49 protein-coding genes and 2 pseudogenes (2 of these 51 cut by a window edge) are annotated in these 57,360 nt (G+C 69.9%); 30 read left to right on the top strand and 21 right to left on the bottom strand.

Annotated elements, in window-relative coordinates:
- Positions 1-197, top strand: partial view of a hypothetical protein gene (locus ACFYO2_RS13365; RefSeq protein WP_388347980.1) — the final stretch only. 1,192 nt of this gene lie to the left of the window's left edge; only the last 197 of its 1,389 coding nucleotides appear in the window; the start codon falls outside the window, past its left edge; its stop codon occupies positions 195-197.
- A 113-nt stretch (positions 198-310) separates the two neighbouring features.
- Here ACFYO2_RS13365 and ACFYO2_RS13360 read toward each other — a convergent pair whose 3' ends face one another.
- The 3 genes from ACFYO2_RS13360 to ACFYO2_RS13350 all read right to left on the bottom strand — a co-directional run bounded on the left by ACFYO2_RS13360 (position 311) and on the right by ACFYO2_RS13350 (position 5,111).
- Positions 311-2,245: a PE-PGRS family protein gene (locus ACFYO2_RS13360; RefSeq protein ID WP_388347978.1), complete on the bottom strand. Its 1,935-nt coding sequence runs from the start codon at positions 2,243-2,245 to the stop codon at positions 311-313.
- Positions 2,242-3,954: a DUF2264 domain-containing protein gene (locus ACFYO2_RS13355; protein WP_388347976.1), complete on the bottom strand. Its 1,713-nt coding sequence runs from the start codon at positions 3,952-3,954 to the stop codon at positions 2,242-2,244. The genes ACFYO2_RS13360 and ACFYO2_RS13355 overlap by 4 nt, the downstream gene beginning before the upstream one ends.
- Positions 3,955-4,043: 89 nt before the next feature.
- Positions 4,044-5,111 (bottom strand): rhamnogalacturonan acetylesterase, encoded by a 1,068-nt coding sequence (locus ACFYO2_RS13350; protein WP_388347974.1) that lies wholly within the window; start codon positions 5,109-5,111, stop codon positions 4,044-4,046.
- 227 nt (positions 5,112-5,338) lie between these two features.
- Here ACFYO2_RS13350 and ACFYO2_RS13345 point away from each other — a divergent pair, with 227 nt between their 5' ends.
- Positions 5,339-7,021 carry a rhamnogalacturonan lyase B N-terminal domain-containing protein gene (locus ACFYO2_RS13345; protein ID WP_388347972.1) on the top strand — a complete coding sequence of 561 codons (1,683 nt, stop codon included), beginning with the start codon at positions 5,339-5,341 and terminating at the stop codon, positions 7,019-7,021.
- A gap of 12 nt (positions 7,022-7,033) precedes the next feature.
- On the opposite strand, the gene ACFYO2_RS13340 is transcribed toward ACFYO2_RS13345, so the two are convergent.
- Both ACFYO2_RS13340 and ACFYO2_RS13335 read right to left on the bottom strand, forming a co-directional pair.
- Positions 7,034-8,446 (bottom strand): RICIN domain-containing protein, encoded by a 1,413-nt coding sequence (locus tag ACFYO2_RS13340; RefSeq protein ID WP_388347970.1) that lies wholly within the window; start codon positions 8,444-8,446, stop codon positions 7,034-7,036.
- Position 8,447: 1 nt separating this feature from the next.
- Complete coding sequence (locus ACFYO2_RS13335) at positions 8,448-9,572, bottom strand: family 43 glycosylhydrolase (RefSeq protein WP_388347968.1); 1,125 nt, start codon at positions 9,570-9,572, stop codon at positions 8,448-8,450.
- Positions 9,573-9,763: 191 nt separating this feature from the next.
- Here ACFYO2_RS13335 and ACFYO2_RS13330 point away from each other — a divergent pair, with 191 nt between their 5' ends.
- Complete coding sequence (locus ACFYO2_RS13330) at positions 9,764-11,869, top strand: autotransporter (RefSeq protein ID WP_388347966.1); 2,106 nt, start codon at positions 9,764-9,766, stop codon at positions 11,867-11,869.
- 153 nt (positions 11,870-12,022) lie between these two features.
- Here the strand turns inward: ACFYO2_RS13330 and ACFYO2_RS13325 are convergent, their stop codons facing one another.
- Complete coding sequence (locus ACFYO2_RS13325) at positions 12,023-13,417, bottom strand: amino acid permease (RefSeq protein ID WP_388347964.1); 1,395 nt, start codon at positions 13,415-13,417, stop codon at positions 12,023-12,025.
- A 130-nt stretch (positions 13,418-13,547) separates the two neighbouring features.
- Between ACFYO2_RS13325 and mmuM the strand changes: the two genes are divergently transcribed.
- Together mmuM and ACFYO2_RS13315 are read left to right on the top strand one after the other, a co-directional pair.
- Positions 13,548-14,474 carry a homocysteine S-methyltransferase gene (mmuM, locus tag ACFYO2_RS13320; RefSeq protein WP_388347962.1) on the top strand — a complete coding sequence of 309 codons (927 nt, stop codon included), beginning with the start codon at positions 13,548-13,550 and terminating at the stop codon, positions 14,472-14,474.
- Between the two features lie 114 nt (positions 14,475-14,588).
- Positions 14,589-15,644 carry a LacI family DNA-binding transcriptional regulator gene (locus tag ACFYO2_RS13315; RefSeq protein ID WP_388347960.1) on the top strand — a complete coding sequence of 352 codons (1,056 nt, stop codon included), beginning with the start codon at positions 14,589-14,591 and terminating at the stop codon, positions 15,642-15,644.
- An 85-nt stretch (positions 15,645-15,729) separates the two neighbouring features.
- Here ACFYO2_RS13315 and ACFYO2_RS13310 read toward each other — a convergent pair whose 3' ends face one another.
- The 7 genes from ACFYO2_RS13310 to ACFYO2_RS13280 all read right to left on the bottom strand — a co-directional run bounded on the left by ACFYO2_RS13310 (position 15,730) and on the right by ACFYO2_RS13280 (position 27,175).
- Positions 15,730-17,373, bottom strand: a complete 1,644-nt coding sequence (locus tag ACFYO2_RS13310; protein WP_388347958.1) for a carboxylesterase/lipase family protein — start codon at positions 17,371-17,373, stop codon at positions 15,730-15,732.
- Between the two features lie 108 nt (positions 17,374-17,481).
- Positions 17,482-18,735 (bottom strand): alginate lyase family protein, encoded by a 1,254-nt coding sequence (locus ACFYO2_RS13305; RefSeq protein WP_388347956.1) that lies wholly within the window; start codon positions 18,733-18,735, stop codon positions 17,482-17,484.
- Positions 18,736-18,770: 35 nt separating this feature from the next.
- Entirely contained in the window at positions 18,771-22,100 is a 3,330-nt protein-coding gene (locus ACFYO2_RS13300) for an alginate lyase family protein (RefSeq protein ID WP_388347954.1), read from the bottom strand.
- 29 nt (positions 22,101-22,129) lie between these two features.
- Positions 22,130-23,914, bottom strand: a complete 1,785-nt coding sequence (locus tag ACFYO2_RS13295) for a glycosyl hydrolase family 28 protein (RefSeq protein ID WP_388347953.1) — start codon at positions 23,912-23,914, stop codon at positions 22,130-22,132.
- Between the two features lie 44 nt (positions 23,915-23,958).
- Entirely contained in the window at positions 23,959-24,831 is an 873-nt protein-coding gene (locus ACFYO2_RS13290; protein ID WP_388347951.1) for a carbohydrate ABC transporter permease, read from the bottom strand.
- Positions 24,828-25,829: a carbohydrate ABC transporter permease gene (locus tag ACFYO2_RS13285; protein ID WP_388347949.1), complete on the bottom strand. Its 1,002-nt coding sequence runs from the start codon at positions 25,827-25,829 to the stop codon at positions 24,828-24,830. The genes ACFYO2_RS13290 and ACFYO2_RS13285 overlap by 4 nt, the downstream gene beginning before the upstream one ends.
- Positions 25,826-27,175 (bottom strand): extracellular solute-binding protein, encoded by a 1,350-nt coding sequence (locus ACFYO2_RS13280; protein ID WP_388347947.1) that lies wholly within the window; start codon positions 27,173-27,175, stop codon positions 25,826-25,828. The genes ACFYO2_RS13285 and ACFYO2_RS13280 overlap by 4 nt, the downstream gene beginning before the upstream one ends.
- Between ACFYO2_RS13280 and ACFYO2_RS13275 the strand changes: the two genes are divergently transcribed.
- From ACFYO2_RS13275 to ACFYO2_RS13235, 9 genes are all read left to right on the top strand, one after another.
- The gene (locus ACFYO2_RS13275; protein ID WP_388347945.1) at positions 27,174-27,413 is read left to right on the top strand and encodes a hypothetical protein; all 240 of its coding nucleotides are present in this window, start codon (positions 27,174-27,176) and stop codon (positions 27,411-27,413) included. The genes ACFYO2_RS13280 and ACFYO2_RS13275 overlap by 2 nt on opposite strands.
- A gap of 489 nt (positions 27,414-27,902) precedes the next feature.
- Positions 27,903-28,916: a hydroxyacid dehydrogenase gene (locus ACFYO2_RS13270; RefSeq protein WP_388347943.1), complete on the top strand. Its 1,014-nt coding sequence runs from the start codon at positions 27,903-27,905 to the stop codon at positions 28,914-28,916.
- Between the two features lie 181 nt (positions 28,917-29,097).
- Positions 29,098-30,186, top strand: a complete 1,089-nt coding sequence (locus ACFYO2_RS13265; protein WP_388347941.1) for a LacI family DNA-binding transcriptional regulator — start codon at positions 29,098-29,100, stop codon at positions 30,184-30,186.
- A 389-nt stretch (positions 30,187-30,575) separates the two neighbouring features.
- Positions 30,576-31,910, top strand: coding sequence for an ABC transporter substrate-binding protein (locus ACFYO2_RS13260; protein ID WP_388347940.1), 1,335 nt, complete (start codon positions 30,576-30,578; stop codon positions 31,908-31,910).
- A gap of 10 nt (positions 31,911-31,920) precedes the next feature.
- Positions 31,921-32,805 (top strand): carbohydrate ABC transporter permease, encoded by an 885-nt coding sequence (locus ACFYO2_RS13255; protein ID WP_388347938.1) that lies wholly within the window; start codon positions 31,921-31,923, stop codon positions 32,803-32,805.
- A complete protein-coding gene (locus ACFYO2_RS13250; protein WP_388347936.1) occupies positions 32,805-33,731 on the top strand; it encodes a carbohydrate ABC transporter permease in 927 nt (308 codons plus the stop codon). The genes ACFYO2_RS13255 and ACFYO2_RS13250 overlap by 1 nt, the downstream gene beginning before the upstream one ends.
- Positions 33,728-35,314: a family 43 glycosylhydrolase gene (locus tag ACFYO2_RS13245; RefSeq protein ID WP_388347934.1), complete on the top strand. Its 1,587-nt coding sequence runs from the start codon at positions 33,728-33,730 to the stop codon at positions 35,312-35,314. The genes ACFYO2_RS13250 and ACFYO2_RS13245 overlap by 4 nt, the downstream gene beginning before the upstream one ends.
- Before the next feature lie 179 nt (positions 35,315-35,493).
- Positions 35,494-36,537 carry a LacI family DNA-binding transcriptional regulator gene (locus ACFYO2_RS13240; protein ID WP_388347932.1) on the top strand — a complete coding sequence of 348 codons (1,044 nt, stop codon included), beginning with the start codon at positions 35,494-35,496 and terminating at the stop codon, positions 36,535-36,537.
- 215 nt (positions 36,538-36,752) lie between these two features.
- Complete coding sequence (locus ACFYO2_RS13235; protein ID WP_388347930.1) at positions 36,753-37,217, top strand: helix-turn-helix domain-containing protein; 465 nt, start codon at positions 36,753-36,755, stop codon at positions 37,215-37,217.
- A gap of 45 nt (positions 37,218-37,262) precedes the next feature.
- Here the strand turns inward: ACFYO2_RS13235 and ACFYO2_RS13230 are convergent, their stop codons facing one another.
- The 3 genes from ACFYO2_RS13230 to ACFYO2_RS13220 all read right to left on the bottom strand — a co-directional run bounded on the left by ACFYO2_RS13230 (position 37,263) and on the right by ACFYO2_RS13220 (position 39,171).
- Positions 37,263-37,802, bottom strand: coding sequence for a peptidoglycan-binding protein (locus tag ACFYO2_RS13230; RefSeq protein WP_388347929.1), 540 nt, complete (start codon positions 37,800-37,802; stop codon positions 37,263-37,265).
- Between the two features lie 223 nt (positions 37,803-38,025).
- The gene (locus ACFYO2_RS13225) at positions 38,026-38,685 is read right to left on the bottom strand and encodes a ThuA domain-containing protein (protein ID WP_388347927.1); all 660 of its coding nucleotides are present in this window, start codon (positions 38,683-38,685) and stop codon (positions 38,026-38,028) included.
- 63 nt (positions 38,686-38,748) lie between these two features.
- Positions 38,749-39,171 carry an ATP-binding protein gene (locus ACFYO2_RS13220; protein WP_388347925.1) on the bottom strand — a complete coding sequence of 141 codons (423 nt, stop codon included), beginning with the start codon at positions 39,169-39,171 and terminating at the stop codon, positions 38,749-38,751.
- Positions 39,172-39,283: 112 nt separating this feature from the next.
- Between ACFYO2_RS13220 and ACFYO2_RS13215 the strand changes: the two genes are divergently transcribed.
- On the top strand, positions 39,284-40,111 hold the full coding sequence (locus ACFYO2_RS13215) for a helix-turn-helix domain-containing protein (RefSeq protein ID WP_388347923.1): 828 nt from the start codon (positions 39,284-39,286) through the stop codon (positions 40,109-40,111).
- The gene (locus ACFYO2_RS13210; RefSeq protein WP_388347921.1) at positions 40,108-40,293 is read left to right on the top strand and encodes a DUF397 domain-containing protein; all 186 of its coding nucleotides are present in this window, start codon (positions 40,108-40,110) and stop codon (positions 40,291-40,293) included. The genes ACFYO2_RS13215 and ACFYO2_RS13210 overlap by 4 nt, the downstream gene beginning before the upstream one ends.
- A gap of 81 nt (positions 40,294-40,374) precedes the next feature.
- On the opposite strand, the pseudogene ACFYO2_RS13205 reads toward ACFYO2_RS13210, so the two are convergent.
- Both ACFYO2_RS13205 and ACFYO2_RS13200 read right to left on the bottom strand, forming a co-directional pair.
- Positions 40,375-40,916: pseudogene (locus ACFYO2_RS13205) on the bottom strand (protein kinase family protein); the annotation flags it as partial.
- Between the two features lie 398 nt (positions 40,917-41,314).
- Entirely contained in the window at positions 41,315-43,279 is a 1,965-nt protein-coding gene (locus tag ACFYO2_RS13200; RefSeq protein WP_388347919.1) for an AIPR family protein, read from the bottom strand.
- Between the two features lie 226 nt (positions 43,280-43,505).
- On the opposite strand from ACFYO2_RS13200, the gene ACFYO2_RS13195 reads away from it, so the two are divergent.
- The 4 genes from ACFYO2_RS13195 (at position 43,506) to ACFYO2_RS13180 (ending at position 45,633) form a co-directional block, all read left to right on the top strand.
- The gene (locus ACFYO2_RS13195) at positions 43,506-43,637 is read left to right on the top strand and encodes a hypothetical protein (protein WP_388347917.1); all 132 of its coding nucleotides are present in this window, start codon (positions 43,506-43,508) and stop codon (positions 43,635-43,637) included.
- Between the two features lie 6 nt (positions 43,638-43,643).
- A complete protein-coding gene (locus ACFYO2_RS13190) occupies positions 43,644-44,465 on the top strand; it encodes a DUF5954 family protein (protein ID WP_388347915.1) in 822 nt (273 codons plus the stop codon).
- A gap of 75 nt (positions 44,466-44,540) precedes the next feature.
- Complete coding sequence (locus tag ACFYO2_RS13185; protein WP_388347913.1) at positions 44,541-45,173, top strand: VOC family protein; 633 nt, start codon at positions 44,541-44,543, stop codon at positions 45,171-45,173.
- Positions 45,174-45,228: 55 nt separating this feature from the next.
- Positions 45,229-45,633, top strand: coding sequence for a VOC family protein (locus ACFYO2_RS13180; RefSeq protein WP_388347911.1), 405 nt, complete (start codon positions 45,229-45,231; stop codon positions 45,631-45,633).
- Here the strand turns inward: ACFYO2_RS13180 and ACFYO2_RS13175 are convergent.
- Together ACFYO2_RS13175 and ACFYO2_RS13170 are read right to left on the bottom strand one after the other, a co-directional pair.
- Entirely contained in the window at positions 45,613-46,302 is a 690-nt protein-coding gene (locus tag ACFYO2_RS13175; RefSeq protein WP_388347909.1) for a helix-turn-helix domain-containing protein, read from the bottom strand. The genes ACFYO2_RS13180 and ACFYO2_RS13175 overlap by 21 nt on opposite strands.
- A 10-nt stretch (positions 46,303-46,312) precedes the next feature.
- Positions 46,313-47,293: an AraC family transcriptional regulator gene (locus ACFYO2_RS13170; protein ID WP_388347907.1), complete on the bottom strand. Its 981-nt coding sequence runs from the start codon at positions 47,291-47,293 to the stop codon at positions 46,313-46,315.
- Positions 47,294-47,373: 80 nt separating this feature from the next.
- Between ACFYO2_RS13170 and ACFYO2_RS13165 the strand changes: the two are divergent.
- Positions 47,374-47,610, top strand: a pseudogene (locus ACFYO2_RS13165) (NmrA family transcriptional regulator); the annotation flags it as partial.
- A 63-nt stretch (positions 47,611-47,673) separates the two neighbouring features.
- Here the strand turns inward: ACFYO2_RS13165 and ACFYO2_RS13160 are convergent.
- Positions 47,674-48,819: a YihY/virulence factor BrkB family protein gene (locus ACFYO2_RS13160; RefSeq protein ID WP_388347905.1), complete on the bottom strand. Its 1,146-nt coding sequence runs from the start codon at positions 48,817-48,819 to the stop codon at positions 47,674-47,676.
- Between the two features lie 146 nt (positions 48,820-48,965).
- Between ACFYO2_RS13160 and ACFYO2_RS13155 the strand changes: the two genes are divergently transcribed.
- The 9 genes from ACFYO2_RS13155 to cysC form a co-directional block, all read left to right on the top strand.
- Positions 48,966-50,600 (top strand): acyl-CoA dehydrogenase family protein, encoded by a 1,635-nt coding sequence (locus ACFYO2_RS13155; RefSeq protein ID WP_388347903.1) that lies wholly within the window; start codon positions 48,966-48,968, stop codon positions 50,598-50,600.
- Between the two features lie 390 nt (positions 50,601-50,990).
- Positions 50,991-52,283 carry a GAF domain-containing protein gene (locus ACFYO2_RS13150; protein WP_388347900.1) on the top strand — a complete coding sequence of 431 codons (1,293 nt, stop codon included), beginning with the start codon at positions 50,991-50,993 and terminating at the stop codon, positions 52,281-52,283.
- A gap of 167 nt (positions 52,284-52,450) precedes the next feature.
- Complete coding sequence (locus ACFYO2_RS13145; protein WP_388347898.1) at positions 52,451-53,731, top strand: hypothetical protein; 1,281 nt, start codon at positions 52,451-52,453, stop codon at positions 53,729-53,731.
- 50 nt (positions 53,732-53,781) lie between these two features.
- On the top strand, positions 53,782-54,354 hold the full coding sequence (locus ACFYO2_RS13140) for a GNAT family N-acetyltransferase (RefSeq protein ID WP_388347896.1): 573 nt from the start codon (positions 53,782-53,784) through the stop codon (positions 54,352-54,354).
- A gap of 127 nt (positions 54,355-54,481) precedes the next feature.
- Positions 54,482-54,565, top strand: coding sequence for a putative leader peptide (locus ACFYO2_RS13135; RefSeq protein WP_349817346.1), 84 nt, complete (start codon positions 54,482-54,484; stop codon positions 54,563-54,565).
- Positions 54,566-54,693: 128 nt separating this feature from the next.
- Positions 54,694-56,391 (top strand): nitrite/sulfite reductase, encoded by a 1,698-nt coding sequence (locus ACFYO2_RS13130; protein WP_388347894.1) that lies wholly within the window; start codon positions 54,694-54,696, stop codon positions 56,389-56,391.
- A gap of 28 nt (positions 56,392-56,419) precedes the next feature.
- On the top strand, positions 56,420-56,608 hold the full coding sequence (locus ACFYO2_RS13125; protein WP_388347892.1) for a hypothetical protein: 189 nt from the start codon (positions 56,420-56,422) through the stop codon (positions 56,606-56,608).
- Entirely contained in the window at positions 56,605-57,321 is a 717-nt protein-coding gene (locus ACFYO2_RS13120) for a phosphoadenylyl-sulfate reductase (RefSeq protein WP_388347890.1), read from the top strand. Before ACFYO2_RS13125 ends, ACFYO2_RS13120 begins: the two co-directional genes overlap by 4 nt.
- Positions 57,321-57,360, top strand: partial view of an adenylyl-sulfate kinase gene (gene cysC, locus ACFYO2_RS13115; protein WP_388347888.1) — the beginning only. The gene runs 533 nt beyond the window's last position; only the first 40 of its 573 coding nucleotides appear in the window; its start codon is at positions 57,321-57,323; the stop codon falls past the right edge of the window. The genes ACFYO2_RS13120 and cysC overlap by 1 nt, the downstream gene beginning before the upstream one ends.

Genomic DNA, 57,360 nt, shown 5'->3' with positions numbered 1-57,360 from the left:
TGCGGCTCATGGACTGGAACGGGAAGTTCCAGAGTGCGGACAAGGTCGTCGCCGCACGGCTGACGGGTGACATCGCCGTACAGAAGGACGGCGCGCTGGCCTGGGCGTATGCGCCTGTCACGCCGTCGTACGCGAGTGCGCTCACCGGGGCGTCCCCGACCTCGGCCACTCTGCGGATCGCGCGTCTCAAGCCCTGAGCTCTGCGCATGCGGGGGTTGATAACTGCTCGCCAGGGAGTGCGTACGAGGTCGAATTAGCTCGATCGGGTGATCGCCTGCTTGCGTGCTTGCGGAGTCCTGGGCCGATCGGGCTAACGTGGTCGTGCGACCTGGGACACCGGGTACGGCGTCAGCGTGCGGGGCCCCTGCTCCACCAGAGGATGGTCCAGGGCCTCCCCGCCGCCTCTGGCCGTACCTATTTGGCCAGGTCGCGGAGGGAACTGGCCTCCCGGGCCCGGACCACGCACAGGATGCGTGTCGCCGCCCCGGGGTCGAGTACGCCGGGGACCAGCTCGCCCAAGACCGTTCGGGGCGCGCGGCTGAACGGACTCACTCCCGTTCAGTCCACAGGAACGGTTCGGGTCGTCGGCGTACCGCAGGAGGTCGTGGCGGGGGAAGTTCGGGTGGCCGTGCGGGCGGTCGGGGAAGGTGAGGCTGCCCGTCCACCACTGCCATACGGCCATGAGCATGTCCGCGGGTGCGTCGTCGCAGGATTCGGCGAGGAAGAGCTGGACGATCCGGTCCTCGTCACGGGCGAGGCGGGCGACGACGTCCGGCGGCAGACGCCGGGCCCGGGCGACGCTCCTGCGGACGAGGGGGTGGGAGGAGGCGGCCAGGCGGCGCATGGCGTCCTCGTCGTCGTGCAGGGCCCTGACCCATTCGAGCGTGTGGGGGCGGCTGCTCAGGTCGAAGTCGATGGGGATCCGGGCGCGCTGCTCCTCGGTGAGGTCGGCGCGTACCGACACCGTGCGGCGGACGTTCCTGTCGGGGTCCTCGGCGAGGAGGGCGACCAGGTCGGGGTCCAGGTGCGGGTTGGCGGCGAGGGCGATGCGGTCGTCCGGTTCGCCGTGCCGCGCCAGGTGTTCGGCGAGGTCGCGTTCCAGGTGGAGCGTCTGCCACTCGTGGGCTTCGAGGTTTGCGGCTTCGAACACCGAGCGGGGCAGCGGGTGGTCCCGGTGACGCGCGAGGAGGGCGACCGAGCGCACCTCGCTGTCGGGGTCGGCGAGGAGCGCTTCCCGTCCTCGCTGGTCCAGATGCGGCCAGGCCACCCGGCAGGCCGCGACCCGTACCGCGGGCTCGGGATCGGCGGCCAGTGCGACCGCCACGTCCGCGGGCAGGTTCACGATGCCGGACACCTCGGCACGGATCCGGTCGGACGGATCGGCGGCGAGTCGGCGGCAGATGTCCTCGGGGAGTTCGGCCCGTCGCTCGACGGCCACCAGGGTGAGGAGCCACCGCTGCCGGCTGTCCTGCGCGTCGAGGATCATCCGGGCCCGCTGCTCGGGCGTGATGTCCGGCTGGTACTCGGCGGCCATCGATCGCACGTTCCAGTCCGGATGGGCCAGTGCCGCGTCCAGGACGTCCGCCGGCAGGGGGCGGTAGAGGACGTAGGTGCATCGGTCCAGTAGTCGAGCCCGTATGTCCGCCGGCGTGGCAGCGTTGCGCGCGAGTCCGCCCGCCCAGGCGTCGAGCAGGTCCTCGGTCGGCCCCGGCCCCTCGAACAGCGAGGCCCAGACGGCCGCCCGCTCCCGCGGTGTCCGACGACCGGCGGCAGCCTCCGCCTCGGCCTCCTGGCGTTCCTTGAGCCGTTCCTCGGCGATCAGCCAGACGTCGTACTCCTCGACCGTGGCGGCGACCAGGGCGTCCCCGTCGAGCGCCAGCGTGACGAACTCCGGCTGTCCGGGACGCTCGCCCAGCACCCCGGCAAGGTCCCATTCGGTGGTGAGCCGGACGCGGGTCCAGGGCCGGCCCGCGCCACGCGACGAGTTGTCGGCGACGGCGATCAGGAACACTCCGTCCCCGTCGAGGACGCCCGCACCGGACGCCAGCCGATGCCACTCCCGGTTGACGGAGTCGACCAGATCGGGCCTGTCGGTCCGTACGGTCGCGGTCGGCTCGGTCTCGAACCCGATGACCCGGCGCCACGCGGCCCTGGGCGACAGCACGTCCTCGACCCGCCACTCGCCGGCGATCTCCAGCCCGGCTCGCCGCAACCGGTCGAACAACTCCTCATGCGCACTCGTCACGAGCTCATCCCGTCCGACGAGACTCCCCCCGCCGCGACGACCACTCCCGGGTCCCACCGCACCCGCACCTCGGGCCCCTCGCTCCAGCGCACCGTCAACTCCCGCGCCCCGTCCGCCCGTACGCCGACCGTCTCCTCCAACGGCACCGGCTCCGCCTCGGCGGTGAGCCGCGCGAGCGCGACGAAGAGCGTGTCGCCCTCACCGGTGACACCCGCGAGGTCGCCGTCAAGGCCGACCACCGGCACGATTTCCGCCCGCGCCCCGTCCACGGCCGCCCACCCGGTGACCCGTACCGCCGTGCCCGGCTGCGCACCCGACACCACATGAGCGCGCACTTCCACGGCCCCGCGCGCGAGCACGACACTCGTCACCCGCGCTCCCCCGCCCGCCGTGTGCCGCGAGGCCACCCAGCCGTCGCCGACACCCAGCGGCTCGATGCCGGTACGGCTCGGATCGTCGCCGACGATCACACTGTTGTCGTACGACGACGAAGGCGTCGTCACCGTCGAGTAGGCGAGGCGCGAGTAGTACGGGTCGTAGCGGACGTCCTCGCTGCCGTGGTTGTGGAGGCGCACGAGCCCGTCCGAACTCGTCGACTGGAGCAGCCAGTTGGGGGCGGCGATCGGCGTGACCGCGTCCGCCCGCTCGGCCGGTCCCGGTTCCTCCGGGGCCGTCCACACCTCGTGGTCCGGCGGCAGCAGCAGGCCCAGGAAGCCCTTGCTCGCCCAGTAGGGGGAAGCGGGGCCCGAATAGCCTTGCAGGACAGCGGAGTCGGGCCCGTGCCAGCCGAGGGTCAGCAGGCCTCGTGAGTCGACCGCGCCCCGGTCCAGGAAGTACTTCAGCGCTCCGGAGGCCAGCCGCCGCGTCTCCCCCGGCGCCAGCGGCGTACGACCCGTCAGCGCGCCCAGCCACAGCGGCGCCGTTGTCGCGAAGCGGTAGGTCAGGGAGCGGCCCTGGTGCATCGGGGCGCCGTCGCCGCCGAACAGGCGGGCGTAGTCGGCGAGATGGCGTTCCAGGCGGCCGCCGTAGAGGTCCAGGAGCCGGGGGTCGTCCGCGAGCCAGGCGTGCAGGACCGGGTAGAGGTGCATCGCCCAGCCGTTGTAGTAGTCGAACTTGCGGCCGTCGCCGTCGGTGTACCAGCCGTCGCGGACGTACCACTGCTCGATGCGTTCCAGGCCGTTGTCGATCGCCTTGCGGGACGCGTCGACCTCGTAGCCGATGTCCTGCAGGAATCCGCCGACCGTGACCGGGAACAACTCCCAGTTGCAGGGCCAGGCCTCGGCGGTGAGCGCGTCGCCGAGCCAGGCCGCCGCCCGCTGTCGCACGCCCTCGTCCAGCCTGTCCCACAGCAGCGGCCGGGTCAGTCTGAGGGCGAGGGCGATCGACGCCGCCTCGACCAGCGGCTGGCTGCGGTCCTCGATGCGGGGCCAGGCGCCCGCGACGCCGGCGGCGAGTCCGTCCGCGTACCGCTCCAGGGCGGTCTCGTCACGGCGGAAGGCCGCCAGCAGCAGCGTACGGGCGTAGCCCTCCAGGCCGTCGGAGAGGCGCCCCGACCAGCTCTCGCGGTCCCCGGGGAAGTGGTAGAGGGCGCGGTCCTCGGTGGCGTACGGCTCGACGGCCGCGAGCAGGGCGTCTGCGGCCGCCTCCCAGTGGGCTCGGGTGCGGCCGGTGAGCGGGCTGAGGGTGCGGTCGTCGGGGGGCAGCTGCATGGGTCTCTTTCGTACGGGGCGTGCTTGCTCGACACTCGGATCGGCCGAAGCCTGGGGCGCCCCGGTTCCGGTCGGAGCGCCCCAGACACCTATCCCACCCGCACCAGGCCCTCCGGCACCAGATGCTGGGCGACAAGTTCGTCGCGGACCAGTCCCGCGTACACGGTCGCGCCGTGCGCGGACGTGTGGGTGTTGTCCCTTTTCTCGTTGTAGAGATACAGCGCCTTCGAGCCTTCGACGCCCAGCGACTCCACGACCGCCTTGGTCTTCGCCGTCAGGTCGATCAGCGGGACGTCCTCGGCGGCGGCGACCGAGCGGACGACCTCAGGATGGTTCACGCCGAGGCCGTTGACCAGAAGTGCGGTGCCGTTGTTCAGGGTGCCGTCGGAGTTGAACCAGCGGCGCACGATCGGGGTGACGAGGACCGGGCTGCCGCCCTTCTCCCGTACGCCCGCCACCAGGGTCTCCAGGTTCGCCCGGTACGTCGCCTCGTCCGTCGTCTTGTCGTTGTGGGCGAGTTGGACGAGGACCAGGTCACCGCGGCGGATCTGTGGCTGGACGGTGGCCCACAACTGGGGGTTCCCCAGATACGTCACCGTACTCTCGCCGGAGTCCGCGTAGTTGGCGACGGACACGCCCTTGCGGAGGTACTGCGGCAGCTGCTGGCCCCAGCCGGAGTACGGGTCGCCGGGCTGGTCGCAGACCGTCGAGTCGCCGACGAGGAAGATCTGGCGGGCACGGTGGGCGGGGGTGACCTTGATGTCGGCGAGCGCGGGTGCCGTGCCGCCGAGGACGAGGTCCAGGCCGGGGGTGCCCTCGGGGCCGGTCGGCTCACCCTCGGGGGTGCGCACGTTCACGGTGAAGCCGCGGGCGACGCGCTCGCCGGCGGTGACCGGTGTCTCGGGGAGCAGGGAGCGCCGGGTCTCGCCGGCGATGCTCGTGCTCGACCCGGCGTCGCCACCGAGGAGGACCTTCACGTCGTACGTGCCGGGTGGGAGGTCGAAGTGGCATGCGGTGGCGGTGCAGTTCTCGAGGCCCAGGGGGCGCTGGCCGGCGTGGGCCCCGGGGCCCTGGCCGTCGTACGCCTGGGCCGGTACGGCGATGGCGCCGGCGCTCAGGGTGAGCGCCGCCAGCACGGCGAGGTTGAAACGTCTCATACGGCTCCTCCGACGGTCCTGGGACTGGGCGACAAGGCCTGGCCGGTGGACGGTACCGCTCTTGGCAAGCGCTTTCTACCCCTCGGGGCGATTTCACATGGCTGCCAACTCAGCCGAGGCGAAAGCCCTTTCGCGAAATCGATTCAACTGTCACTCTGCCAACCAGGATCCGCCGGGCAGGCCCCGGCACCCGCACGCACCCCCACCCTCCCGAAGGAGGCACCCCCATGTCCGGAACCGCGAACGACAGACCGGTCCGACGCCGCACCTTCGTCCTCTCCGCCGCGGCCGCCGCCGGTACGGCCGCCCTCTCCGGCCCGCTCGCGCAGACCGCGTCCGCCGCGACCTTCGGCTACACCGACGACGGGTCGAACTACGTCGTCGACACCGGCGCCAACCTGGTCTTCAAGGTCAGCAAGACCAACGGCGACCTGACCTCGCTGGTCTACCGCGGCACGCAGTACCAGGGCTACGGCGGCAAGAACTCGCACATCGAGTCCGGCCTCGGCACCTCCACCGTGAGCATCAAGCAGTCCGGCACGACGATCCTGATCTCGGTCACGTACGGCACGCTGAAGCACTACTACGCGGCCCGCAGCGGCGAGAACAACGTCTACCTGTGGACCAACAAGGCCGACACCTCGGTCAGCGCGACCCGCTACATCCTGCGCGTGAACGCGGGCAAGTTCCTCAACGACGAGTCCGACTCCTACACGTACGCGCCCACCACCATCGAGGCCTCGGACGTCTTCGCGAAGTCCGACGGCCAGACCCGCTCGAAGCACTACACGAAGTCCCGGGTCATCGACTACAACTACGTCGGCTGGACCACCGGCAGCGTCGGCCTGTACATCGTGCGCTCCAACCACGAGAAGGCCTCCGGCGGCCCGTTCTACCGCTCCCTCCTGCGCCACCAGAGCGCGGACGGCGGCGGCCTGTACGAGATCCTGTACTACGGCGAGAACCAGACGGAGGCCCAGCGCTTCGGCCTCCAGGGCCCCTACGTCATCGCCTTCACGGACGGCGGCGCCCCCTCCTCCTCCCTGTACCCGGGCACCCTCACCACGTCGTGGGCGGACTCGCTCGGCATCTCCGGGTACGTCGCGTCGGGCGGCCGGGGCAAGGTCGCCGGCGTCGGCATCACCGGGCGGAACACGTCGTACGCCTACACGGTGGGGCTCGCCAACTCCGCTGCCCAGTACTGGGGTTCGGCCCGGTCCTCGGACGGCTACTTCTCCATCGGCGGCGTCCTTCCGGGGACGTACACACTGACCGTCTTCAAGGGTGAACTCGCCGTCTACACCGGCTCGGTGAGCGTCAGCGCGGGCGGGACGACCACCCTCAACTCCATCGCGATCCCGTCCTCGAACGACCCGAGCAACGCGAGCGCGATCTGGCGCATCAACGACTGGAACGGCACACCCAGCGGCTTCAAGAACGCCGACCTGATGACGTACGCCCATCCGTCCGACGTCCGCGCCTCCTCCTGGACCGGCAACGTCGTCATCGGCAGCGGCACCGAGACCTCGGCCTTCCCCTGCTACCTGTGGAAGGACGTCAACAGCGGCATCATCGTCTACTTCAAGCTGACGGCCGCCCAGGCCGCCGCCGCGCACACCCTGCGCATCGGCGTGACGACGGCCTACGCGAACGGCCGCCCGCAGGTCGTCATCAACGACACCTGGACCTCGGCCGTCCCCTCCCCGCCCACCCAGCCGAGCACACGGTCGCTGACCGTGGGCTCGTACCGGGGCAACAACAACACGTTCACCTACAGCGTGCCGGCGTCCGCCTGGCTGACGGACACCAGCGCGTACAACACGCTGAAGATCTACGTGGCGAGCGGTTCGGGGACCACCTCCTATCTCAGTGCGGGCACGTCGATCGACGCGATCGACCTGCTTGCCTGACCCGACCGGACGTCATGTTCCGCGCGTCCACTGCTGGTTGGTGCCGCCGTTGCACGTATACGTGATGACGGCCGCGCCGTTGGCGGTGGACGCGCCGTTCACGTCCAGGCACTTGCCGCTCGCGCGGGACTTGATGTTCACGTACGAGCCGGTGGTGGTCAGCGACCACTGCTGAGTGGTCGCCGACCCGCTGCAGTTCTCCTGGGTGATCGTGCCCGCGTTCTCCTGCACGCACAGGGAGCTGTTGCGGACCATCAGCTGGTAGTAGCCGCTGCCGACGGACTTGAACCAGTACTTCTGGTTGTTGCCGCCGTTGCAGTCGTACTGCTTGATCTGGGCACCCTGCCAGAGGGACTGGCTGGTCACGTCCGCGCACCTGCCGCTGTGCCGGGCGATCAGCGTGTTGTACGTGGCGCTGGTCCCGCTGATCGTGCCGGCGGCCGTGTCGATGGTGACCTCCGGGGACCAGGACATGGACATCGAGGTCGAGCTGGGGAAGCTCAGCGGCAGCCACACGTACCGGGAGTCGTTGACGGTCCCGCCGAAGGAGTTGCCCCAGCGGTCGCCCAGGTAGAGGTACGAGGTGCCAGAACTGCCCTGCACGGGAAGGACGAACGCGGTCTGCGAGCCGAACGTCGTCGAGTCGCCGACGTTCGTCATCGCCGACCAGGGGCCGGACAGCGAGGTCGCCGTCGCATACTGCTGCTGGTTGGGGTTCCAGCCGGTCGCGCCCGAGGTCAGCATGAAGTAGACGTTGCCCCGCTTGAACAGCGCCGGGGCCTCACGGTGGCCGCCGTGCCAGGGGTCGGCGAGCAGGCTCGCGATGCCGGTGTAGTCGGCGGTGAGCCGGTAGATCTGCAGGTCGTAGTTGTCGCGCGCGGCGGAGGCCATGTAGCCGGCGCCGTCGGTGTCCACGAAGACCGTGATGTCGCGGGACATGTGCTGGCCGAGCGGGCGGAAGCTCCCCTGCCAGGCGTAGTTGCCGTCGACGGTGTCGGAGACGGCGACGGCGGCGCGGGCCTCGCTGTAGTCGGTGCCGTTCTCCTTGTGCATCCACATGACGAACTTGCCGGTGGAGGCGTTGTACATGACCTTCGGCCGCTCGATGTTGGCGGTGGCGAGCTCGGGGTCGCTGGCCTCGGTCAGCACGTGGTTGCGGAACTCCCAGTTCTTCAGGTCGGTGGAGCGGTAGGCGTCCACGTACCGGAAGGTGTTGTCGGCGTTGCGGTTCTCGCCGAACCAGTAGTAGTAGGAGCCGACCTTGAGGACCCCGCCGCCGTGGGCGTGCACGGGGTTGCCCGACGTGTCCGTGAACTGGGTGCCGTTGACGATCGTCTGGGGTGCGGCATGGGCCGGTCCGGCGGTGGCCAGGGCGCCGAGCAGCGCCACACAGAGGGCGAGCAGAGCAGCGTAGGCACGTCTCATGTCAGGCACTCTCCTTGACGGTCGCGGCGGCCGTGTCGGCCGTGTCGGTGGTGCCTGTCGGGGGGGCCGTGTCGGCGACGGGGATGCCGAAGTCCGGGGTGCCGTCCGCCTTCCAGCCGAGCTTCTGGACGCGGGTGTGGCGGTTGGGGTCGTTCAGCGGGTCGCCGACGATGTCCTTGTACTGGCGGGCGTGGTAGACGAGGACGTCGGTGCGGCCGTCCTCGGCGACGGTGAAGCAGTTGTGGCCGGGGCCGTACTGCTTGGTCGTGTCGTTGCTCGTGAAGACCGGGGTCGGCGACTTGGACCAGCTCGCGGGGTTCATCAGGTCGCTGTGCGCGTCGGCGGTCAGCAGACCCATGCAGTAGTTGAAGTCGGTGGCGGCGGCGGAGTACGTCATGAACAGGCGTCCGTTGCGGACGATGACCGACGGGCCCTCGTTGACCTTGTAGCCGACGCACTCCCAGTCGTACTCCGGTGTGGACAGGCGCACTTGCGGGCCTGTCAGGGTCCACGGGTTCGCCATCCTCGACAGCCACAGGGCGGTGTTGTTGCCCATGTCGGGCTCGTGCTGCGCCCAGGCGAGGTAGCGGCTGCCCCGGTGGGTGAAGGTGGTGGCATCCAGGGAGAAGGTCTCCCAGGCCGTCTTGACCTGACCGCGCTCGGTCCACGTCCCCTTGAAGGGGTCGCGGTGGGCGTTCTCCAGCACCCAGATGCGGATGTCCCACACGCTCTCGGCGGGCGCCGCGGCGAAGTAGATGTACCACTTGCCGCCGATGCGGTGGATCTCCGGCGCCCAGATGTGCGCGCCCATGTCGCCGGTCGCGTGTTTGGTCCAGATGACGGACTCGGCGGCGGTCGCCAGACCGTTCAGGGTGCGCGAGCGGCGCAGGATGATCCGGTCGTACTCGGGGGCGGTCGCCGTGAAGTAGTAGTGGCCGTCGGCGTGACGGTGGATGTGCGGGTCGGCACGGTGGCGGACGAGCGGGTTCACGTACGGGGCTGCTTTCGGGGTCGGGGCGGCGTGGGCGACGCCGGCGGTGGTGGCCGCCAGGGTGCCCGCGGCCAGGGCGCCCTTCAGCAGCAGTCGGCGGTACGGATCTTCGGGCAGGTCGTTGTCGCGGCTCATACGGACTGCCTCTCGGGGGTGGGGTGTCCTGAGAGCGATGTTCGATATTGAGAACATCTGTTGCTATTCCGAACGCCGAAAAGGTAAGGGCGTGCAACCGGGAGGTCAACGGGTTGGACGAGACTGGAGCAGGCGCTTTGTGCCGCGCGAATTTCTGTTATCGGTCGGCGTGCCGGTCCGTCTCCGACTACGTGCGCAGCCATACCCACAAGACAGCAGCAGCCGCCGGCGCCCTCGCGGCGATGGCCGCCCTCCTCGCCGCCGCTCCCCCGGCGACGGCCGCCGGTGCCCGGGACGTCACCGCCGACGTGCTCGCCGACCGGGACGTGGCGCTCACCGGCGACACGGCCGTCACCGTGCCGCCGGGGACGACGACCTACGACGGAGTCTTCCGCGGCGAGGGCACGCTCACCGTGCGCGGCGCCGGAACACTGGTCCTGACCAGGGACAGCGACTTCACGCTGCCGAAGTCCCGGCAGCGGCAGAGGGTGGCCACGCAGGGCGGCAACCATCCGTACGTCACCACCGCAGACCCCGATCCGCCCGCGATCACGGTCGAGCGGGGCGCGACCCTGCAGTACGGCGACGGCGGCACGACCGGGCTGATCGGCCACTTCCCGTACAACACCCCGGCGTTCCGGCTCAACCAGGACAACATCCGCGTCGACGGCACTCTGCGGCTGTCCCTGAAGAGCGCCTACAACCTGGGCACCATCAGCGGCTCCGGCCTGATCACCCAGCCGCGGTTCCTCTGGGGCACCTGGGACCTGTCGGGCACCCACCCCTTCTCCGGGGTGATCGACAACGGCACGCAGGTCAACGCCGGACGGCCGGAGTTCGCGACCTCGCTGCCCGGCGTGCGCAAGGTCCTCAACCAGGGCACCTGGACCGTGGACACCCCGCTGGGCCGGACGGTCACCATGGGCATGGACTTCTACCAGCGCGAGTACGGCAGCGACATCAACGTCCAGTCACGGCCGGGCAGCAAGGTCATTCTGACCGGGCAGTACAGCTGGTCGAACCAGGGCGGCGACACCGACCCCTCGCTCAGCGACCCCGCCCTGAACTGGACGCCCGCGCGGAAGAACGTCAACAAGCGCGGCACCAACATCAAGGGCGCGAACGTCCAGTGGGGCGACGGCACCTCGCACAAGATCTTCATGCCGGGCACCGCCGAGACCGTCTACATCAACCTCCTCGCCGCCCGCTCCCGTTCACTGCTCACCTTCGACTACAACGGCCCGGTGACGCTGGGCGCCCCCATCGGCGGCGGCCGCTTCCACGACACGCTGTCCGCACCCGGCGCCGGGGACATCGTCATCGCGGGAACCCGCGGGAACGACGTCACCTTCGCGGCGAAGCAGTACTACGACGGTTCGACGACCGTGCGGAAGGGGGCGGTGCTGCGGCTGGGCTCCGGACAGGGGGACGGTTCCCTGTTGACGGGCACCGAGCGGCGGCGGGTGGTGAACGACGGGACGCTCGTCGTGAACAACGCGAAGACCGCGATCTCCTTGGCGTACGTGAGCGGCACCGGAGCGTTCGTACAGGCGGGGGCGGCCACGACGACGCTGAAGGGCAGCGCGGTGACGTACACCGGCGCCACGACGGTCAAGAAGGGCACTTTGGCGCTGCGATCGGGGGCAACTCTCGTGCGCAGCAAGGTGATCCGGCTGCCCTCGGCGGGGTCCCGGCTGGATGCCGGATCGTCCGGGCTGCGGGTGGCGACCACGCTGACCGGCAAGGGCACCGTGAAGGGGGCGGTGACGAACGAGGGGGTCGTCGCGGGCGGGCTCACCGTGTCCGGTGACTACACGCAGCGCGCGAAGGGTGAACTGGTCCTGCGGGACCGGCCGTTGAAGGTGACGGGGGCGGTCAGGCTGGCCGGCGGACTGGACCTGTCGGCCGCCGGGTCCCGCCCGGCGCGGGAGATCACCGTGCTGGAGCATGCGGGGCGCGCGAAGACCGGCGGTGCGTTCAGTGGGCTCAAGGAGGGGGCGAAAGTGAAGCTCGCCGACACGACCTATCGCATCAGCTACAAGGGAGGGGACGGGAACGACGTGGTGCTCAGCGCGGATGCGGCGAGCCCGTCGGCGTCCGCGGCCCGCTCCCCCGAAGCGTCCGGCGTCCCGGCCTCCGATCCGCGCGCCGCCGGGGCGTCGAGCAGCGGGCTCGGCTGGTGGCCGTATGTGCTCGCCGTTGGGCTGCTGCTCGGGCTCGTGGTGCCGGTGACGATGCGCGGGCGGGGTGGGCAGGGTGGGCGGCGTAGGGGTGGGCGGCACTCGGGGCGTGGGTAACGGCGCCCGGCGTCGGAGCCGGGTGGTCTCGCGTACCCGCGCCTACCCGGCCGGCCCGGTGAAGGTGCCGAGGACCTGCCGAGCTTCCTCGTACACACCGGGGGCATCGGCGACTTCGGTGTCCTCGGCATCGGTCTCAGGCATGCCCCAAGGTCAGGCGGACACCTCCGCCGCCTCCCCGCGTCCGCGCAGCCACACGTACACCGGGATTCCGGCGAACAGGAACAGCACGCCCTGGTAGACGGCCGCGTAGCCGGCGCCCGCGATCAGCCAGAAGGCGAAGGCGAAGGAGAGGGCGGCGACGATCAGGTCGCGGACCAGGCCGGCCGGGCGGACCTGCTCGCGGGCGCCCTTCGCCAGCCAGTACAGCTGGGCGGCGGCGGACAGCAGGTAGGGCACGCAGCCGGTGAACGTGGTGATCAGGACGAGGACGCGGAACGTCGTGTCCGGGCCCGCCGTGTAGTTGAGGCCGATGAGGAGCGTGCCGAGGACCACGCAGGCCCAGACCCCGAAGGCGGGCACGCCGCCCTTGCCGACCTTGGCGAACGGCGCCGGGAAGAGGCCGTCGCGGGCGGCGGCGTACGGCATCTGCGCGGCCATCAGGATCCAGCCGTTGAGGCAGCCGGTGATCGAGGCGACGGCGACCAGGGCGATGGCGGTGCCGCCCCAGGTGCCACCGGTCATGGAGTTGACGGCGTCGGCGAAGGGGGCGCCGGAGTCGACCAGCTTGTCGTGCGGGACGAGACCGAAGACGGCGACGATGCCGAGGATGTAGACGAGCGCGGAGCCCAGTGTGCCGAGGACGCTCGCGCGGCCGACGTTGCGCTCGGGATCACGGACCTCGCCCGCGCTGACGGCGGCCGACTCGACGCCGAGGAAGCTGTAGAGGAGCAGCGCGGCGGAGGCGGCCAGTGCGCCGGAGACGCTCTCGCCGGAAGCGTTGAACGGGCCGTAGTTGTCGGTGTCGACGAAGAACAGGCCGACGGTTGCGACGAGCAGCAGCGGCACGAACTTGAGGACCGTGGAGACGACCTGGACCGCCCCCACCCAGCGCGTGCCGGCGAAGTTCGCGGCGGCCGGCAGCCACAGCGCCGCGAGCGCGACCAGCGCTTCGAGGGTGTGGTTGCCGTGCAGGGGTATCAGGACGTCGACGTAGCCGACGACCGCGACCGCGAGGGCGGCGATGCTGACCCAGCACATCGTCCAGTACGACCATGCCGACAGGAAGCCCGCGAAGGGGCCGAAGGCGTCGCGCGGGTACACGTACAGGCCACCGGTGACCGGGCTGCGCCGGGCCAGCTTGCCGAAGAGCAGCGCGAGCAGCACCGCGCCGACCGACAGGACCACGAAGGCGAGCAGGCTGACGCCGCCGTACGGGGCCACGGTGGCGGGCAGCGCGAAGATACCGCCGCCGATGATGTTGCCCATCACGAGGGCGGTGGCGGCGGCCGGGCCGAAGGTGCGGCGGCGTGGGGCGGCGGCCGCCGGGCCGGTCGGCTCCGACTCCGGTTCCGGCTCGGTCGTCTTGGTGGTGCTGGCGGCGGTCATGGCGGTTCCCGGGTGGTGGGGACGGGGAGAGGAGGCGTGATCGTAACCCGCTATCCCACATGGTGGGCAATCTGTTCATCTGCTGGACACACAACGGCTGTTGGCCGGCCTGGTCGATTAGCGTCGTGTCATGACCAGCGATACGCCTTCCTCTCTCTCCGCCGCCCTCGCCGCCGGGACGGTCGTCCTCGACGGCGGCATGTCCAACCAACTCGAGTCCGCCGGGCACGACCTGAGCGACGAACTGTGGTCGGCGCGGCTGCTCGCCGAGCGGCCCGAGGCGATCACCGAGGCGCACCTCGCGTACTTCCTGGCGGGCGCGGACGTGGCGATCACCTCCAGCTACCAGGCGACCTTCGAGGGCTTCGCCAAGCGAGGTGTCGGAAGTGACCGGGCGGCCGAACTCCTGGGGCTGAGTGTCGAGTCGGCCCGTGACGCGGCGGCGCAGGCGCTGGCGAAGGGCATCACCCGTCCGCTGTGGGTGGCGGCCTCGGTCGGGCCGTACGGCGCGATGCTCGCCGACGGCTCCGAGTACCGGGGCCGGTACGGGCTCAGCGTGGCCGAGCTCGAGACCTTCCACCGGCCCCGCCTGGAGGTGCTGGCCGCCGCCGGTCCGGACGTGCTCGCACTGGAGACGGTGCCGGACGCCGAGGAGGCCGAGGCGCTGCTGCGGGCGGTGCGCGGGCTCGGGGTGCCGGCCTGGCTGTCGTACAGCGTCGCGGGCGATCGTACCCGCGCCGGCCAGCCCCTGGACGAGGCGTTCGCCCTGGCCGCCGACGCGGACGAGGTCATCGCGGTCGGCGTGAACTGCTGTGTCCCCGAGGACGTCGACGGCGCCGTCGAGACCGCCGCTCGTGTCACCGGCAAGCCGGTCGTCGTCTACCCCAACAGCGGCGAGGCGTGGGACGCCGAGGCCCGCGCCTGGAAGGGCCGCTCCTCGTTCGCGCCCGAGGATGTGCGGGGCTGGCGGGAGTCCGGGGCCCGGCTGATCGGGGGATGCTGCCGGGTGGGGCCGGAGGCGATCGCGTCGATCGCGCGGACGTTGACACAGGGGTGAGCACGGTCCTGTCGATTTCCCTCGTCCCCGGCCCCCACCACTGCTAGCCTCCGCTTCGGGAACCGGTTTCCATCATGTTGCCGCAGTTCCCGAGGGGAGAGGGGCGAGCCAGGGATGACCAGGAAGAGCGAGGACGCGAGCCGGAGCACCATCCGGGACGTGGCGGCCCGCGCCGGGGTGTCCGCGTCGACCGTGTCGCGGGTGCTCGGCGGGGAGTACCCGGTGAGCTCGGCGACGCGGACGCGCGTGATGCGGGCGGTCCGTGAACTGGACTACGTCGCGGACGCGCGCGCCAAGGCGGTGGCGGGTGTCGGCACGCCCACGCTGGCGTTCGTCCTGGACGACATCACCGGACCGTCGTTCGCGCTGATGGCGCACGGCGTGGAGCGCGAGGCGACCCGGCTCGGGCACCTGTGCCTGGTGTGCAGCACGGAGGGCGACGTCCGGCACGAGCTGGAGTTCGTCGAGATGATGCGCGCCCAGCGGGCCGCCGCCGTGATCCTGGTGGGCGGCGCCGCCGACACCGCGGAGTACCGCGAGCGCACCCGCCGGATGGCCGACTCACTGGCGTCGGCCGGTTCCAGGCTGGTGCTGTGCGGCCGTCCGACGCTCGGCCCCGGGGCGCCGGTGACCGTCATCGAGTACGACAACGAGGGTGGCGCCTACGCCCTGGTCGCCCACGTACTCGCCAAGGGCCACCGGCGTGTGCTGTTCCTCGGCGGCAAACCGGACCACACCACCGCGCAGGGCCGCGAGCGCGGCTATCTGGCCGCCCACCTCGCCCGCGGCCTGGAACCGGACCCGGCGCTGCTGCTGCACGGCGACTTCACCCGCGACTCCGGCCACCGGCTGATGCGCGAGGCGCTGAAGAACGGGCTGGACTTCACGGCCGTGGTCGCCGCCACCGACATGGTCGCGGCCGGTGCGCTGACCGCGCTGCACGAGGCGGGCCTGGACGTGCCGGGCGACGTCTCGCTGGCCGGCTACGACGACATCCCGTTCGCCCGCGACCTGCACCCCGCGCTGACGACGGTCCACGTCCCCTACGAGGAGCTGGGCCGCCTCGCCGTACGCACGGTACTGGGCCGCACCGCCGAGACCCCGGACGAGCATCTGCTCCTGGGCACGCATGTGGTGGTACGGGACTCCGTCGTGGCAACCGGTTCCTGAACACTGGGGCCTGACCTGATCCTCAGCCGACCGGGTCGGGAACCGTCCGGTTGCCGAACCAGCCGGTTCCCGGCCCGGCGGGCCGTCAGGTGCGGCGCACCGACCCCGGCAGCCGCAGCCGTCGTACCACCGACCGCAGTTCCGCACTCCGCGCGGCCGTGCTGCGCGACGCCGCCATGCGCACGGGGAAGCCGTCCGTGCCGGGGTCGGCCGCCCGCGCGGTGGCCCGTGCACTCGCGTCCGCCGCCGTCCACACCGCGAACTCCCGGTCGCGGGGACCGTGCGCCGTCCGGGGCTCCCCGTCGCCGAAGATCCGTACCGGGTGCGAGGCGTCCCAGCCCTGCCAGCCGGGGTCGCCCTCGGTGGCGAAGCGCACCCACGCCCCGTGCATCGCGTCGGCCAGCTCCTGCGGGGTGCCCCAGCCCGCGAGCTTGGCGGACTCGGGGACCTCGCCGGTGTCGAAGACGAAGCCCAGCTCCAGTGCGTGGCAGGCGCCGAGGTCGGGGAGGTTGGAGGGCCAGGCGAACTCGTAGACGTACGACGATCCCGGGCGGGCGTCGGCGAGGCGGTGCAGTGGGAGGCGCAGCAGGTGGTCGGTGACCATCTGGCCGACGATCTCGGCGGTGCCGGCCTCGGGGTGCAGGGCGCGGTAGCCGCGGGGCACCTCGTGACCGCAGTGGCAGCGGGCCATGGCGCCGGCCAGCGCGACCGCGCCGAGCCGGTCGACGCGCTCCAGGAGGCCGCCGGGCACCAGCCACAGCCGGTACTCGTCGCTGGTCCAGCCCATCATCAGGTCGACGCCCGCCGCCACGTCACCCTCGATGAGTGCCTCCAGCGGGTCGCGCGGGACGAGGTCGCCGTCGACGACGATCCCGAAGGCGGGGCCGCCGAGCACCGGGCTGCTGAGTTTGCCCACTTCGGCCTGGGTGCGCAGCAGCAGCTCGCGGTCGACGGCGGCGAAGGCGGCCGCGGTGGCGGGGATCTTCAGCCGGGTCGCCATCCGGCGCACCATCCGCCGTACCTTGTCGCGGTCGCTCGCCTCCGGCGGTCCGCTCTGCAGGACGGCACGCCGGAACAGTCCCTGTGCCTGCGGGGCGGCCAGCAGGGCGCCGACGCTGATCGCCCCGGCGGACTGGCCGGCCAGGGTCACCCGGTCGGGGTCGCCGCCGAAGGCCGCGATCGACTCGTGCACCCATCGCAGGGCGGCGAATTGGTCGCGCAGGCCGGGGTTGGCGGGGGCGTCCGGGAACAGCCCGTAGCCCTCCACCCCCAGTCGGTAATTGATCGAGACGAAGACGACCCCGTCTCGGGCGAAGGTGCCTCCGTCGTACACGGGCACGGCCGAGGCGCCCCGGGTGAGTGCGCCGCCGTGCAGCCACACGATGACCGGGAGCCGGGCACCAGGGCCCGGCTCCGGCGTCCACACGTTCAGATTGAGGCAGTCGTCACCGGGCACGACCGGGTCGGACAGGTACTGCGCGAATGCTTCGGAGTACGGCGGTTTCGGCGCCGTCGGACCGAAGGCGCCCGCGTCGCGCACACCGTCCCAGGGCTCGGGCGGCACGGGCGGCCGGAACCGGCGCGGTCCGAACGGCGGGGCCGCGTACGGGATGCCCCGGAACACCGCGACACCGTGCTCGTACCGGCCGCGTACGGCCCCGTGCGGTGTCCTGACCACCGGGTCCTGGCCCGCCTCGTCCGCCTCATCCGCCTGGTCTGCTGCCGTCATGCGCCCACCAGCCTCCCGCGCCGCGCTCGTGCACCACGCTCGTGCACCGTGAACAACAGAGCACCACAGGGTGGCCCGGTATTCCGGTGCACGAGCGCGGTTTTGCGGCTATTTGGCGTACATCAGCGTGCCGAAGCCGAGCTGGTCGTAGCCGCCACTGGTGGAGCCGTAGTCACCTCCGCCGCCCTCGGGGGCGACGAGGTTGTAGTACATCTGCGAGATGTACTTGTCGTCCAGGTACAGGCGCCGGTTGTAGTGGAAGTGGAGCTGGGCCCACACCGGACGGACCTGTCCGCGGGACCCGGAGCCGATCACCGTCTGTGAGTTCTGGGCGCAGGACGTGCCGCTGCCCCAGGTGTACGTGGTGTACGGCACGTCCAGGCCGACGTTGTACTTGGCGACGTACTGGGCCGCCTTGAAGAACCTCTTGTTGTCGTAGCTGTACAGGTCGTCGCCCTGGTTCCAGGCCATCTCGCAGATGGCGCCCATCTGGCCCATGCCCATGATGGTGTGGCCCTGGTCGCGGCCGGACTCCTGCCACTGGCCGAGGTCGTAGCCCTCGACGTTGGAGTACAGGAACGGCACCGCGTGCTGGATCGAGCCGTTGCCCGCGCCGGTCTTGAAGTAGTTGACGGCCTGGTCGTACTTGGCGCCGTCGTCGCACAGGATCCCGATGGCCATGACCGAGGCCATGTTGCACAGGTCCCAGTTCGCCCAGTAGTTGGTGATGCAGGCCCCGTTGTGGTGGAGCAGGAAGTCGTTGTTCATCGGGTAGAAGACGTTGAGCATCATCCGCTGGAACCGGGCCAGGTCGAAACCCGGGTACCCGCGCATGAGTTCGGCGGCGTTGGCGAACTCCCATCCGTAGATGCCCGCCGCCAGGAAGCGGTCGGCGTTGCCCTGGATGGAGGTGAGCGTGTTCGACCAGGCGTTGAGGATCCGCACGGCGCAGTCGCCGTGCGCGCTGGTGCCGGCGACGTTCCAGCGCAGGGCGTTCTGGTAGGCGGCGGCGATGTCGTTGTAGAGGATCCCGTAGTTCTCGGGATAGCCCGATCCGCGGTAGATCGTGGCCTGCGGGTTGGGGGTCCAGGTGGACTGGGAGTGGGAGTTGGCGGTCAGCTTGTTCCAGCCGGACAGCCAGGGGTCGTCGCCCGCGGCGACCCTGACCTTGGCGCGGTTGATGTCACCGGCGTTGTGCAGCATGCCGGGGTGGGCGAAGGTGGCGGGCGCCGCGTCCGCCGTGGTGGCGGCGAACGCGGAGCCCAGCGCGAGAGCGGCGCCGAGACCGCCGGCGGTCTTGAACAGACCGCGGCGGCTCAGCTCGGTGTGCTGGACGTGCCCGTGGGGGGAAGTGCGGCTCATGCGGCTCATGCTGTGCATTCCAATCCGTGGGGGGATCAGTCTGGGTTGATGCTCACCTCGTCGAACTGTGTGGTGCCGAGGGCCAGGGGGCTGCGGGAGCAGACCACGAGGCCCACGTAGTAGGGGGCGTCACCGAAGCCGGGGACCTCGCCGGAGGCGAGGGCGGTCCAGGTGGCGCCGTCATCGGTGGAGACGGCGGCGGTGAAGGCGGTCCCGGTGCGCTTCAGCCGCAGCAGACAGGGAAGAGCGACCGCGCCGTTCCCGTTGAAGGTCGACTTTCCGGCGACGGTCGTGCGCAGCATGAGCTGCGCGGTCGTGCCGCCGGTGACGATCGCCCCGGCCGCCTGGTCGAACGGCGACAGTGACTTGGCCATCAGCAGGCCGACCCGGTCGGCGGTGGCTCCGGTGCGGGAGACCAGCCGGGCGGTGACCTCGCAGTCGCCGGTGACGGGCCGTCGTACGAACTGGCCCGTCATTCCCTGGTTGTTGACGGTGAGGTCGGTTCCGGCGCCCCGCACCACGAAGGTCCCGTCTTCGTGGGCGGTGCTGCCGGGGGTACGGACGGCGACCACGCCGAGTGTCCCGAAGGCGCGGTCGTCGAGGACGACGTCGCCGAGATCGCCGTAGGTCCAGGGGGCGGGCGGCGGTGTGCCGACGGTGAGCGTGAGGGTGCCGGTGCCGTCTCCGGCCGCGTTGCCCACGGTGGCGGTGACACTGAACTCACCGGTCTCGGTGGGGGTTCCGGAGATGAGACCGGTGCGCTTGTCGACGCGGAGTCCGTCGGGCAGACCGGTCGCGGCGAACCGTATGGGCTCGTGCGAGCCACGCAGCTGATATTGGAAGGCGACGCCCTTGTTGGCGAACGCCGTGGTGGCGGAAGTGAGTTGGGGCGCGGCAGGGGTCGGCATGCTCGCGGCGGCGGACTCCGACAGCGGGCCGCGACCGGCGCTGTTGGTCTTGGCGACGGCGTAGTGGTACGTCGTGCCGGGCGTGCCGGTGGCGTCCGCGTACTGGATGCGGGTGCCGAAGCCGACGGGGCCGATGCCGGTCGCGATCGTGTCGTACGGGCCGTCGGGCGCCGTCGACCGCAGCACCTTGTAGCAGGCCGCGAGGTCCGGGTCGGTCCATGCCAGCTCGACCGCGTCGGTGCCCGCGGTGGCCCGCAGGCCGGTGGTGGCGCGGGCGGGTCGCGGCACGGACCAGACCTCGCCGAAGGTGCGGGAGGTGACGCTGACGTTGTCGAAGGCACCGGTGCCGGTCTCGGCGTAGTCCTCGTCGACGCCGAGGCAGGACGTGAGGGTCAGTCCCGCGTATGCGGTGCGCCCCAACTCGACTTCGGTGGAGCCGACTTCGGTCCAGCGGATACCGTCCGGGGAGATGGCGCCGGTGCAGCGGTCGCCCCGGCGGGTCACCCGCACCCAGTACGGCATCCGCATCCGGTAGCCGTCACCCGCGCCCTCGACGTACGGGGCCGTGAGCGGGGTCGCCGAGTCGGGCAGCGTGCCGAGGCTGGAGATCGGGAAGGCGGCGCTCGAGGTGATCGCCTGCTGCTGGGAGGGCGGCACCGGCGTGCTGCCGGTGGCGGAGATACCGGCCCCGGTCTCAGGGCGTACGGTCCACACACCGCTCCAGGTGTGCAGCGGCAGCCCCTGGATCAGCATCGAGGCATGCGCCGCGTCCGCGTCCAGGGAGTCGCGCAGGGTGACGCCGATCTTGGAGTACTGGGAGCTGAGCGGGAACACGATCCGCGCGGTGATCGTGCCGTCGCCGGCCAGCGGCAGGCAGGCGAGGCGGTGGGTGTCGGCGGTGCCGGACGCCTCCAGCACGAACCGCTCGCCGTCGAAGAGCGCCGAGCCGGGGATCTTCACATCCCCGACGTCCTGGGTGGCCCAGGGCTCGGGGAGACCTGCGGCGACCGCGACCCACGCGGAACTGGCGCTGATGCCTTGGGAGTTGGTGGCGGTGACTGTATGGTAGTACGTGTGTCCCGGGCGTACGTCGCGGTCGGTGTACGTCGGCTTGTCGACACCGGTCGCGATCTGCTCGTACGGTCCGTCCGGGGCGGTGGCCCGCGAGACCGTGTACGTGTCGGCCCATGCGGTCGGCAGCCAGCTGACGGTGACGGACCTGTCGTCGCCCACCGCGGTGACGCCCGCCGGAGCGGCCGGCGCGGTCGGCGCGGGGGCCTTCGTACCGGCGTAGGCGAAGGTGCCGAAGCTGGGCAGGTCGTCATTGCTGCCCTCGACGACGCGGGCGCCGCCGGTGCCGCGGAAGACGGCCGCCTTGATGGACGGGGTGTCGAGGCCGCGGACGCCGGCGTAGTGGGCGTACGCCATCTCGTAGATCGGGGGCAGGTTGCCGCGGCCGATCGCCGAGACGGTCTGCTTGATGTACTTGCCGGTGCTGTCGAGGTCCGGGACGAAGGGAACGTCGCCGCCGAGGTTGTAGCAGGCGGCGTACTCGAAGTTGGCGAGGATGCGCTCGTCGTCGTAGCCCCACAGGTCGACGCCCTGGTTCCAGGCAACCTGGGCGATGTCGCCGGTCAGGCCGACCGCGAGCTGCTCGTGCCCCTGGTCGCGGCCGCTCTCCTGGCCCTGGCCGGCGTCGGTGACGACGCGGTGCGGGATGCTGCCGTTGCCCGCGCCGGCCGCGACGAAGCGCAGGGCGTCCTCGAAGAGGGTGGGCTCCTCGCAGAACACGCCGATGGCCAGGATGGTCTGAATGGACGTCAGGTCCCAGTTGCCGTTGGCGTACAGCATGTATCCGGACACCGCCGGATACCAGACATCGAGGAACGACTCCTCGCAGCGGGCGATGTCGGCGTCCGCCCAGCCGTCGTAGTCGCTGTGCCTGAGCAGCTCGGCCGCGTTGACGAACTTGAAGGCCTGCAGGCCCGCGCCGAGCGGCCCGTCGGCGCCGGTGACCATCGTGAGCGAGGCCGACCATGCGTTGAGGATGTCGCGGGCCTTGTCCGCGTGGGCGCGCTCCCCTGTGACGCACCACATCAGCGCGTTCTGGTAGGCGGCGGCCGAGTCGGCGACAGCCTGGTTCTGGAAGTTCGTGGGGCCGCGGCCCCAGGAGGTGATCTGGCCGGTGTTCTGGACGGTGTACGTGGACTTCGACCGGGCGTGGGCCGCGAAGGTCAGGTATCCGTCGTAGATGGGCGATTCCTGCGCGGCGACCGCCGCCTTCATGCGCGCCAGGTCGGCGGCGCTGTGCAGCAGTCCGGGGTGGGTGAAGGCCCGGAGCCGGGCCTGGTCGTCCTGGGCCCACGCCGCCGCGGCGGAGGCGGACAGCAGTCCGCCTCCGGCCGCGACCACGAGCCCTGCCGCGCCCAGGAAGGATCGTCGTCTGAGAGGAAGCACGGGTGACTCCATGGTTCGGAAGGGCCGCGTCACGCGTGCTGGACGGTGAGCGTGAGGGGCTGTGTCACGGTGCCCACGCTGTTGGTGGCGGAGACGGTGACCGTGAAGGTGCCGACGTTGTCCTCGGCAGTGCCGGAGATCAGGCCGGTGGCGGTGTCGATGTCCAGCCCCTTCGGCAATCCCTCGGCGTTGAACGACGTCGGCAGTTCGGTGGCCGTGATCAGGTAGTTGAAGACCTGGTTCTTGGTGGCCGTGGCCTGGTCCGGGCTGGTGAGCTTGGGCTGGGCGGCGGACGTGGCCTCGGTGGAGTTCAGGAAGCGCATGTTCAGAACGTGCTCGTTGGCGTAGGCCGGCATCATGTCGGTGAACTTGAACCAGCCGGGCTTCTTCATCCCGTTGGCGATGGCCTTGCCGTTGATGACGAGGTTCTGGAAGGTGACGTTCTTGATGGCGTGGTCCGCGTCGTAGCCGACCATGATGGACGGGTTGGCATGCGTGCCGGTGTACGTCAGGTTCCGCAGGTACACCCCGTCGATGCCCCGCCCGACGGAGGTGTTGTACGACTTGTTGAACATGACCCGCATGTTGATCAGCTGGCCCCAGCGGAAGTCGTCCACCCGGATGTCCTGCGCGCGGACGTTGCTCACCAGGTTGCTGTCACCGGGGTTGAGCGCGATGCAGCCCTGGTAGTCCATCTGCGGTTCGCGGTGGTCGAGGATGTCGATGTTGCTGAAGACGAGGTTCTCGATGGTCTCCGGCTTGTCGGTGTTGCCGTGCGTGCCGACGTTGATCGGGTGCGCGACGTCCGCCCAGAGGGTGGAGTTGCGGACGGTGATGTTGCGGCAGTCGCCGTAGTACTCCCAGCGGTGGGCGTAGATGGCGATGCAGTCGTCGGCGTTGCGCATCCAGACGTTGTCGATGAGGACGTCCTCGCTGGAGAAGACGTCGATGCCGTCGCCCCACTGGCCGTGGCTGTAGGAGTGGAAGTCACGGATGGTGACCTGCTTCGACTGGCCGATGGTGGCCGCGTAGCCGCTGCTGGGGTTGAGCACCATGATGCCGTCGATCTCGATGTTCTTCGAGTACTCGACCAGGACGCCGTTGGCGGAGTTGTACAGCACGCCGCGGCCGCGCACGCGGGCGTTCTCCACGTTCTGGAACGCCACCCGCGACGTCAGCACCGCACCGCCGGCCAGGTAGAGCGTCTTGCCGCTGGGCACGTTCACCACGCCGCTGGTGGTGGTGTGCAGGCCGGGCCCGTAGTACAGGACGTCCGGATCGTCGGAGTCGGGAACGTTCGTCTCGACCGGGTTGGCGTGCAGCTGCAGGTTGTTGAAGATGTCCCCGTCGACCTCGATGGAGAGGTTGCGCGGCTCGGTGAGGGTGAAGCTCACCGTGGCGCCGTCCACCGTGAACTGGGTGCCGTAGGACAGGGGGCGGATCCGCGCGGTGCCGATGGCGCCCTTGGCCGAGGTGACGGCGACCTCGACCGTGCCCGTGAAGTCGAAGGTGGCGACGGAGGAGTTGAAGACCGGGCCGCTGCCCGTGTTCGCGTCGATCTGCTTCGCCCTCGCGCGGTAGACGGGAACCGTCTGCCATTCGCCGCCCGGCGTGCGGGCCTTGACCGAGTAGCTCGAGTTGGTCGGGACCCCGCTCGGGATGGGGTACACCACCAGCTTGTCCGTCGACGCGGGCACGTCCGCCGCTCTCGCGGCGCCGGCTGCGCCTCCGATCAGTGAGTACGCGGCGACGGTGGCACCCGCGGCCTGGAGAACGGTGCGCCGGGACAGGCCGGTGCTCTGGGTGTCGTTCATGAAGCAGTTCCTTCAGTAAGGGGAAGAGTGAGAAATACGGGAGGTCACTTGAGCCCGGTGGTGGACATCCCGGCCACGAAGCCGCGCTGGGCGATGAGGAAGATCAGCAGAATCGGGACGACGTACATCACGGACGCCGCGGCCTGGAGCTCGGGGACGGGCGTACCGCCCTCGTTGACGTAGGCGGTCATCACCGCGACGGCGAGCGTGGTGCGGTCGGTGGACAGCAGCAGCTGCGGGGCGATGTAGTCGCCCCAGCTCCAGGTGAAGGCGATGATGAAGCTCGCGGACAGCACGGGCCAGGACTGCGGCAGGAAGATCCGCCAGAAGATCGACCCGTAACCGCAGCCGTCGACGATCGCGGCCTCCTCCAGCTCGCGCGGCATGCCCGCGAAGAACTGCCGGAACAGGAAGACCAGATACGGCGCCGCGGACAGGCCCCACAGCACCCACGGCCAGTACGTGTTGACCATGCCGACCTTGGCGAAGATCAGGTAGGTCGGCAGCAGGGTGACCATCTGGGGCAGCATCATCGAGCCGAGCAGGACGCCGAACAGCACCTTCTTGCCGGGCGCGTCCAGCCGGGCGAAGCCGAAGCCGACCCAGGCCGAGCTGAGGGTGACGAGCGTGGCGTACAAAAGGGCGATGACCAGGGAGTTGCGGGCGTAGCCGAGGAAGTCGATCTGGTTGAAGGCGTCGGCGAAGTTGTGCCACTGGAAGACGTCGGGCAGCCAGTGCACGGGCGAGGCGGCCAGTTCGCCCTGTGTCTTCAGGCCGGAGAGGATCAGCCAGCCGAAGGGGCCGAGGAACAGTCCGGTGACGGAGACGAGGACCGTGTAGAGGACGAGGCGCTTGGCGCGCACCCGCACGCGGGCGTCGGTCGTGAACGACTTGGGCGGCAGGCTGGTGGCGGTCACTTCTTCGCCTCCGGTTCGACGTTGTAGAACACCACGCCGGACGTGAACTTGAAGATGAGTCCGGTCACGACGAGGATCAGGACGAAGAGCACCCACAGCAGCGCGGAGGCGTAGCCGTAGCGGCCGAGCGCGAAGTACTGCGCGAACACGTGCATCATGTAGAGGTAGTTGGACTGCGGGACCGTGGTGATGCCGCTCGTGTCGCCGAGGGGCGCCAGCAGCAGCGGCATGATGGTCTGCACCGAGGCGATCATTCCGGTGACCGTCTGGAAGAGCAGGACGGGTGACAGCAGCGGCACGGTGATGCTGCGGAAGGTGCGCCAGGCGCTCGCTCCGTCGATGCGGGCCGCCTCGTGGAGTTCGCGGGGTACGTCCTGGAGCCCGGCCAGCGAGATGATCATGACGTTTCCGGCCGCCCAGAGCACCGTCATCAGCAGGACGTAGCGGGCGTAGGGGTCGGCGAGCCAGCCGACGGCGTCGAAGCCGAAGAAGGTCAGGACACCGTTGGAGGCACCGGAGTTCTGGTCGAAGAGAAGCTTGAAGGCGAGGCCCGCGCCCACCGGCGGCACCACCGCGGGCAGATAGAGCAGGGTGCGGAACAGACCGCGCGCCTTGATCGGCCGGTTGACCAGGACGGCGAGCCCGAGTCCCGCGATGATCGACAGCGGCACCGAGGTCACCGCGAACAGGCCCGCGCGGCCGAGCGTGTCCCAGGTCACCGGATCGTTCAGCAGCTCGCGGTAGTTGCCGAGTCCGACGTACTTCCAGTTGGGCGAGATGCCGTCGAACGTGGTGAAGCTCAGCCACAGCGCGTACACCATCGGCGCCACGGTCAGCAGCAGGAACCCGATGATCCAGGGCGAGGTGAACATGTAGAACGCCCGGTGCCTGCGCGCGGTCATCGAGACCCGCGGCCGGCCGGCGGCCGGTGCGCGAGAGGCGCTCGCGGCGGCACCGGGTCGGTCCGCGACCGTGGAGGAGATCTGACCCACCGTCATCCCACTTGCTCCTTACCGCGCTTCAGCTGCTCGTTGATGGACGAGTTGAGGCGTCCCGCGAGGGTGTCGACGGAGATCTGGCCGTTCATCGCGGCGGGGGCGATCTGGTTGAAGAGGGCGTCGAGTGCATCCGCCCTGGTGTAAGGGGTGAAGGAGACCACCGAGAAGTGCTTCAGCTCGTTCTCCTGCACCTTCAGCACCCGCTTCTGGTAGTCCTCCTGGGCCGGCATCAAAGAACGCAGCGACTTCAGGGTGGGGATGCCCCAGCCGCCGGCGGCGCGCGCCTTGGCGGGCTCCCCACCGAAGAACCACTCGAAGACGCGCCACGCGGCGTCCTTGTTCTTCGCCTTCCTCGGCATCCACAGGCCGGTGCCGCCCTGGCAGGCGCTGATCCGCGCGCCGCCCGCGAAGAGCGGGGCGGGCGCCAGGCTGGACACCTTGGCCAGCTTCTTGTCCGGGTAGATCATGCCGCCCAGCCAGTAGCCGGAGTTCGACATGGCCATCCGCCCGGCCTGGTAGGTGGGCCCGTCCCAGCCGTTGGGGTCGGGCTGGATGAGGCTCGGCCCGACCTTGGTCCTGCAGTAGTCGACGTACCAGGCCAGGGCCTTGCGGGCCTCGGGGGTGGTGAAATCGACCCGGGAGAAGTCGTCGTTGAAGAGGCTGCCTCCGGCGGACGCCGTCATGGTCGTCAGGAGCGTGGACCGGGTGAGGCCGCTGTAGCTGCCGCCGAAGACGGTGGTCTGGCCGCTCTTGCGCTGTACGAGGCTCTTGGCAGTGTCCAGCCATTCCTCGTAGGTGACCGGATCGGTCTCCGGGGGGAGGTCGACACCGGCCTTTTCGAAGGCCGACGTGTTGTACCAGTACATCGAGTCCTGCGAGAAGTCCTTCGCCATGCCGTAGCGCGGACCCTTGCCCTGAGTCCGGCCGTCGTAGCGCCACAGGTCGTTGACCGGGTCCAGGTCGTCCAGTTTGAGGACGCTGCTCCGGGCGAAATAGGGGTCCAGCTCCTCGGCCACGTCCCGCGCCGCGAAGTACGGCAGGTCCACGGCACCGACGCCACGCACCAGGTCGGGCGGGTTGCCACTGGTGAGCATCGCGATCAGCTTGGTGATGTCGTACTTCACCAGGGCGATCTTGATGCCGAGTTCCTTCTTGGCCTGCTGCACCTGCTCCGGGGTGATGTCGCCGGAGTTGACCATCACGGTGATGGTCTCTCCCGCCCCGCTGACCCCGGACGACACCTGCAGGGCACAGCCGCTGAGCGCCGCCGCACCGGCCGCCGCGCCTCCTGCGGAGAGGGAGAGAAAACGGCGGCGGCTCACGGGGGCACCGGCATGTGGGCGCATGAACGCACCACCTCCTGCTCTGTTCCGTTCGGAATATCGGCCAAAGATCGGCTCGCCGATCGGGGCGATTGCGGTGGACCGGTTCGTCGAACGTTGGGCAACCGGTTGTCGGGCGTTGGGGCAGAGCTTCTTCCTGTCCGGAAACGGCGTCAAGAGTCTTGGCGAATTTTCGAAAAGACTGCGTAACCTCGACGTCATGGGCCGACCGGCCGAACGGGACCGGTGGAACGCGGCCTGAACTGCGGAGGAGACCGGGGGGCGGGCGGGGTTTTCGGTGACGCGATTGTGGGAACCGGTTGCCGTGCCCGATCGGACCAGGACCTTCCGCCTCGAAGGACTCGCAGAGCGCTCTGCAGGCGCTCTGCAGGCGGCTCTGCAGGCGGCTCTGCAGGCGCTCCGTCGGCAATCCGAGGGCATCCGAGGGCGCCCGGAAAGCGTGCGGAGGTATCCCGTGGCATCCCCGCGGCGTCGCGATGGCGTTCCAGTGGCGCCCGGCGGCATCCCGATCCCGCAGGCTCCCGGACGCGCCGGGAGCCTGGTGGGCGCGCCGGATGCTTCGGGTGGCGCGCAGTAAGCGATTTCAGGACATCCGGCACTTGTGGTCGCCGAGCAAGCCGGCCGAGGCCGTCTTCGCCACTCCGTCCAGCCGATTGACCGGCCGTCATCGCCAGATCTACGGTAGAAGACGCTTTCTGAAAATGTTTCCACCCAGTGCGTCAGGAGAGACATGCCCAGCCCGCAGCCCCCCAGGGCCGTGTTCGCGATGGATCCGGTACACCTGCCCCTGCTGTTCCCCCCGCCGCTCATGGCACGGCTGACGCAGGCGGCCGACCTCGACCCCGCGCTCGTCGTGCAGGACTTCACCGACCCGACCGCGGCGGACGCCCTGGCCCAGGCCGAGTTCATGATCACCGGCTGGGGCTGCCCCCGCCTCGACGCCGGCGTCCTCGCCGCGGCCCCCCGGCTGCGCGCGGTCCTGCACGCCGCGGGCTCGGTCCGCTCGCTGGTCGGCGAGGAACTGTGGGAACGAGGGATCACCGTCTCGAGCGCGGTGACCGCCAACGCCCTGCCGGTCGCCGAGTACACCCTCGCGATGATCCTGCTCGCCGGGAAGGACACCTTCACCCACCGCGAGCGCTTCCGCGCCACCCACACCTACCCGACCCCCGCCGACACCGCGCACACCGGCAACGTCGGCCGCCGCATCGGCGTCATCGGCGCGTCCCGGGTGGGCCGCCGACTCCTTGAACTGCTACGGCCGTTCGACTTCTCGGTACTCCTGCACGACCCGTACGTCAGCACCGCGGAGGCCGCCGCCCTCGGCGCCGAACTCCTGCCCCTCGACGACCTCCTCAGGCTCAGCGACATCGTGTCCCTGCACGCCCCGGACATCCCCGAGACCTACCGCATGCTCGACGCCGGCCGGCTCGCCCTCATCAAGGACGGCGGCGTCCTCATCAACACCTCCCGGGGCGCGCTGGTGGACCCCGACGCGCTCACCGACGAGCTGGTCTCCGGCCGACTGCACGCGATCCTCGACGTCACCGAACCCGAGCCGCTGCCCGCGGGCTCCCCGCTCTACCGGCTGCCCAACGTGTTCCTGACCCCGCACATCGCGGGGTCGCTCGGAAACGAGCTGGAGCGACTGGGACAGATCGTCGTGGAGGAGTTGGAGCGGCTGGTGGCGGGGGTGGCGCTTGGTCATGAGGTGCAGCGGTCGGACCTGGCCCGAGTTGCGTGATCACGCTTGCCGCCACCCCGACCCCCACCAGGAAATTCGGCCCCCACCCGCGGAAACCATAAGAAGAAACCATGGGATACGGTTTCCGCACCGGCGCTGAACCGGACCCTCCGACCCCGGCCGGCGGGGCGGATCCACGGTCGTCCGGCGAAGCGATCGCAACGATGAAGGAGCCGCAACGGTGAGTCAGCGCAAGGCGGCCGGGGACGTCGGACGGGCCACCATCCGCGATGTCGCGGAGCGGGCGGGTGTGTCCGTCGCCAGTGTGTCGCGTGTCCTGTCGGGCAACTATCCGGTCTCGGAGGAGCTGCGCCGCCGGGTGATGAAGGTGGTCGGGGACCTGGACTACGTCACCAACGCCCACGCCCGCTCCCTCGCCGGGGGCGGTACGCCGACGGTCGCGATCCTCATCAACAACATCACCGGGGCCGCGTTCGCCCACGTGGCGAAGGGCGTCGAGGGTGCCGCCACCCTGCGCGGCTGGCTGTCCCTGGTGGGGACCACCGGTGACGATCCCGAACGGGAACTGGCACTGGTCAATCTCATGCGGCAGCAGGGCGTCGCCGCCGTGGTGCTGCTGGGCGGCGCCTACGACTACGACGAGTACCAGCTGCGTATGGCCCGCTTCGCCCGCTCCCTGGACGCGGCCGGCTCCCACCTGGTCCTGGTGGGCCGGCCACCGCTGGAGGGCGACGTACCGGCCACGACGGTCGACTACGACAACGAGGGCGGCGCCTATGCCATGGCCAGCCACCTGCTGTCGGCGGGCCACCGCAGGGTCCTGGTGCTGCCGGGCCATGCCGAACTCACCACCGCGCAGGGCCGCTTGAGGGGGGCTCGGCGGGCCTTCGAGGCGTACGGCGTGCCGTTCGACCCGGACATGGTGCGGCACGGGCCGTACGACTACGAGCACGGGTACGAGGCCGTCGAGGACAGCCTGCGTGAGGGGCTCGACTTCACCGCGGTGCTGGCCGGTACCGATGTGGTCGCCGCGGGCGCGATGCAGGCGCTGCGCGCGGCCGGGCTGAGGGTGCCCGAGGACGTCTCGATCGTCGGCTACGACGACATCCCGCTGGCGTCGCAGCTCACCCCCCAGCTCACCACGGTGCACGTGCCGTACGAGGAGATGGGGCGGGTCGCGCTGCGCGCGGTGGCCGACCGGCGCGAGGGCGGCGGAGGCCGCCGCAAGGGGGGCGACGGCGACCATCTGGTGCTGGGTACCCATGTCGTCGTACGGAACTCGGTGCAGCCGCCTGCCCGGGGCCGGTGACTCCGTCTTCAGATCCGCTTCGGCGGATCGTTTCGTAAACGTTTTCCCGAAGTTTTTGACAGGGGTCCGGTCCCGGTGCGGGCACGGTTCCAACTTCGCCCGGATCCCCGCTGCACGTCGCTGACCTGCGGTGACTGAGCGCTGACCCGACGCGCTCGGCGTGCGGTCGCACATAACGCCACGGACAAACCGGCGTAACAAATTGCCGCGCACCTCTTGCTATGAGCAGGATCGCCGTCCTACGGTCCCAGCAACCGCTTACTACATCTTCCGCTTGGCCGACCCCCCGCAACCGCGAGCCGATGGTTTCCGGCCGCCGTTCCCGGCCGGCGCCGAGACGCCGTTCTCTCTCCCCTGAGTCGCCCTACTTTCCGAAGGAACACGGACAGATGAACTTCACCAGCCCCCGGAGAAGGTTCGCCCGCGCAGCCGTGGCGGGACTCGCGTTGACAGGTCTGCTCTCCGCGTGCGGCGGCGGATCGGACTCCGGCGACGCCAAGTCGTCCGGCCCGGTCACCCTCCCCTTCTGGGGCTGGGCGAACGGCCAGGAGGCCGTCGTGAAGGCGTTCAACGCCTCGCACAAGGACGTCCAGCTCAAGTACACCAAGGTCACCGACCAGCTGACCATGCAGAAGCAGCTGACCAACGCGGTCAAGGCCGGCAACGCGCCCTGCTTGCTGCAGAACACCGGCGAGTACGTCACGAGCTGGGTCTCGCAGGGCGCCCTCGCCGACATCACCAAGTACGTCGAGTCCAGCAAGGACAAGTTCAACCCCGGCTCGTGGGCCGTCGGTCAGGTCCAGGGCAAGGTCTACGGCATCCCCACCAGCTCGGCGCCGGCCTTCACCATCTACCGCACCGACATCTTCGAGAAGTACGGTCTGAAGCCGCCCGCGACCTGGGACGACTTCATCGCCGCCGGCAAGGAACTGAAGAAGCACAACATCAAGATCACCAACTACGCCGGTGAGGACCCGAGCACCCTGGAGGTGCTCGCCATGCAGGCCGGGGCGCACTGGTACGCGATCGACGGCAACTCCTGGACGGTGAACTTCCAGGACGAGGGCACCCTGAAGGCCGCCAAGGTGATCCAGGAGGTCATCGACAACGACCTCAACTCCAAGCTCTCCTTCGCCGACTACGCGGCCGTGCAGCGCAACTACGACAACGCCGGCACCGTGACCCGGCAGATCTCCACCTGGCAGATGTCCGGCATGGTGCAGAACTTCACCAAGTCCTTCGGCGAGTGGGCGCTGGCCCCCTGGCCGACGTTCAACGGCGAGGCTGCCAAGACTCCCGCCGGGACCAACCAGAGTGGCGGGCTGACCCTGGTGACCGAACAGTGCAAGAACAAGGAGCAGGCCGCTCAGGCGGCGCTGTGGATGTCCACCGACCCCGGTGCGGTCAAGACGATGGCGAGCCCGGAGACCGGCAGCGGTGTGATGCCCGCCGTGGCCGACAACAGCTCGTACGTCCCTGAGGCGATCCCCGAGAAGCTGCTGGGCAAGAACTACGAGCCGGCCCAGAAGGTCGTGACGGACAGCATGGGCACCATCACCGACGACTGGACCTTCGGCCCGAACTGGACCGCGATGTTCACGGAGATGCAGGACGAGTGGGCCGCGGTCGTCAGTAAGAAGCAGAAGGTCACCGACCTGCTCGCGCACATGCAGGAGTGGACGGTCAACGACCTGAAGCAGCGCGGCATCAGCGTCAAGGGCTGAGGCACACTTCATGATTCGCTCGCAGCGCTGGAAGGGTGCCGCCTTCACGGTGCCCTTCCAGCTCGGCTTCGTCTTCCTCTACCTGCTTCCGATCGGCTACGCGATCCACCAGTCGCTGTACCTGGAGAAGCAGTCCGGACTCGGTCTCGGCGGCTCCACCACGGAGTTCGTCGGGCTGGAGAACTACCAGCACGGCCTGACCGACTCGGCGTTCATGACCTCCATCCTGCGGGTGGTGCTGTTCGCCTGTGTCCAGATCCCGTTCATGCTGCTCGTGAGCCTGATGCTGGCGCTCTGTCTGGACGCGGTCACCTCGCGGGTGGCCGGCCGGTTCCGGATCCTCCTGCTGGTTCCGTACATGATCCCCGGCGTGGTCGCGGCCATCGTGTGGATCAACCTGTACAGCCCCGAGGTGGGTCCCCTGACACCGCTCGGCGATCTGTTCGGGTTCGACTGGAACTTCTTCGCCCCCTCGATGGTGTGGCCGTCCATCGGCAACCTGCTGACCTGGCACGGCATCGGCTACAACATGGTGATCATCTACTCGGCGCTCCAGGGCGTGCCCCGCGAACTGTTCGAAGCCGCGCGACTGGACGGTGCCTCGGAGCTGCGGATCGCGCTGAGCATCAAGATCCCGTTCGTGCGCGGCGCGCTCGTCCTGACGGCGCTGCTGTCGATCATCCAGATGCTGCAGATCTTCAACGAGCCCGCGCTGTTCCGGAACGTGACCCCGCAGACGGTCAGCGACAGCTTCGCCCCGATCATGATCATCTACAACCAGGCGTTCAACGCCGGCAACTACAACTACGCCGCGGCCCTGTCCGTGCTGCTCGCCCTGTTCCTCGGCATCGCGTCCTTCCTCTTCTACCGGCTGACCTCGAGGGAGGCGGACTGATGGCACTGACGGAAAACCGTACGGAGAAGGACACCGATCGGCCCCGCGGGCGCACCGTGCGGCGGCTCACCCGTCCGGACCCGGCGGCGCGCTCCCGGGGCGGCCAGCGCTTCCTCCTCGTCGGTCTGGCCCTGGCCAGCGCCTACAGCCTGTTCCCGGTGTACTGGCTGATCATCGCCGCGACCAAGGACCGTGTCGGGCTGTACCAGAGCAACGGGCTGTGGTTCTCCGACATGCACCTGTGGGAGAACCTGCGCCAGGTGTTCACCTACGGGGACGGCATCTTCCTGCGCTGGACCGCGAACTCGTTCCTGTACGCGGGCGTCGGCTCCCTGGGCGGCACCCTCATCGCCCTCGCCACCGGCTACGGCCTGGCCCGCTTCGACTTTCCGGGCCGCAGTGCCGTGTTCGCGTGCGTGGTCGGCTCGTTCCTGATCCCGATCGCACTGCTGACCCTGCCGCTGTACCTGCTGTTCTCGCAGATCGGCATGGTCGACACGCCCTGGGCGATGCTGATCCCCTGCCTGATCAACCCGTTCAGCGTGTACCTCGCCAAGGTGTACACCGAGGCCACCATCCCCTTCGAGCTCCTGGAGGCGGCCCGCATCGACGGCGCCGGTGAGCTGCGGATCTTCTTCAGCATCGTGCTGCGGATGATGACGACCGGCGGCGCGACGGTGTTCCTGCTGGCCTTCGTGAACACCTGGAACGCCTTCTTCCTGCCGTTGACGGTGCTGCGCGGCGAGGAGAACTGGACCCTCAACCTGGGCCTGTACAACTGGTCCGGCAAACGCGCGGAGTCCGGCGTCGACCTGACCAGCCTGGTACTGACCGGCGCGCTGCTGTCCATCGTGCCGATGGCGATCATGATGGTCGCGATGCGCCGCTACTGGCGGTCGGGCGTGACTATGGGGGCCCTCAAGTGACCCTGCTGCGCAATCCGGTCATCCGCGGCTTCGCCCCCGACCCGTCGATGGTGCGGGTGGACGACTGGTACTACGTGGCCACGAGCTCCTTCGAGTGGTTCCCGACCATCCCGATCCACCGCTCGAGGGACCTCGCGCACTGGGAGTACGCGGGCCACGTCCGGGGCGCGGTCCCCGGCGACTCGCTGGCCGGCGTCCCCGACTCGGGTGGCATCTGGGCCCCGTCGCTGAGCTGGGACGGCGAGCGCTTCTGGATGGTCTACTCGATCGTGCGCTCGGTCGGCACGCCCTACTTCGACACGGACACCTACGTCAGTACGGCGACGGAGGCGGGCGGCACGTGGACGGCACCGCGCCGAGTGGCGAGCCACGGCTTCGACCCCGCGCTCTTCCACGAGGGGGGCCGGGTGTGGCTGCTGAATCTGCAGAACGACCACCGCCCGGGCGGCAGGCGCTTCGCCGGGATCGTGCTGACCGAACTGGACCGGGAGACGCTGAGTCCCGTCGGTGACACGCACCTGCTCCTCCAGCACGAACGGCTCATCGAGGGGCCGAAGTTGCTGTGGCGGGACGGCTGGTTCCTCCTGGTGCTGGCGGAGGGCGGCACGGGGTTCGAGCACGGAGTGCGGGTGGCGCGCAGTCGCGTGCTGACCGGGCCGTACGAGCTCGACGACCGGTCGCTGCTGACGTCCCGGGACGATCCGTCACTGCCGTTGCAGAAGGCGGGGCACGGCGAGCTGGTCCAAACACCGGGCGGAGACTGGGTGTTGAGCCACTTGACGGCCCGTCCGCTACGGACAGCGGACGGACTGCGCTGCACGCTGGGCCGCGAGACGGCGATCCAGGCGGTGACGTGGGACGCGGAGGGCTGGCCCAGGTTGCGACACGGGGGTGCGCATCCCGCGGTCGAGGTCGACGTACCGACACAGCCGCGGCCACTGGAACGACGCGCCGACTCCGCCGACCCGTTGGGCTGGCCCTGGAGCACCCTGCGCGCCGCCCCCGATACCTCCTGGGCGGACGCCACCACCTGCCCCGGCCGGATCCGCCTGCGCGGCCGCCACGGACCCGAGTCGCGGTGGGCGCACAGCCTCCTCGCCCAGCGGATCACCGAGCACCGCGCCGAGGCCGAGGTCACCGTCGAGGCGCGGCCGCGGACGTTCACGCAGGCCGCCGGGCTGATGCTCTGGTACAACACCGAGGCGTATCTGGCCCTCGACCTGACCTGGACGGAGCCCGCGGGCGAGGAGCAGCGCGGTCAGCAGTGGCGGGCCGGCGGCCGTACGGTGCTCAGCCTGGTGGAGCGGGACGAGGCGGGCACGCGGCAGGTGGCCGTCGTGGACGTGGACGCGGACCGGGCACTCACGCTGGGTGTGACGACCGACGGCGCCGAGGCGCGGTTCTGGTACGTCAGGGACGGTGTGCGCACGCCGGTCGGGGCGCCGCTCGACTTCGGCAGACTCTCCGACGACCACGGATCGAAGCTGCGCTTCACCGGGGCGATGGCCGGGATCCATGCCGTGGATCTCGTCGAGGCGGCGTTCACGGCCGACTTCTCGGGCTTCCGCCTGGAGTGCCGATAGCCGTGTTCGAGTTTCGAAAGTCCGGCCCGTCGCAGACCTGCGAAGCCCGGCCTCTTCCGGAGGTCCTGCGGCGAACCTAGGGTAGAGAGCGCTTACTATCCGAGGGGCCTCCCGACCCTCGGAAGCAGCGCTGTCGAAACTTTTCATGGCCCTCGGGCGGGCCGGAGAGGTGGTTCCCGATGGTCCGTACGGAGACTGCGAGCGTGACGGCGGGGCCGACCCTTGCGGTCGTGGCCCGCGAGGCGGGGGTGTCCGTGCCCACCGCATCGAAGGTGGTCAACGGCCGGGAGGACGTCGCGCCCGAGACCCGCCGCCGGGTCACGGAGGCGCTGGACCGGCTCGGATATGTCCGCAGACCCCGCTTCGACGCGGCGAAGGCGTCGGGGCTGGTCGACCTGGTCGTGCACTCACTGGAGAGTTCCTGGTCGGGTGCGGTGCTGCACGGGGTGGAGGCCGCGGCGCACGACGTGGGTCTCGAGGTGGTGGTGTCGGCAGGCCTGACCAGGACCCGCGGCGGCCGCCCGGAACGGGGCTGGCTCGACAAACTCATCGCCCGCGGCTCGTCAGGGGTGCTGTTCAACCTGGCCGAACTGACCGACTCCCAGTACGCCTGGCTGGACCAGCACCGCATCCCGTACGTGATGATCGACCCGGTCCTCGAACCACCGCCCGGCGTGGTGTCGGTGGGCGCGGCGAACTGGCACGGCGGCCTGACGGCGACCGAGCACCTGCTGGCCCTGGGCCACGAGCGCATCGCCGTGGTCGCCGGTCACCAGCGCAAGATGTGCAGCAGCGCGCGGGTCGCCGGCTACCGCTCGGCGCTCGCCTCGGCGGGGATCCGGCAGCGTCCCGAGTACGTCCGTCACGCCGGCTTCGACGAGGACGTCGCCCGCCGCCGCATGCGCGAACTGCTCGACCTGCCCGAGCCGCCCACGGCCGTCTTCGTCTGCTCGGACCGTATGGCCCTCGGCGTCTACGAGGCGCTGGCCGAACGGGAGTTGAGCGTGCCCGACGACATGAGCGTCGTAGGCTTCGACGACCTCCCGGAGGCCCGCTGGCTCACCCCGGCCCTCACCACGGTCCGCCAGCCGCTCTCCGAGATGGCGGCGACGGCACTGCGGCTGCTGGTGCGGATGATGGACGGGGACCGCCCGGAGAGCACGCGTACGGAACTGTCGACGCGGCTGGTGGAGCGGGCGAGCACGGCGGGGCCGCGGCTCTAGGAGGCTTCGGCAGCGGGCGCACGGCCGCCCTGCGGGACACTCACGGGCCTACGTAATTCCGGACGTCTGCATGGGCCACCGACCGCCGGATTCGCTCACTTCCGCTCATATACGGAGGGAGGGAACTGGCCGGGTCGGCCGGGCGTCGAAGGATGCGGCGGGGCGGGGGGCCGTTGCTCGGGGCACAGCGGCGGCGAGTACTTGGGGGACGGACCATGACACGCTGGCGGCCGCTGCCGGATGCGCTGCCGAGGGAGGCACGGCACCTGGTCGAGCAACTGCGTGGCCTGAAGGACCGTACGGGTCTGAGCCTTGCCGAGCTGGCCCGGCGGACCGCGTACAGCAAGTCGTCCTGGCAGCGGTATCTCAACGGGACCAAGCAGCCGCCGAGGGGAGCGGTGCAGGCGCTGTGCCGGGTCGCGGGAGCGGACCAGGCGCGGCTGCTGGCGCTGTGGGACCTGGCCCACTCGACCTGGCCGCACGGAACGGTGGTGTCCGGTGCGGGGGTGCCTGTCGCGGGGGCGCACGGTGCGGCGGTGCCGACCGGGTCGCCCGAGGCCGCGCCGCTGGCGCCCGGCGCCGAGTACCGGCGCTGGCGGGCGGCCGCACTGGTCGCCTTCGCCGTCGTCGTGCTGCTGGCGGCGGGTCTGCTGTGGGCACTGCCGGAGGGGGGCGGATGACCCTACGGTCACCCGCCCCCCTCCGGATCCGCGCTGTCAGCGCTGTCAGCCGACCTGCTCGTAGTAGGCGATCTTCCAGGATCCGGTGCCCTTGAGCTTCACCCGGTACTTGCCGTTGACCCTCTTGAAGGTGACGGCCCGGGCGCTGCCCACGTACTGGACGGCGCCCCCCGCGTAGGGGCCGTTGAGCCGGCTCTGGGCGGACTGCCAGCAGTCGTCGGTGACGACGCCCTCGTTCTCCGGGATGCCGTAGTGGTTCTGCCACCACTGGGTGGCCGACTCGGTCTCCGGGCCGAACGAGCCGTCGATCTTGTTCCTCTTGAAGGCGTGCCAGTCGCCGTCCTCGTCCTCGTACATGGCGCCGTCCGCCCACAGGACGGTCTCCCACAGGGCCGTGGCGTTGCTCTGGGCGTAGTCGTCGACGCTGAGGTTCTCCTCGTCCTGCCAGTCGTCGTTGACGTAGCTGTTGCCGTCGACGCCGTGGTAGGCCGCGGCGTTCGCCGCCGGCGCCAGGGCGGTTACGCCGCCCCCGGCGACCAGCAACGCCGCCGACACCATCGCGACAACCCGATTGCGCTTGCTCATACGGTCTTCCTTTCCGAACCGCCGGCCCCCGTGGTTCCCCCTGGGGCGGCTCGCCTCGCTTGGCACGACAAAGCGTCACGGTCGCGGGGCGGCACGGCGAGGCCTGACGGCATACCTGGACCGGCGGGGGACGATCCACGCCGCGTACGGCCATGTCCCCGCAGAGGGTGGGTCGTCGGGGGACCAGGTGGGACGGGGTGGGACGGGACGGGCCCCTCGTCGCTCAGCCGGCGTCCTTCGCCAGCCGTGCCGCCCAGTTGATCCCGCCCAGCAGATGGGCTCGGAAGTCCGGGTCCTCGTAGGCCTCGGAGGCGTGCCCGAGGGCCGTGTAGAAGACGCGGCCCTCACCCTGCTCCCGGCACCACACCAGCGGATGGTCCGAGCCCATGCGACCGCCGTCGTACGACGTCTCGTCGGCGCACGCCAACACCCGTACGGCCCTCCGGGGATTGTCCCGGAAGTCGTACCACTCGTCCGTGAACTCCCAGACAGCGGGCAGGTGTTGGGTGGCCGGATGGCTACGGTCCTCCACGACGACCCTGCCCGGCTGGAACTCCGGGTGCCGGTCGAAGCGGGCGCCGAGGAGTTCGCCGTAGTACGGCCACTCGTACTCCGTGCAGGCCGCCGCGTGCACCCCGACGAACCCGCCGCCCGACTCGACGTACGTCGCCAGCCGCTCCCGCCCGGCCGGGGTGAGGATCTCGCCGCTGGTGGAGAGGAAGACGACGGCGGCGTACGGCTCCAGGGGCGCTTCGAGCGCCGCGGGGTCCTCGGTGGCGATCACGTCGAAGTCGCCGAGAGTGCGTACGGCGGCGATCGCGACCGGGATGGAGTCGTGCCGGTAGGCGGTGGTGCGGGTGTGGACGAGGAGTCGGGGGGCCATGCGGACGAGCCTAGACGGCGAGGGCAGCGGTTCCCGTCCGCCCGGTGATCCGAAATTTTCAAATCACCGGGCGGCTCCAGCAGGATCGACGAAGTCGCACCACACGATCTTTCCCGGATCCCGCTCCCCCACCCCCCACTTGTCCGCCAGCTCCGACACCAGCAGCAGCCCGCGCCCGCCCTCGCCGGGCGCATCCGTCTGAGGTACGGCCGGTACGCCTCCCCCGCTGTCGTGCACCTCGACGCGCACCCCACCGTCGTACGGCAACGGAAGCAGCCGGAGCAGGAAGCCGCGGCCCGGGGGGACGCCGTGCACCAGGGCGTTCGTGGTGAGCTCGCTGACGCACAGCACAATGTCGTACGACCGCTCCCGCACCCCCCAGTCGGCGAGCGTGTCGCGCGTGAAGGCGCGGGCGGCGGGGACGGACTGGCGCTCACGGCGGTAGAAGCGCTCACGTGGGGACGGGGGTTGAGTTTCGGTGTTCACGTGACGAGAATCACGCTCCGTGGCCATGATGTGACAGTGCGCGTACTCGTACAGCTTGTCTGTACGGGCGCGCGACGGTGAACGTCCGTGCGTGGATGGGGAGTTGGACCGCATGAGCACCACGACTCGACGGTCACGGAGGAACGCCTCGGCGATGAAGATGGTGGGCGCCCTGCTCGCCCTCTTCCGCGAGGCCGCCGGACACACACAGAAGTCACTGGGAGAGCTGTTCGTCGTCGGCGAGCAGCAGATCGCGTCGATCGAGCAGGGCAGACGGCCCCTGAAGCCGGACCTCGCCGAGCAGCTCGACGAACTCCTCGGCACGAAAGGGGCGTTGGCGACCGCACTGAGCAGGATGCCGGAGGTAGACCTTGTCCCGCTGTGGGCGGAGGAGTATCTGGATCGGGAGCGGGAGGCGATCGCGATCTCTTGGTACGAGAGTTTGCTGGTCCCCGGCCTTCTCCAGACAGAGGCATACGCACGGGCGGTCTTCCGCAATCGCGTGCCCCTCTACGACGAGGACGAGATCGAGCAGTTGGTGGCGGCGCGCATCGAGCGGCAAGAGATCCTCCACCGGAAGGTGCCGCCCATGATGAGCTTCATGATCTGGGAGGCGGCCCTGCGAGACGAGTTGGGTGGGAAGGACGTGTACGTCGAGCAGGCGCGGCACCTTCGGGAGTACGCCGACCTACCCGGTCTCACCGTCCAGATCCTGCCGCTCGGCCGCACCTCGCACGCAGGCCTCGAAGGCCCGTTCATCCTGTTGGAGACCCCTGAGCACCAGCGGCTGGCACACAGCGAAACCCAGCGCGGGAGCACGCTGATCGCCGATCCCGATGAGGTGGGGATCCTCACTCAGAAGTATGCGATGCTGCGAACGCAGGCTCTCAATACCGAGGATACGAGAGACCTGCTGGACCGTCTTCTGGGAGAGCGATGAGCAGCACCGCACTTGAGTGGTTCAAGTCCAGCTACAGCAGCGGCGAGGGCGGCGCCTGCGTCGAAGTCGCCGTCCAGCCCAGGACCGTCCACATCCGCGACTCCAAGACCCCCGCCACCCCACACCTCACCGTCACCTCTTGCACCTGGGCCGCCTTTATGAGGCTAGCCGAGCAGACATGACGGAAGAGACGACACCACAAGCAGTGGCGGTCAACCGAGGCACAGAGCACGCCGACAGCGAGTGGACTCCCGGTGGTTTCGTCACCGTCCATACTGCATACAGGCGCATCGGATAGTCGGTCGATCCTCGGGGAACGTGGCTGAGCATTGCTTCGATCAACTCGCCCAGCTCACCGGGTACCTTCACGGGACGACGCCGACCGTTCGCCACGGCCTCTCTCTGTACCGAGCGGGGAACGTCATCCGGGTTCTCGACCGCCCGCCAACCGGTGGCGGAGATGAGCAGGGACGCGCCGAGGCGGTAGATGCCGGCTTCCTCCGTCGGCTCGGCTTCCCAGGTGTCGAGCGGGCTGCGCCCAATTTCCCTTCGTACTGGACGAGGCGGCCGCGGAACGGAAAGTCGTACCCCTCGGGCACGTGTCCGCCCCGGGCAGGCGAGGTCGGCGAGGTGGGTGCGCTCCCCGGACGATGAAGTGGGCGGGCTGCACATCACCATGTGACCAGCCCTTCGCATGGAGATCGGCCAGCGCCCCGACACAGCTCAGCGCCAAGCCGACGTCCGGCGCAATGGACAAGCCTCGCCTACGGCGAGGCACCCACAGCATGTACAGGTCCGGTGCTTCGATCGTGCGCGTTCCGCTCCAGCAGCCCAACGGCTGCGTCGCGGTCCTGCGTGCTCGCCGCGGTCACCGCGACGGTCAGGGCCAGGCCGAGGCAGTCCACCACCAGGTGCCGATTGCGGCCGCCCACCTTCTGTTCTTTCCGCCGTCCCGGCCGGATATCGAGCGCGGGACGTTCGCCGCCGCCCGCACCGACTGCGAGTCCACGATCGCGGCCGTCGAATCCTGCGAGCGACCCTCTTTCTGGCAGAAGCGGTCGCACAACCGGTCGAGAAGTGGATGGCTGATGTGTACGCGGTCCGAGTGCTGAACGCCTTGGGTAAGAGAACAGGGCCCTCGCACGCCATGGGCCTGCACCAGCGGAGTGGAGGACTGCCTGCGGCCGAGACCTGAGGCACGCGCTACAGGTCGATTTTGAAACGGCGCATCACGACGGTCGCTTGGCGCAGCCTATTTGTGAAGTCCTCACTGCGGGCAACCCTGTCAATTCCCTGAGTCCTGTTCCCGCGCAAGGCGCTCCGATATTCGCGATCCAGCAGGTTCGTCATTGCTCCCATGAGAGCACCTGACAGATGTTCCAGCGTGACATTTAGAAGATCGCGTTGCGTGGGTCGCCGTAGCCGTGTCAGTGTGAACCGGCTCATGTATGCGAGATGATATCGCCAGTTTTCCATTGTGTCGCCCAACAGTGGTCGATCTTGGGAATAATCCGTGAGGAAATCACTGATGCGCGTATGAACGTCTAGGACGAGCCCGTACAGGTCGATGTCTGTGTCAGTCGAAAACACCTTGTAGTAGTGGGAATCATCCAGAAGTAGTGTTTCCGAGTACTTGAGCGCCGTGTGCGGTTCCCCAACTGCAAAAGCAGTGTACTCGCGCGCCAATCTCGACATGCTAACCACTTGCTCGAGAGGAAAGCCCAGATTTTTATAATAATTCGCCCGCCGCTCGTAGCGATATCCGTCACGCGCGAGCGCTTCTTCGATGTCCTTCTGGATTTTCTCGGTGGCGCGCAGGGCACCGGGCGGGAGCTGTGTCTGACTGTTTGTCGCACGGATGATTACATCCCTGGCCCGCCCGGAGGAAGGCGGGACCATGACTCGCACGAGGACCGAGCGATCGTTGTGATGCCCCGAGTCACGGAAATGGTTGAATATTTCGTGACTCGTTTGCAGGCCGTTAACGATCTGAGGATCCCTTACTACGATCCTCTTTCCCGCAATACTGACTTCCTCTGCGACGATGGTTACACCATTGTTGAACCACCAGAAGTCCTCGCGGTGGTTGGACTTGAGAGTTTCGCCGATAGCGGCATTGACGGAAGTCTGCCCTGCGTAATCTCGCACGTTGGACTCAAATAACTCGAGTCGGAGTGCGCCATTTTCGGACGTGATGAAGTTGTAGTATTGATCCAAGCGTACTAGACATATGTAGCCGTCGCCGAGTGAGGTACTGACTGGCGTCTCGGTAAATGTCATATCCAAGACGATGGAAGCGCCGCGCCCAGACATCTCCCTGAGCTCTGCGGCTCCGAGGTATTCAACATGGCATTTTGTTTGTGAGGCAACCTTTGCCAGTTCCCTGGCGAGCCTATTTCCCTTAGCCCGCACGTTAGGGTGTGGAGCTTCCACGGATCGGGTAGCGTAAATCACCCGGATCGAAACTTCCGGGAAAGAGGAGGCAAGGGCTTCTAGTACCTCGAGAAACCTGCCAGTGCGATCTAGCAGTTTTGCATTCGTTGACTCGGATAGACTCTTTACGTCTCGACCCATATCGAGGAGCAACGGCAGATGGTAATGCAGTTTCTCGAAGGCCGTCTCTTGATAGCCGGGCGAAGTTTTGGCCTGTAAAATTACGAGCTCGATCTTCTTCGCTCGAATGGTCACGTGGCGATCAATGCTGGCAGAAACATATCGATCGTCCACGAAAACCCAGAGGCCGTCGATGCCACAATCGTGAGAGCCATCAACAATGCCGTCACGGAGTTCATCGATGTCTAGGTCGAGGTCTTGTAATGCGGTACTCGCCGTGAAGTAGTTAAAAAAGTCGTCCATCTTTTGATTTGGTGCAAGCCGCCGCCTCTGATCTTCCAGGATTCGGTCAAGCAGGCGTTGATCATTACTCTTCACAGCCATCTGCGGCGCCCCCAAGTTCCACACGCTTCTGAACGGAATCATCTTCGCCAAGCCGCACTTGCGCTGGCAAGATGCACGGCTCGTCTTGACTGGCACTCCGAAGCGCCCTTCGTGGCTGCGTCCGGGAGGCTGGTTCCTGGCCATCACCGGGTCGGGCGCGCGGACCGGTGCCGAGGAGAACTGGCTCGGCAGCGGGGCTCCGATGTGGTGGAGCCCCGCAAACCCTGCCACGAACCATGAGTGGAGCACACGGGCCGGCCTCACGGTCGAGCTGCCCAGAACAGGAGGACTTCGCGCCGGAAGAGGACGGCGGGCGGGCACTGTTCTGGGCAGGTCACCCTTGAATGTCCGGCGTAAGCGTTCGGCGCTCGGCCCGATCCCGTCCCAACAGCCCTATTTGTCGAGTTGGTTGCCCTCCGCCCGGCGCGCAGGCCTCGCAACAATGTGCGCATGAGTGATGAAGCAACAGATCGACGCGCTCCACGAGGAGCTGATCCAGCGCGACTTCCCCGCCGCCTGGGTACGGGAGGCCGACGCGGTGGAGGCCACTCTTCGGTATCCCCATCTCGCCTTGCTTGGGCCGGAGTGACGGGTCTTGAAGGCGGTGGTGAACGGGATGCCGCAGATGGCCCGGGACGGGCTGCAGTCGCATCTGTGCTTCACAGCGAAGGACGACACGGCCGATCCGGCCGTACGGCGTGAACTGCTGGCAACCGTGGCCGTGCTGGAGCGCGAGCCGGTGAACGAGGTCGAGGCCTGCGGGGTGCGCTACCGCGTGGTGCGCGGGGACGAGTTCGCCCGGGTAGGGGACGGCGGTCTGGAGCCGCCCAGGCCCACCGATCCCGAGCGGCGAAGCGGTCCTGGGAGCGCAACGCACGGGACGTGCCATCCCGGGACCTCGACTTCGTCCTGGATCCGACCACACGGAAAGCCCGGCCGCCAGCACGTTGAAACTGGGGTTGCGGGAGTTCGCGTACACGGTGCCCGCTTCCTCGCGGGCGTCCGCGCGGACTCCGAGCGGGCGGTCGCCACGCATCCGGAGCTCGTGCTGCTGCCCACCGGGTTCGGCGTGGTCGAGGGCAACAAGCACGGCTGGCTGCCGTGCGGCACCCTCGTGGCCACCCCCCACGACGCCCGGCGCCTGCTCTACGGCGGACCAGCCGAGGTGTGGGCACTGCTGTACCAGTTCGACCACACCAAGAAGGCCAGGTACGCGAAGCCGGCCGAGGAGGCGCTCGGCGGCGCCGACGAGTTCCAGGTGGCCGACCGTGTCTTCCGGATCTGCCGCGTCGAACGCATGCTCCGCACGGGCCCCAACGGCCCGGAGACGCCGCGCCCCTCGGACGTCGACGAGTACGGCACCATGAAGATGTATCCGACCATGGATCCCAAGGACGGCACCCTGACCTATGAGTGAGGGACCTGCGAGTGAGGCGGCGGGTCACCGCACAGGCGTTCCATTGTGCGGGCCGGTGTGCGTAGCCTCGGCGCGGTGAACGCCCTCCCCGCGCGACTGGACCACCTCGTCCTCGCGACCCCCGACCTGGCGGCGACCGTTGCCGACTTCACCCGGCGCACCGGCGTGCCCCCCGCGCCGGGCGGTGCGCACGTCGGGCTCGGTACCCGCAACCACCTGGTGTCGCTGGGCGGCGCCCGTTACCTGGAGATCATCGGCCCGGATCCGGACCAGCGGGCGTACGACGGGCCGCGCCCCTTCGACGTCGACCGGCTCGCCGGCCCCCGGACGGTGACCTGGGCGATCAGCCCGCCCGACCTGGACGCGGCGGTCGCGGCGGCCCAGGCACAGGGTTACAACCCGGGGCCGATCCACCCCATGAGCCGCCGAAGACCCGACGGCACCCTTCTCCGGTGGCGCCTGACGGACGGCGACACCCAGCACCCCTCCGGCCTGGTTCCCTTCCTCATCGACTGGGGTTCGTCGGTCCACCCCTCGGCCTCCGGGCTGCCCGCCACGCCCCTGCTGGCGCTGTCCGCGAGCGCTCCCGATCCGGACGAGATCCGGCCGCTGCTCGCCGCCCTCGACACGTCGCTCGCTCTCACCGTGGGGCCGGTGGGTTTCTCCTTCACCGTGGAGACTCCCCGGGGGCCGGTGACCTTCGGCTGAGGGCGCGTCCGATTCCTTCAAGACCGGCGCCCGCACCTCTGCCTACGGTGGCCGCATGACTCCACGATTCGACGCGATCGGCCTGGTGGCCTCCGACATGGCCGCCTCCGTCGCCTTCTACCGCCGGCTCGGTTTCGACTTCCCCGAGGGTGTCGAGGAGCAGCCTCATGCCGAGGCCGGGCTGCCGGGTGGGCTGCGGATCATGCTCGACAGAGAGGAGAGTGTCCGTTCGATCCAGCCGGGGTGGCAGCCGCCGACCGGGGGCGGGCGCGTCTCGCTCGCGCTGCGGTGCGACAGTCCGGCCGAGGTCGACTCGGTGTACGGGGAGCTGGTGGGTGCCGGGTACCACGGGGAGCTGAAGCCCTGGGACGCCGTGTGGGGGCAGCGGTATGCGGTGGTTCTCGACCCCGACGGCAACGGGGTCGACCTGTTCGCGCCGCTACCCGGAGCGGCCCAGTAGTTCCGTCAGCGGCAGTCCCGCCAACTCCCTCACGTCCCTTGCCAGATGGGCCTGGTCCGCGAAGCCGGACCGGGCCGCCGTCTCGGCGAAGGGAGCGCCGGAGCGGGCCAGGACGAGGGCACGCTGGAGTCGCAGGACCCGGGCCAGCGTTTTTGGGCCGTAGCCGAAGGCGGTGAGGCAGCGGCGGTGCAACTGGCGGGCGCTCAAGCCGAGTTCGTCCGCGATCGTGGCAACCGGGCGGCCCGAGTCGAGGGCGGTGACCACCTGTCGTAGGAGGGGGTCGGGGGGATGGGTCCCGGCGGCCCGTTCCAACGCCACCCGCTCCAGGCCACTCGCCGGGTCGTCGGCTGCGTTCACCTGTGCGGTGACGCGCCGTACCTCCGCGGCCAGCCACAGGTCGGCCAGCTCCACCCGACGGTCCCGCATCTCGTGCGCGGGCACCCCCAGCAGGGCGGGAGCGGTGCCCGGGCAGAAGCGGACGCCGGCCCAGGCGCTCGGCTCGCCCTCGGTGACGTACGCACGCGTGTCGGGCCCCGCGACCATCAGCCGGCCCTCGTGCCACAGCAGGTCCATGCAGCCGTCGGGCAGAATGCGCCCGGCGCCGGGCCCGGACGGGGTGTTGGTCCACACCACCGCGCCCGCCATACGGGAAGGCCGCTCCACGTACACGTACGCCAGGCTACGCCGTCGGCGCCACCCGCATCCGATGCTCCTGCGGGCTCACCCCGTACACCCGCTTGAACGCGCTGGACAGGGCGAACGCGCTGCCGTAGCCGACCTGGCGGGCGATCGCCTCGAGGGTGTCGCCGGTGTCGCGGAGGCGGTCCGCGGCGAGGGCCAGGCGCCAGCCGGTGAGGTACGTCATCGGGGGTTCGCCGACGAGTTCCGTGAAGCGGCGGGCGAGCGCGGCCCGGGAGACGCCGGCCTTGGCGGCGAGGGAGGCCACCGTCCAGGGGTGGGCGGGGTCGTCCTGGACCAGGCGCAGGACGCGGCCGACGACGGGGTCGGCGAGGGCCGCGTACCAGGCGGGCGGCGCCGCCTCGGGGCGGGCGAACCAGGCGCGGAGGGCGGCGATGACCAGCAGGTCGAGGAGGCGGTCCAGGACGACCTCCTGGCCCGGTTCGTCACGCTCGATCTCGTCCATGAGGACGGGCGTGAGCGCGCACTGCCACATGTCGGAGGTGAGCGAGAGCAGGGGTGGCAGGGCGTCCAGGAGACGGCCGTTGATCTCGCCCTGGACCAGGTACGTCCCGATCAGCATCACGGTGGAGCCGTCGGGCCGGTCGCCCCAGCTGCGGACGCCGAGGTCCATCGAGCCGTTGAGGGGCCGTCCGTCGGGGTAGCGGCACTCGGCGCCCGGCAGGATCAGCGCCTGGGGCGCGGTGTCGGGGCCGTCGGCGCAGGTGTACGGGTCGGGGCCGCGGGCGATGGCCAGCTCGCCGGCCCGCAGCCGCAGCCCCTCCCCCGTGTCCGGCACGATCCAGGACTCGCCGCGGACCATCAGCATCACCGTCAGCGGGGCGCGGTCCTCGACGCGGATCGCCCAGGGCGGGTCGAAACACGCACGGATCATGAAGGCGCCCCGGGCGCGGGGGCCCTCCAGGAGGACTGCGAGGGGGTCCCCCCGCGTGAGCCCGTTCGAGCGTGGGGGAGCTTCCATGCCGTCAGCGTAGACGCCCGCGCATGGGAATGAGCCGTTCAGCGATGGGCTGTTGGAGCGCGCGGCCGTTGACTGAAGGCATGACGGAGAACACGGAAAACACGGTGAACACACAGGACATGACGGTGGTGGTGACCGTTGCCTCGGGGCGTACCGGGAGCCGGGCCGCGCGGGCGGTCGGGCTGACGGTGCGGGCCGCGTCCCGCGCGCAGGGCTTCGACTGGGAGGACCCTACGACGTGGGCGGACACGCTGCGCGGCGCCGACGCGGCGTACCTCGTGTACCCGTCCGACATCGGCGCCCCCGAGGCCGCCGAGGGGAAGGCCGCGGCGGCGGGCGCGTGGCAGGCGTGACCCCGTGGCAGGCTCGACGAGCCTGCCCTAGGAATCCTCCGGCTTGTGCGGGGGGTGGGTGCTCTTCACGTGGGTGCGCAGCCGTGACGACACGTCCTCCGGGGGAAGGAAGCGCGACCAGCGCTCCGGGAACTCGGAGGGCATGTCGGGGTCGTCCGGGTCGTCCGGGACCATCGCGCGGGCGGCGGTGGCGCGGGCGACGTACTCGGCGACCTGTGCCTCACGCAGCCGTTCGTTGGCGGCGCGGGCCGCGGCCGTCGCGGCGGCCGGCCAGACCCGGTCGATCGCGGCGTTGACCGCGGCGCCGACGAGGACGGCGAACGCGGACACGCCGATCCACAGCAGGACGGCGACGGGCGCGGCGAGGGAGCCGTAGATGGTGGGGCCCTCGACGGTGCTGGTGAGGTAGATGCGCAGCAGGAAGCTGCCGAGGACCCACATGGCGAGGGCCACCAGGGCGCCGGGCACGTCCTCGATCCACGGGGAACGGACGGGGACGGACACGTGGTAGAGCGTGGTCAGGAAGACGATGGACAGCACGATGACGACGGGCCAGTAGAGCACCTGTACGACGGTGGTCGACCAGGAGACGACGTTCACCACGGCGTCCGGCCCGGCCACCATCAGCGGCAGCGCGACCGAGCCGATCAGCAGGGCCACGATGAACAGGAGGAAGGCCATCAGGCGGGTCTTGACGATGCCGCGGACGCCGTCGAGGCCATACATCACGGTGATGGTGTCGATGAAGACGTTCACCGCGCGGGATCCGGACCACAGGGCGAACAGGAAGCCTATGGAGATGATGTCCGGCCGACCGCCCTTGGTCACGTCGTGCAGGATCGGCTGGGCGATCTGGTTCACGCCCTTGTCGGACAGGACCGTGCGCGAGGCCTCCAGGAGGTTGTTCTCGAGGCTCTGGATGGTGTCGGCGCCGGTCCAGTCGTCGACGTAGCCGAGCAGCCCGATCATGCTCAGCAGCAGCGGCGGCACGGACAGCAGCGTGAAGAACGCCGCTTCGGCCGCCAGGCCCAGGATCCGGTATTCCATGCAGGAATTGACGGTGTCCTTGATCAACAGCCAGGCGGTCCTGCGCTTCGACACGTTCCGGTAGAGGGCACGCGCGCGATGGAGGCGGCCGGAGGGCCGCTGAGGGGATTCACTTGCTGGCTGCACGAACCAAAGGTATCCGTCCTGGCCTGCCGTCCTCATCCCCCGGTGCCCCGGCGGGCGGGGATGGGTCGGGGGCGCGGCACCCGGCCGGGACGGCCGGCTGCCGCGTCGCTGTGGTGACCTCCGCGATGCCGGGTAGGTTCGCAGACATGGCAGGCAGCACCCACACCGTGACCAATCAGCCTCCGCCGCTGGTCGGCTACGACGCGTTCACCGCCGACCGCGCCCTGACGGAGGCGGTGGACCGGCACACGGCCCCGGATCTGCTCGACGAGGTGCGCGGCGAGCTGGCGGCGCTCGGCCGGGCCTGTGGCTCGGTGCAGGTGCAGGAGTGGGGGGCGCGGGCGAACGAGAACCCGCCGACCCTGCGCACCCACGACCGCTACGGGCGGCGCGTCGACGAGGTCGACTTCCATCCGGCCTGGCACCGGCTGCTCGGCAAGGGCGTCTCGGCGGGCCTGACCGCGGCCTGGTCCCGGCCCGGCGGGCATGTGCGGCGCGCGGCGGCGTTCCTGGTGTGGACGCAGGTCGACGCCGGCAACCTCTGCCCGCTGTCGATGACCCACGCGGCGGTGCCCGCGCTGCGCACCGACCCCGCGCTCGCCGCCGAGTGGGAGCCCCGGCTGACGTCCGTGATCTACGACCCTGAGCTGCGGCCCGCCCGTCTGAAGCCGGGGGCGCTGTTCGGGATGGGCATGACGGAGAAGCAGGGCGGCAGTGACGTACGGGCGGGCACGACGTCCGCCCGGCCCCTCGCCGAGGACGGGACGTACGGGCTGACCGGGCACAAGTGGTTCTGCTCGGCGCCGATGTCGGACGGGTTCCTGGTGCTCGCGCAGGCACCGGAAGGGCTCACCTGTTTTCTGGTGCCGCGGGTGCTGGAGGACGGCAGCCGCAACGTGTTCATGATCCAGCGGCTCAAGGACAAGATGGGCAACCGGTCGAACGCGTCCGCCGAGGTCGAGTTCGACGGGACATGGGCGCGCCGGGTCGGCGAGGAGGGGCGCGGGGTGCGCACCATCATCGAGATGGTGGCGGCGACCCGGCTCGACTGTGTGCTGGGTTCGGCGGGTCTGATGCGGCAGGCCGTCGCGCAGGCGGTCCACCACTGCACGTACCGCGAGGCGTTCGGCGGCAGGCTCGTCGACAAGCCGCTGATGCGCAACGTGCTGGCCGATCTCGCCCTGGAGTCGGAGGCGGCGACCACGCTCGCGCTGCGGCTCGCGGCGGCCTACGACGACGGCGGCGAGCAGGAGCGGGCGTTGCTCAGGATCGCGGTGCCGGCCGCCAAGTACTGGGTGACCAAGCGGTGTTCGTCGGTGACGGTCGAGGCGTCCGAGTGCCTGGGCGGCAACGGGTACGTCGAGGAGTCGGGGATGCCCCGGCTGGTGCGCGAGTCGCCGCTCAACTCGATCTGGGAGGGGGCCGGAAACGTCCAGGCCCTTGATGTGCTGCGCGCGCTGCAACGCGAACCACTGGCGCTGAACGCCTACCTGCAGGAGGTCGGCACGGCGCGCGGCGCCGACCACCGGCTCGACGCGGCGATCAAGGATCTGCTGACCGAACTCGCCGATCTGGAGGGCGTGGAGGGACGGGCTCGGCGGGTGACCGAGCGGCTCGCGCTGGTTCTCCAGGGGTCACTGCTCGTGCGGTATGCGACGCCGGAGGTCGCCGACGCGTTCTGCGCGTCCCGGCTGGGCGGCGACTCGGGCGCGGCCTTCGGGACGCTGCCGCACACGCTGGATCTGGCGTCGGTGGTGGAGCGGGCCCGGCCGGAATCCTGACCGGCGGGGGTCACGGAACCTGGCCGCCGGCACGAAACCCGGCCGCCGGCCTGACCGGTTTCGCTCACCAAGCCCGGCCGGTGGTCCGATCCGCGTACGCACGTCCACGCACGGCGCGGGGGTGGTGCTGCGCCGACACGGCACCACCCCCGCCACTGGCCCGTTGGAGCCACGTGCGCCGCACTGGGCGGCGTCGCTCAAGTTTCAAGCACGGCAGGGCAGTCCACCAGGGTTGCAAGGGGTTGCAACTTGCTGGCGTCTGTGGACGGACTGTGTGCCTTCGACTTGGGCAGGCGGCACTATGAGACGGACAGTCAGCGCGGACTTCCGGACCGTGGCCGGAAAACCACCACGAACCGGTTGTCCCGAGCCCTTCTTCCGGGAGGTCCCGTGGCACTCTCGCCGACGGACGTGACGCAACTGGCCGCCGTGGACTCGGCGCGGGCGGCACGGGTACTCAGCGAGGTCCGCTCCGCCACGCTCTCCGGACAGCGCGCTCCGGTCGCGCCACGGCCGGTGATCGAGCAGTCCTGGGGGCGGATGCTGCGCGGCGGCGTCGATCCCGACCATGGCTTCCGGTCGGGGCTGCTGTCCCGCGAGGAGGTGCAGCGGCGCCGGGAGACGACGGTCCTCAAACATGTGCTGCCGGTGGTGCGCGAGGGCCTGCTGTCGGTCGCGGACATCGCCCACCACATCATGGTGGTCGCCGACGAGCAGGGCCGGGTGCTGTGGCGCGAGGGCAGTTCGCCCGTGCTGCGCAAGGCCGACGGGCTCGGCTTCGAACTCGGCGCGGACTGGCGGGAGGACGTCGTCGGAACCAACGGCGTCGGCACCGCTGCCGTCGTACGGCGCCCCGTGCAGGTCTTCGCCTCCGAGCACTTCGTACGCTCGCACGCGGCCTGGACCTGTACCGGCGCCCCCATCACGGATCCGCGGGACGGCCGGCTGATCGGCGTGGTGGACGTGAGCGGGCCGCTGGAGACGATGCACCCGGCCACGCTCGCCTGGGTCGGGTCGGTGGCCAAGCTCGCCGAGGCGCGGCTGCGCGAGCTGCACATGACCTCGCTGGAGCAACTGCGCGCGGTGGCCGCGCCGGTGCTGGCCCGGCTCGCCGGGCGGGCCGCGGTGGTGGACCGGGACGGCTGGACCGCGGCGGTGATCGGGATGCCGTACACGAACCGGATCGCGCTGCCCAAGTCTCTTTCGCCGGGCCGCCGGTGGCTGCCGTCGCTCGGGCTGTGCGCGCTGGAACCGCTGCCGGGCGGCTGGCTGGTGCGCGCCGCCGACGAGCCGGTGGCGCAGGGCACCACCCGGATCGTGCTGGACCTGGCGCAGCCGCGCCGCTGGTCGGTGACCATGTCGGGCTCGGCGGGCTCCTGGAGTCACGAACTCAGCCCCCGGCACGCCGAGTTGCTCTACGTGCTCGCCCTGCACCGCACCGGGCGCGGAGCGGCCGGACTGGCCGAGGACCTGTTCGGGGATGCGGGCCGTACGGTGACCGTGCGGGCCGAGATGTCCCGGGTGCGGCGCTATCTCGGGGGGTTCCTCGAACACCGCCCGTATCGTTTCTGCGAGGACGCCGACGTCGAGGTGCTCCTGCCGGCCGACCCGCGCGACCTGCTGCCCTTCTCGACCGCACCGGCCGTCGTCGCCGCGCGGGCGGCGTCCGGCGAGAGCAATTGAACGACCTCGGAGGGCATTTTCCGCACTCGGAGTGCATCTTCCGCATAATTGCGGGTTCTTTGCCGCTACCGCCTCCCACTGCCGTAGCATCCCCTACGGGCCGCCCCACCTGCTTCCTGGTCAACGTACGGATCATCAGGCGCAGTTGGCCCGCTTCGGGAGGACGCATGAAGCACCGCGGGAGACACCGCCGCCAGCGGCGGGGCAGGGCGCTGCGCGCCTTCCTGGCCGGGACCGCCCTCGCCCTGACCGGCGCCGCCACCATGATCAGCGCCTCACAGGCCACCGACAGCGAGGCCCCCGGGGCGCTGAAGCCGATCACCTCGTCCGAGCGGATCGCCGCCCTGCGGCTCCAGGAACAGCAGGTGCCCGAGGCCACACTCGACCGCCTCGCCTCGGAGATGGGCCGGCCCGTCGGTGTCAGCGCCGTCCTCGAGAACGCCGACCACAGTCTGCGCAACGCGGCCGACTGCCCCGCCGAGGACCGCGAGGCACTGCCCGTCGAACCGCTGGCCACCCGCGCCCAGTGCTGGGACGCCGCGGACACCCGCTCCTGGCAGGCGGGGGCGGTCACCACCTCCGGCGACGCCGACGACGACGGCCTGTGGGGCCAGAACCGCGTGCTCCTGTCCGGCTGGGCGCAGCATGCCGCGGCCGGCCACGGCCTCGCCCGGGTCGCCTTCGTCGACGCGAACGACCTGGATCGCCTCACGTACACCTGGGTGCTGCTCACCGTCCCGGTCGACGGCGGGCGCAACTACCGGGCGCTCGACTCCGATGTCTCCGGCATGGTCTGGTACGGGGAGAAACTGCTGGTCACCGCCGCCGACGGCGTGTACGCGTACGATATGAACCGGGTCCAGCGCGCGACCGTGGACAGCGCGTCGGTCGGCCGGGTGCCCGGTGGCTGGTCGGCGCACGGCGCCCGCTTCGTCCTGCCCGCCGTCGGCTCCTACCGCCCGGTCGACGCGGACGCGGAGACCGACGCCCGCCCCGCGGGCCTCTCCCTGGACCGCAGCACCTCGCCCGACAGTCTGGTCGCGAGCGAGCGGACCGGGGCGCACGGCGACGGTCCCGCGCTGCTGTGGCGCTATGCCTTCGCCACGGACCCGTCCCGCTCCGGACTGCTCGCCACCGACTTCGCCGGGCGCGCGGACGCCACGGAGGCGTACGAGACAAAGGCGAGTGACGTCCAGGGCGTGCTGTCGCACCGCTCCCACTGGTACGTGAGCCGCGCCTCCGGCGAGCAGGGCGGGCGCGGCACGCTGTGGCGGCAGGACGCGGACACCGCGCAGGCCACGCAGTGCGGGTCCGACGACACCCAGCACTGCTGGAGCGCGCGCACGCCGTCCCTGTCCTACTGGGAGGCGACCGGCGAGGTCTGGTCCCAGTCGGGGCGGATGTTGTTCGCGCTGCCGCTGGCCTCGATCGACAGATCACTGGGGTAGCCGCGGAGGGCGATCGACAGATCGTTCACGCGCGTGATTCCCTGGCCGCCATGACCAATATCCCCGTGACCACCTGGTCCCTGGAGCAGACCGCCCCGACCGACCTCCTCGCGGCCGCCGCGCCGGAGGGCGACGTGCGGATCGTCCGCGCCGAGGTTCCCTCACCCGAGTTCAGCCGCTTCCTGTACGCGTCCGTCGGCGGGGACATCCGCTGGATCGACCGGCTGGGCTGGACCTATGCGCGGTGGCAGGAGCACCTGGGCCGGCCCGGCGTGGAGACCTGGGTTGCATACGACCGGGGAACGCCCGCCGGGTACGTGGAGCTGGACCCGCAGGACGACGGGGTCGTGGAGATCGCCTACTTCGGGCTGGTTCCGGCCTTCCGCGGGCGGCGGATCGGCGGGCACCTGCTGTCGCAGGGCACCGCCCGCGCCTGGGACCTGGCGGAGCGCGTGCCCGGGCTGCCGCAGACCAAGCGGGTGTGGCTGCATACCTGCAGCCTGGACGGCGAGCACGCGATGGCCAACTATCAGCGTCGGGGCTTCAAGCTGTTCGACACCAAGGTCGAGGAGCAGTCCGTGGTGACCGCGCCGGGTCCCTGGCCTGGTGCATACCCCGCCTGACCTGCGCCGACAAGGTCTCGTTCGGGCCATGTGACCGAGAACACCCTTGTCTCACACTTCGGGACAAGGGTGTCCACATGGCGGACGAAGCTGGACTCTGTCCAGATCGCCGTGACACGCTTCCGTCATGTCTGGAACTGGAATTGCCTTGGTGAGTCGGCGGCACGTCGACCTCGGCCGCATGTCCAGCGCCATCTGTCCGGTGCGCTGACGAGCCCAAGCGCCGCCCGACATTCCCCTTCTGTCTTCTTTCCCGCGCAATGACGCGCATGTACACCCATGCGCCCGCGCGCGCAGGTCAGAGCCGCTTACCCGCCTGTCCCGAAGGACGTATCAACCATGGCCGCCACCCCGCAGAACCCTGCCGCCGCGACTCCCCGCCGCAAGGTGAGCCGTCACCGCGGTGAGGGTCAGTGGGCCGCGGGGCACTTCACCCCGCTCAACGGCAACGAGCAGTTCAAGAAGGACGACGACGGTCTCAATGTGCGGACACGCATTGAGACGATCTACTCGAAGCGCGGCTTCGACTCGATCGACCCGAACGACCTCCGCGGCCGGATGCGCTGGTGGGGCCTCTACACCCAGCGCAAGCCCGGGATCGACGGCGGCAAGACCGCGATCCTGGAGCCGGAGGAGCTGGACGACGAGTACTTCATGCTGCGCGTCCGCATCGACGGCGGCCGGCTCACCACCGAGCAGCTGCGGGTGATCGGCGAGATCTCGCAGGAGTTCGCGCGCGGCACCGCCGACATCACCGACCGGCAGAACGTGCAGTACCACTGGATCCGCATCGAGGACGTGCCGGAGATCTGGAACCGCCTCGAGGCGGTCGGCCTGTCCACCACCGAGGCCTGCGGTGACACCCCCCGCGTGGTCCTCGGTTCGCCCGTGGCCGGCATCGCCGAGGACGAGATCATCGACGGCACCCCGGCCATCGAGGAGATCCACCGCAGGGTCATCGGCAACCCGGCCTACTCGAACCTGCCCCGCAAGTTCAAGACCGCGGTCTCCGGCTCGCCGCTGCTCGACGTGGCGCACGAGATCAACGACGTCGCCTTCGTCGGCGTGCACCACCCCGAGCACGGCCCCGGCTTCGACGTGTGGGTCGGCGGCGGCCTGTCCACCAACCCGAAGATCGGCGTCCGGCTCGGCGCCTGGGTGCCGCTGGACGAGGTCGCGGACGTCCACGAGGGCGTCATCTCGATCTTCCGCGACTACGGCTACCGGCGGCTGCGCACCCGTGCCCGCCTGAAGTTCCTGGTCGCCGACTGGGGCCCGGAGAAGTTCCGCCAGGTCCTGCAGGACGAGTACCTCAAGCGCGAGCTGATCGACGGCCCCGCACCGGCCCAGCCCGTGGAGCGCTGGCGCGACCACGTCGGCGTGCACCGCCAGAAGGACGGCCGCTTCTACGTCGGTTTCGCCCCGCGCGTCGGCCGCGTGGACGGCGCGACCCTGACGAAGATCGCCGAGCTCGCCGAGGCGCACGGCTCCGGCCGGGTCCGTACCACCGTCGAGCAGAAGATGATCGTCCTCGACGTCGAGGAACCGCGGGTCGAGTCGCTGGTCGAGGCCCTTGAGGCGCTGGACCTGACCGCCAAGCCCTCCCCGTTCCGGCGCGGCACCATGGCCTGCACCGGCATCGAGTACTGCAAGCTCGCCATCGTCGAGACCAAGGCGCGCGGCTCCCAGCTGATCGACGAACTGGAGCGCCGGATCCCGGACTTCGACGAGCCGATCACCATCAACCTCAACGGCTGCCCGAACGCCTGCGCCCGTATCCAGGTGGCGGACATCGGTCTCAAGGGCCAGCTCATGCTCAACGACCGGGGCGAGCAGGTCGAGGGCTATCAGGTGCACCTCGGCGGCGCGCTCGGTCTGGAGGCCGGTTTCGGCCGCAAGGTGCGTGGCCTGAAGGTCACCTCCGAGGAGCTGCCCGACTACGTCGAGCGCGTCCTCAAGCGCTTCCAGGCGGAACGCGAGGACGGCGAGCGCTTCGCCGCCTGGGCCGCGCGTGCTTCCGAGGAGGCCCTTTCGTGAGCGCAGCGAGCGAAACGAAGGACACAGTATGAGCGAGCGGGCCGCCCCCTTCTACTGCCCCTACTGCGGCGACGAGGACCTCCGGCCGAGTGAGGCCTCGGAAGGCAGCCACGGCGCCTGGGAATGCGCCGCCTGCAATCGCGCATTCCAGTTGAAGTTCCTCGGGCTGCTCGCCCGGGGCCTTCGACCCACCGACGCAGGGGGACAGCAGATATGACGACGACTCAGGAAAGTCGCACGACAGCGGAGCTCAAGGAGCTCGCCGAGCGGGCGGGCCGCGAGCTGGAGGACGCCACCGCGCTGGAGATCCTCCAGTGGGCGGTCGACACCTTCGGCCCGCGCTTTTGCGTGACGTCCTCGATGGAGGACGCGGTGGTCGCCCACCTGGCGTCCCGCGTGCAAAAGGGCGGCGCCACAGTCGACGTAATCTTCCTCGACACCGGCTACCACTTCCCCGAGACCATCGGCACCCGCGACGCGGTCGAGGCCGTGATGGACGTCAACGTCATCACGCTCACCCCGCGCCGTACGGTCGCCGAGCAGGACGCCGAGTTCGGCCCGAAGCTCCACGACCGCGACCCGGACCTGTGCTGCAAGATGCGCAAGGTCCAGCCGCTGGAGGAGGGCCTCACGAACTACCAGGCCTGGGCGACGGGTCTGCGCCGCGACGAGTCCCCGACCCGGGCGAACACCCCGGTGGTCGGCTGGGACGAGAAGCGCCAGAAGGTCAAGATCTCGCCGATCGCCCGCTGGACCCAGGACGACGTGGACGCGTACGTCGCCGAACACGGCGTCCTGACCAACCCGCTGCTGATGGACGGCTACACCTCCGTCGGCTGCGCCCCCTGCACCCGCCGCGTCCTGGAGGGCGAGGACGCGCGCGCCGGCCGCTGGGCGGGCCGCAACAAGACCGAGTGCGGACTGCACTGATGACGACCACCCCCGAGAACACCGAGGAGTTGCACGTGA

This window comes from Streptomyces sp. NPDC006602, assembly GCF_042870385.1.
In the GTDB taxonomy this organism is placed as follows: domain Bacteria; phylum Actinomycetota; class Actinomycetes; order Streptomycetales; family Streptomycetaceae; genus Streptomyces.
This window is presented reverse-complemented; position numbering and strand designations above follow the sequence as displayed.

Coding starts and splice junctions, on each gene's coding strand:
- ACFYO2_RS13295 (WP_388347953.1), bottom strand. CDS start 23,914: ATGAACGACACCCAGAGCACCGGCCTGTCCCGGCGCACCGTTCTCCAG.
- ACFYO2_RS13155 (WP_388347903.1), top strand. CDS start 48,966: ATGGCAGGCAGCACCCACACCGTGACCAATCAGCCTCCGCCGCTGGTC.
- ACFYO2_RS13260 (WP_388347940.1), top strand. CDS start 30,576: ATGAACTTCACCAGCCCCCGGAGAAGGTTCGCCCGCGCAGCCGTGGCG.
- ACFYO2_RS13315 (WP_388347960.1), top strand. CDS start 14,589: ATGACCAGGAAGAGCGAGGACGCGAGCCGGAGCACCATCCGGGACGTG.
- ACFYO2_RS13340 (WP_388347970.1), bottom strand. CDS start 8,446: ATGAGACGTGCCTACGCTGCTCTGCTCGCCCTCTGTGTGGCGCTGCTC.
- ACFYO2_RS13125 (WP_388347892.1), top strand. CDS start 56,420: ATGAGCGAGCGGGCCGCCCCCTTCTACTGCCCCTACTGCGGCGACGAG.
- ACFYO2_RS13280 (WP_388347947.1), bottom strand. CDS start 27,175: ATGCGCCCACATGCCGGTGCCCCCGTGAGCCGCCGCCGTTTTCTCTCC.
- ACFYO2_RS13140 (WP_388347896.1), top strand. CDS start 53,782: ATGACCAATATCCCCGTGACCACCTGGTCCCTGGAGCAGACCGCCCCG.
- ACFYO2_RS13235 (WP_388347930.1), top strand. CDS start 36,753: ATGACACGCTGGCGGCCGCTGCCGGATGCGCTGCCGAGGGAGGCACGG.
- ACFYO2_RS13325 (WP_388347964.1), bottom strand. CDS start 13,417: ATGACCGCCGCCAGCACCACCAAGACGACCGAGCCGGAACCGGAGTCG.
- ACFYO2_RS13195 (WP_388347917.1), top strand. CDS start 43,506: ATGAAGCAACAGATCGACGCGCTCCACGAGGAGCTGATCCAGCGCGAC.
- ACFYO2_RS13270 (WP_388347943.1), top strand. CDS start 27,903: ATGCCCAGCCCGCAGCCCCCCAGGGCCGTGTTCGCGATGGATCCGGTA.
- ACFYO2_RS13285 (WP_388347949.1), bottom strand. CDS start 25,829: ATGACGGTGGGTCAGATCTCCTCCACGGTCGCGGACCGACCCGGTGCC.
- ACFYO2_RS13335 (WP_388347968.1), bottom strand. CDS start 9,572: ATGAGCCGCGACAACGACCTGCCCGAAGATCCGTACCGCCGACTGCTG.
- ACFYO2_RS13355 (WP_388347976.1), bottom strand. CDS start 3,954: ATGCAGCTGCCCCCCGACGACCGCACCCTCAGCCCGCTCACCGGCCGC.
- ACFYO2_RS13225 (WP_388347927.1), bottom strand. CDS start 38,685: ATGGCCCCCCGACTCCTCGTCCACACCCGCACCACCGCCTACCGGCAC.
- ACFYO2_RS13145 (WP_388347898.1), top strand. CDS start 52,451: ATGAAGCACCGCGGGAGACACCGCCGCCAGCGGCGGGGCAGGGCGCTG.
- ACFYO2_RS13310 (WP_388347958.1), bottom strand. CDS start 17,373: ATGACGGCAGCAGACCAGGCGGATGAGGCGGACGAGGCGGGCCAGGAC.
- ACFYO2_RS13180 (WP_388347911.1), top strand. CDS start 45,229: ATGACTCCACGATTCGACGCGATCGGCCTGGTGGCCTCCGACATGGCC.
- ACFYO2_RS13305 (WP_388347956.1), bottom strand. CDS start 18,735: ATGAGCCGCACTTCCCCCCACGGGCACGTCCAGCACACCGAGCTGAGC.
- ACFYO2_RS13215 (WP_388347923.1), top strand. CDS start 39,284: ATGAGCACCACGACTCGACGGTCACGGAGGAACGCCTCGGCGATGAAG.
- ACFYO2_RS13210 (WP_388347921.1), top strand. CDS start 40,108: ATGAGCAGCACCGCACTTGAGTGGTTCAAGTCCAGCTACAGCAGCGGC.
- ACFYO2_RS13130 (WP_388347894.1), top strand. CDS start 54,694: ATGGCCGCCACCCCGCAGAACCCTGCCGCCGCGACTCCCCGCCGCAAG.
- ACFYO2_RS13350 (WP_388347974.1), bottom strand. CDS start 5,111: ATGAGACGTTTCAACCTCGCCGTGCTGGCGGCGCTCACCCTGAGCGCC.
- ACFYO2_RS13275 (WP_388347945.1), top strand. CDS start 27,174: ATGAACGCACCACCTCCTGCTCTGTTCCGTTCGGAATATCGGCCAAAG.
- ACFYO2_RS13170 (WP_388347907.1), bottom strand. CDS start 47,293: ATGGAAGCTCCCCCACGCTCGAACGGGCTCACGCGGGGGGACCCCCTC.
- ACFYO2_RS13240 (WP_388347932.1), top strand. CDS start 35,494: ATGGTCCGTACGGAGACTGCGAGCGTGACGGCGGGGCCGACCCTTGCG.
- ACFYO2_RS13345 (WP_388347972.1), top strand. CDS start 5,339: ATGTCCGGAACCGCGAACGACAGACCGGTCCGACGCCGCACCTTCGTC.
- ACFYO2_RS13250 (WP_388347936.1), top strand. CDS start 32,805: ATGGCACTGACGGAAAACCGTACGGAGAAGGACACCGATCGGCCCCGC.
- ACFYO2_RS13230 (WP_388347929.1), bottom strand. CDS start 37,802: ATGAGCAAGCGCAATCGGGTTGTCGCGATGGTGTCGGCGGCGTTGCTG.
- ACFYO2_RS13120 (WP_388347890.1), top strand. CDS start 56,605: ATGACGACGACTCAGGAAAGTCGCACGACAGCGGAGCTCAAGGAGCTC.
- ACFYO2_RS13255 (WP_388347938.1), top strand. CDS start 31,921: ATGATTCGCTCGCAGCGCTGGAAGGGTGCCGCCTTCACGGTGCCCTTC.
- mmuM (WP_388347962.1), top strand. CDS start 13,548: ATGACCAGCGATACGCCTTCCTCTCTCTCCGCCGCCCTCGCCGCCGGG.
- ACFYO2_RS13135 (WP_349817346.1), top strand. CDS start 54,482: ATGTCTGGAACTGGAATTGCCTTGGTGAGTCGGCGGCACGTCGACCTC.